Genomic DNA, 56,776 nt, shown 5'->3' on the forward strand with positions numbered 1-56,776 from the left:
GTGAACAGCGCCTTCCCGGCGGAGACGCGCTACACCGGCGCCGCGATCGTCGCCAATTCGGCGTGGTTGCTCGGCGCCGGCTTCGCGCCGCTCGTCGCACTGTTCGTCGCCAGCCGCTTCGGCCTGTGGTCGGTCGGCGTCTATCTGCTGTCGGGCGCGGTGTGCACGCTGGGCGCTTTGGCGATCAACAAGGAATGGGCGCGCAAGGCGGCGTAGCGGCCGCGCTCACCCATCCTGCGTCTCGGTGTCACGCGGCTCGACTACCTGCCGCTCGCCGACGTGGCGCTGCCCGCGTGCCTCGGCGAGGCGCACCTGGCGATGCCGCTCGGCGTAGCCCTGCCGCTGCGTTTGATCGCGCGCATCGTGGCAGCGTGGGCAGCTGATCCCCTCCTCGAACAGTGGCGAGGCGCGATCCGCAGGGCTGACCGGCATGCGGCAGGCGCGGCACAGCGTGTGTGTGCCGGGCGCCAAATCGTGCCCGACCGCCACGCGCTCGTCGAAGACGAAGCATTCGCCCTCCCAGCGGCTTTCGGCGGCCGGCACCGTCTCCAAGTAGTTGAGAATGCCGCCTTCGAGGTGGAAGACGTCGTCGACCCCCTCGCGCTTGAGGAAGGCGGTGGACTTCTCGCAGCGGATGCCGCCGGTGCAGAACATCGCCACCTTGGTAACGCCGTCCGCCAGCAGCGCGTCGCGATTGGCGCGGAACCAGGCCGGAAAGTCGCGAAAGCTGCGCGTGCCGGGATCGACCGCGCCGGGAAAGGTACCGATCGCCACCTCGTAATTGTTGCGCGTGTCGATCACGATTGTGTCCGGCCGCGCGATCAGCGCGTTCCACTCAGCCGGCGGAACATAGGTGCCGGCGTGTCGCGCGGGATCGATGTCGGGTTCGCCCATCGACACGATCTCCTGCTTCAGCCGCACCTTGAGGCGATGGAACGGCATCGCATCGATAAAGGCGTCCTTCACCGGCATGTCGGCGCAGCCCGGCAAGGCGCGCAGCTGCGCCAATACCGCATCGATCCCCGCCGGCGGCCCCGCGATCGTCCCGTTCACCCCCTCGCGCGCGAGCAGCAGCGTGCCCCGGACACCCGCCGCGCGACAGGTCTGCTCCAACGGCGCGCGGAAAGCGGCAGGATCGTCGAAGGTGGCGAACTGGTACAAAGCGGTGACTCGGATCGGGCCAGATACGGGCGGTGCGGGCATCGCACCGATTTAGCGATTGCCCGCCGGGCGGCCAAGGCCGGTACGCGAGGCGCGGGAACCAAGACCGGGGGGAGGGCGGTTGACCGGCGACGATAGCAAGGATGACTAACCATGGCAGAAGCGGTGTGGGGCGAGGCGAACGTTCCCTCGATCGACTGGAAGATGAGCGCATCGCTCGAGGACGTGACGCGCGGCGGCGAGCACGTGCCCGAGGTGACGAACCTCGAGGCAGCGGTGCGAGCGTGGCAGCAGCTCGATGCGACGATGAAGCACGACGCGGTGCTCGCGCTCGAACGCCCCGTTGCGCTGAACGGCGAGATCGCGCTCGACCGCTTCGTGGGTGAGGCGATCGGCGATCTCGCGGCGCGCCTTCCGGATTGAAAGGCGCGCGATCGCCGGATCGTGGGAACCGCAGCGTGTCGTGCGGCTTCTAGCGGCGACAAACGAACGAAAGGAACGCTTCGCATGGCTGCCAGCCAGATCGAGATCGACGACAACACCATCCTCGACAATATCGATGCCGAGCAGGTCGAGTTTACCGCCGACGTCGACGGCGACGACTATGATTTCGTCGTGCAGTACGATCTGCTGGAGGCATTGAGCGGCGATCGCCCCGACGGCGACGCGGTCGATATGTTCAACCGCTTCATCGACGCAGTGTCCGAAGCCGCGCTGTCCGCGCTGTCGCGCAACTCGGACGCGAACCCGATCATCGTCAGTGAGAATGATCTGGAGTAATCACTTGCGACGGACCGCTGCCGCGGGCGAGGTTGCAACCGACGCACGCGCAGCATAGATCGCCCTCGACCAATTGACGCAAACTAGGATCATTCGTGGCTGCATTCAAAAACCCGACCTTTCAAGACCGTGCTGACGCTGCTGCGAATGCCAGGCAAAAGGCCCTGGAGAAGCTGAAGACGAAGCCGCCGGTCGACGAGGCGGTGCTGGAGCAGCGGCGACTGAAGCAGGAAGCGCGCGAGAAGGCCGAGGCCGAGCAGCGTGCCGCGCGCGCGGAGGCGATCGCGGGGCAGAAGGCCGAGCGTGCCGAGAAGGCGGCTGCCAAGGCGGCAGCAAAGGCCGAGGCCGAAGCGGCAGCGGCGCTCAAGGCGAAGCGGCTGAAGCCATCGACGCCCGAGGAAATGAAGGCGGCGCGCGATGCGCGCTACGCGGCGCGCAAGGCGCGCAAGTAGCCGCTATGCCCGGCGCGCCTGCAGTGGCTGGTGCGGGCGATCACCGAGAGTGACATTCTTCGGCGGGAGCCTTGGCCCCTGCCGATTACCAGACGCGTCGCCCCCCTCAGCCGTAGCGTCGGCGCAGCAGCCCCCAGGCGGCGCGAAGACCGAGCGCCTCGCCGCCCTTCGGCCGGCCGGGCTTGGCGGCCGGGCGCCACGCGAACGTGTCGACGTGTGCCCAGGCGATATGCTTTGGCACAAAGCGGCGCAAGAACAGCGCCGCTGTCACCGCGCCCGCGAAGCCGCCGTCGGGGGCGTTGACCATGTCGGCGATGTCCGATTTCAGCATGTCGTCGTATCCGTCCCACAGCGGCAGACGCCATAGCGGATCGTGCGCCTCAAGCCCGGCGGCGAGAAAGTCCGCGGCGAGCGCATCGTCGTTCGCGAACAGTGGCGGCAGATCGGGGCCGAGCGCGACACGTGCCGCCCCCGTCAGCGTCGCGAAATCGACGATCAGTTCGGGCTTTCCTTCCGCCGCCTTGGTCAGCGCGTCACCAAGAATCAGCCGACCTTCCGCGTCGGTGTTGGTATTCTCCACCGTCAGCCCGGCGCGCGTGTTCAGCACGTCGCCGGGGCGGAAGGCGTTGCCGGCGATCGCATTCTCGACCGCGGGGATCAGCAGGTGGAGCCGCAGCTTGAGCCCCGCCGCCATCACCAGCCCGGCGAGGGCGATCATGTGCGCCGCGCCGCCCATGTCCTTTTTCATCAGCCGCATCCCCGCCGACGGCTTGATGTCGAGCCCGCCCGAATCGAAGCATACGCCCTTGCCAACCAACGCCACGCGTGGATGCGCCGGATCGCCCCATTCGAGTTCGATCAGCCGCGGCGCGCGATCCTTCGCCGCCGCTTGGCCGACTGCGTAGATCATCGGATAGCCTTCGGCGAGCGCGTCGCCGCGCGTCACGGTAACGCGCGCGTCGTGCGTTTTGCCCAGCGCCTCGACGATCGCCTCAAGCTCGGCCGGCCCCAGGTCCGACGCGCCGGTATCGACGAGGTCGCGCACCTGCGCGGTCGCGTTCGCGAGCCGGACGGTCTCGTCGATCCGCGCCGGCTCGCCCGTCAGCAGCACGCGCGGCCCCTGCGGCTCGCCCTTGCGGTAGCGCGTGAAGCGGTGTTGCGCGAGGCACCAGCCGAGCATCGCCGCGCCCGGCTCGCCATCCGCCAGCCGGTACGTGCCCGCCGGCAGCCCGTCGCCGAGCGACGCGATCCGCCACGGCGACGACGCATCCTCGTTGCAGACGAGCAGCATCGCCCAGTCGTCCGCCGCGTCGCCCGGCAGGATCGCGCGATTGCCCGGCTTGCCGACGACCTTGTTCGCCGCAACGGCGGTGCGCGTGCGTTCGGGTTGGCGCGCGAGCCAGTCCGCGAAACGATCGGGATGGACGACGTGGATCGTGCGGGCGGGCTGGCCGCGATCGGCGGCGAGCAGGCTGGAAAAGTCCGTCATCGCGCCAGCAAAGCAGGACTTGGCCGCCCGCGCAACGCACGGTTCCCTTGTTCAACCGCGCATCCTACATCGCAGCCCATGACGACACATTCGACTCGCATGCTGATCCTCGGCTCCGGCCCCGCCGGGCTTTCCGCCGCCATCTACGGTGCGCGCGCGGGGATGAAGCCGATCCTCGTTCAGGGCATTCAGCCCGGCGGTCAGCTGATGACCACCACCGACGTCGAGAACTACCCCGGCTTCGCCGACGTCATCCAGGGCCCGTGGCTGATGGAGCAGATGCAGAAGCAGGCCGAGCACGTCGGGACGACGATGATGTGGGACACCGTCGTCGACGTCGACCTGACGCGCCGTCCGTTCCGCCTGACCGGCGACAGCGGCGACGTGTACGAGGGCGAGGTGCTGGTGATCGCGACGGGCGCACAGGCCAAGTGGCTCGGGCTCGCCAGCGAGGAGGCGATGAAGGGCAAGGGCGTTTCCGCCTGCGCGACGTGCGACGGCTTCTTCTATCGCGGCAAGAAGGTGGCGGTGATCGGCGGCGGCAACACCGCGGTCGAGGAAGCGCTGTATCTCACCAACCATTCGGACGATGTGACGCTGATCCACCGCCGCGATAGGCTGCGTGCCGAGCGCATCCTGCAGGAACGGCTGTTCGCGCACCCCAACATCACCGTGCTGTGGAACAAGGAGGTGCGCGAGTTCGTCGACGGCGGCGGCAACGCCGGGCTCGTCGCGCTCGATCTGGAGGATACGCGGACCGGCGAGCACAGCCGGCTCGACGTCGACGGCGGGTTCGTCGCGATCGGTCATCACCCGGCAACCGAGCTGTTCCGTGGGCACCTCGCGCTCGACGAGGATCATTACATCGCGGTCGAGACCGGCTCGACGCGTACCAGCATCCCCGGGGTGTTCGCGTGTGGCGACGTGATGGACAAGACCTATCGCCAGGCGGTGACCGCGGCGGGAACCGGATGCATGGCGGCGCTCGATGCCGAGCGCTTCCTTGCCGAGGCGGACTTCGAGCGGCTCGCCGAAGCGGCGGAATGAGCGTCTTTCCGTCGCGGCGGGGTTGACCGCGCGCCGCGCTTTTCCTCTTGAGATATCAGAACGAAGCGGCGCGACGGAGCAGAGCCGACGCGCCGATCAGGGAGAGTGTGTTCGATGAAGTTGCGTATCGCGCTGGCGCTTGGCGCCGCGTTGCTGGCGATGCCGATCGCGGCACAGGAGAGGCCCGACGGTAGGGTGGAGGGCAAGGCTGCCGTGAGGGCCGACGACGCCGCGATCCCGCCGCCGACCGTTTCGGTGACCCGGCATAGCGGCACCTTCGGCGGCACGCGGATCAACTATCGCGCGATCGCCGGCGACACGTATCTGAAGGACAAGGACGGCAAGCCGCTCGCGTCGATTACGTCGTACAGCTACATCAAGGAAGGACCGGTCGATCCCAAGCGACCGGTGACCTTCCTGTGGAACGGCGGGCCGGGCTCGGGCTCGCTGTGGCTGCACATGGGCGCGTTCGGTCCGCGGCGGGTGGTCATCCCGTCGGACGCACGCGATGATGGCGCGCCGCCCTATCCGATCGTCGACAATCCCGATTCGCTGCTCGACGTCACCGACATCGTATTCATCGATCCCGTCGGCACCGGCTTCAGCCGCGCGTTGGGGACGAAGGACCCGAAGGATTACTGGGGCGTCACCAAAGACGCCAAATCGATGGCCGAGTTCATCCGGCTGTGGCTCAACGCCAACGGGCGATGGAACGCGCCCAAGTTCATCGGCGGTGAGAGCTACGGCACCACGCGCTCGGCGGCGGTGATCAACGAGCTCGAAGGCGCGGGCTTCACCGACGTGTCGATCAACGGCATCCTGCTGATCTCGTCGATCCTCGATTTCAGCGCCGCAGCCGACTCACCAGGCAACGAACTCGGCTACGTCACCAACCTGCCGTCGATGGCGGCGACTGCCTGGTACCACAACAAGGTGGCGAACCGCCCCGCGACCGTCGAGGAATTCGTCGCGGAGGCGAAGGCGTTCGCGATCGGGCCCTATGCCATCGCGCTGCTCAAGGGCAATGCGCTGACCGCGGCTGAGCGCCAGCAGGTTCTGCCGCAGCTGTCACGCTTCACCGGCGTATCGCAGGAGTATCTCGCGCGCGCCGATCTGCGCCTGTCGCCCGGCCGTTTTTACAAGGAACTGCTGCGCGACCGGGGGCAGACGATCGGGCGGCTGGATACGCGCTATCTCGGCAAGGACTACGACGATGCCGGCGAGGAGCCCGACAACGATCCCAGCTTCTACGCGATCGACGGCGCGTATACCGCGGCGATGAACCAGCATTCGCGCGAGTTCCTCAACTATTCGCCGGACCTCACCTACTCCTCGATCGGCGGCGTGCGCGACTGGGACTGGAAGATCGGCGGGCCGCGCGGCGGCGAGGGCTATCTCAACGTTGCGCCCTATATCGGCCGCGCGCTGCGCGAGAACAGCGGGCTGCGCGTGTTCGTCGGCCAGGGATATTATGATTTCGCGACGCCGTTCTTCGGCGCGGAATATTCGCTGAACCGTACGGGCATTCCGAACGACGGGCGGATCAGCTGGCATTGGTACCACGCCGGGCACATGATGTACGTGCGCGACGAGGACCTGCGCAAATTGTCGAGCGATATCCGCGGCTTCATCCGCGCGCGCTGAGCCTCGCGCTAGATAGCGGCCCGGATCGCTGCTTCGAGCGCCGCCGCGTCGCTGGCGCGCGCGAAGCTGTGCGATCCGGTGTCGATCGTCACCGTCCGCGGTGCGACGCCGGCGCGGCGCGCGGCATCGGCGTAGGCAATCGCGGTGGCATCGTGCCGCGCGAGGACGATCGTCGCATCGGCGCCCCAGCCGGCGATCGCCGCCAGTGTGCGATCGGCGATTGTCGGCGTTCGCTTTGGCACGGCGAGCCGGGCGAGCCCGCGGGCCAGCTTACTTAGCGAGACGCCGCGGCGCGCGATGCGCCACCAGGCCGCCGGATCGCGCAGCCGCGCGGCATAATGCGCGCGGATCGCGGCGGTGGGGGGCAGATCGTCGGCGGGCGGCACGGTGAACGGATTGGCGAGCACGACTGCCGCGAACCCGGCGTCGCGACCCCACCAGGCGAGCGTCGTCGCTGCGTCACAATTGCCGAAGCCGACGATGCGCGTCACCGTCGGCTGCGCGCGGCGGAACGCCGCGACTGCGGCAAGGAGATCGTCGCGGCCTACGGTGTAGCCGGCGTTGACCCCGCCCGAATCCCCAATGCCGCGGCGATCGTAGCGGAACACCGACAGGCCATCCGCCGACAGCCGCGCCGCAAGCTGCGCCATGCCGCGATGCGCGCCGGCACGAATCTCGTTGCCGCCTGATACGATCAGCAACCCGGTCGCCGCGTCGCCCGCGTCGAGCGAGCCGATGAGCGTGTCTCCTTCGCAGTCGAAGGCGATGATCCGCCGCGCCGTCACGCGCCGATCCACGTCGCAACGTCGTCGGCGATCGCGGCCTGCAGCCCCGCATCGCCGCCCGGCTCGCTCGCGCGCCACAGCGGCGGGCCGGCGAGCTTGCGGTCCGCGGCGCGCGGGTCGCTGTCGAGCCGAACGACGCGGAGGCGGCCGGTGATCGACGGTTCCTGCCCGGCGAGCCCGTCGAGCAGCGCCGCCGACAGGTGATTGCCGCCGAAGTCCTCCCCGCCGCCCGTCTGACGCAGGCGCAACAGCTCACGCCGTACGGCATCGCCCGACTGCGGCGCGAGATACCAGCGGCCCGCCGCATCGGCGTCCGCGTCGACCAACGCGCCGCCACGACACGCGACGACATACACGTCGCCCGCTACCTGCGCGCAGGCGGCGGCGAAAGCGGTCCGCCACGCCGCCAGCGTCGCGGCGGCCGTTGGAAGCTCGCTCTCGCCGGTACCGGGCAGATCGGGCAGCGCGGCGGCAATCCCGCGCGCGGCCAGTCGGCGCGCGACGTCGACGAACGCCGCCCGTGTGCGGTTGGCTTCCTCGAACAGCGGCAGCGCGATGACGACGGTTCTGTCTGCGTCGTCGCCGAAGCGCAGCATCGCCTCGCTGCCGCCCGCCCATTCGTACCGCGTAATCCGTAACCGGTCCGCGGCACGCGTCATCGGCTTACAGCAGCGCCTTGGTCGCAGCGAAAGTGGTGAGCGCGCCGAACGTCTCGAGCATCTCGCCGTCGACCTCGTCGTCGTCGATCACGATGCCGAGGCGATCCTCGATCTCGGTCAGCACGCCGGCCACGGCCATCGAATCGAGTTCGGGCAGCGCGCCGAACAGCGGCGTGGTATCGTCGAAGGCGGCGACCTGCGCGTCCGACAGCGCCAGAACGTCCTTGAGCACGGCGCGAACCGTTGCGTCGACTTCGGTCTTGCTATCCGGAATCATTGGCGGCCCCCGCGAATTTTGTTGCGGCGCGATAGGCCGGGGGGATGAATTCCGCAACGCCCCGGCGCTATGGAGCGACCGATGGTCCCGCTCGATCCAATTCCCCGGCCGATCGATCACGTGCTGGCCGGCCGCCCGGATGCGCCGGCACTGCGCGATCGCGCGGGCACGATGACCTTCGCCGAGGTGGAGGCGGAGGTCGCACGGCTCGCGGGCTGGCTGGCGGGGCAGGGGTTTGCCGCAGGCGACCGCATCGCGACCTGGCTCCCCAAGACGCGCGAGGCGTGTCTGATGCCGCTCGCCGCGCCGCGCGCGGGCCTCGTTCACGTGCCGATCAATCCGCTGCTCAAGCGCGCGCAGGTCGGGCATATCCTGGCCGACAGTGGCGCGCGCCTGCTGCTGACCCAAGAGGCGCGCGCGGCGACTCTCGAGGCGAGTGACCGCGGCGATGCGGCGATCGTCACCGCGACCGGGGAGGGGGACGCGCTGCCGCCCTCATCCGACGATCCGCAGGCGCTGGCGGCGATCCTCTACACGTCGGGATCGACCGGCCGGCCGAAGGGCGTGATGCTGAGCCACGCGAACCTGTGGCTCGGCGCGAACAGCGTCGCGCATTACTTAGCGCTCGAGCCGCACGACATCGTCCTTGGCGTCCTGCCGCTGAGCTTCGATTACGGGCAGAACCAGCTGTTCTCGACATGGGCGGCGGGCGCGTGCGTCGCGCCGCTCGATTATCTCACCGCGCGCGACGTCATCAAGGCGGTCGAGCGCACCGACGCGACGACGCTCGCCGGCGTGCCGCCCTTGTGGGTCCAGCTGCTCGAGACGGAGTGGCCCGAGGCGGCGCGGCACGCGCTGCGGCGGCTGACCAATTCGGGCGGCGCGCTGACGGTGCGGATAGTGCACGCGCTGCGCGAACGCTTCCCGGCGGCGGACCTCTACCCGATGTACGGCCTGACCGAGGCGTTCCGGTCGACCTATCTGCCGCCCGCGCTCGTCGACGCGCATCCCGAATCGATCGGCCGCGCGATCCCGCACGCGGAGATCATGCTCGTGCGGCCCGATGGAACGCCCGCCGGCGCCGGTGAGCCGGGCGAACTGGTCCATGCCGGGCCGCTCGTCGCGCAGGGCTATTGGCGCGATCCGGCGCGCACGGCGGCACGGTTTCGCCCGGCACCTGCCTTCTCTCGCTTCGGCGGCACCGCCGTATGGTCGGGCGACACGGCGGTCGCCGACGAAGCCGGGCTGCTGCGCTTCGTCGGACGCGACGATGAGATGATCAAATCCGCCGGCAACCGCATCAGCCCGGGCGAGATCGAAGAGGCGGTGGTCGCCGGTGGTGAGGCACACGAGGCGGTAGCGGTCGGCGTGCCCGACGCGCGGCTCGGGCAGGCGATCGTCGTCGTCGCGCGCGGCGACGCGGCTGCCGAGCCAGCACTGCGCGACCGGCTGAAGCGCGATCTGCCCAATTTCATGCAGCCGGCGCGGATAGCGTGGCGCGACGATCTGCCGCGCAATGCGAACGGCAAGCTCGACCGCGCGGCGATCGCCGCATCGGTCCGCGTGGAGGAGACGTCATGAGCAAGCCGTTCGGGCCGGTGCCACCGCCGTTCGCGGCGCAGACGGGCATGTTGACGATCGGCGGGCGCTCCGCGGACGCGTGGGTCGCGGCGCACGGATCGCCGCTGTTCGTCTACGATCCCACGATCGTCGCGCAGAAGATCGCCGCGTTCCGCGCGGCTTTCCCCGGCATCGATCTGCACTATGCGATCAAGGCCAATCCCTTCGCGCCGCTGCTCGCCGCGATCGCGCCGCTCGTCGATGGGCTCGACGTGGCGTCCGCCGGCGAGCTCGCGAAGGCGCAGGCGGTGAAGCCCGCGGCGACGATCAGCTTCGCCGGGCCGGGCAAGCGCGACGTCGAGCTGGAAGCGGCGATCATCGCCGGCGCGACGCTCAACGTCGAATCGGAGGGGGAGGCGCGCCGCGCGCTCGCGATCGGAACGCGTGTAGGGCGGACGCCGCAGCTCGCGATTCGCGTCAATCCCGACATCGAGCTGAAGGGTTCGGGGATGAAGATGGGCGGTCGCCCGTCGCCCTTCGGCGTCGACTCGGAACGCGCGGCGGCGCTGGTCCGCGCGATCGTCGGGGCGGGCGCCGAGTGGCGCGGCTTCCACATCTTCGCCGGCAGCCAGGCGCTCGACACCGATGCGCTGATCGAGACGCAGGCCGCGACGCTCGCGCTCGCCGAGCGGCTGTCCGACGAAGCCGGGCACGTGCCGCCGCTCGTCAATCTCGGCGGCGGATTCGGCATTCCTTATTTTCCCGGTGACGTGCCGGTCGCGATCGATCGGATTGGCGCCGCGCTGGCGGAACGGCTGGCGACATCGCCGCTGACGGCGGCCGGCACGCGCTACGCGATCGAGCTCGGCCGCTGGCTGGTCGGCGAGTGCGGCGTGTATCTGACGCGGATCGTCGACCGTAAGGAGAGCCGCGGGGAGACGTTCCTCGTCGTCGACGGCGGCATGCATCATCAGCTCGCCGCCAGCGGCAATTTCGGCACGGTGGTGCGGCGCAACTATCCGGTCGCGATCGCGCGCCGGCTGGGCGAGCCGGCGAGCGATGCCGTCTCGGTGGTTGGCTGCCTGTGCACCCCGCTCGACCGGCTAGCCGACCGGGTGGCGCTGCCGCCGGCGGATGTCGGCGACGTCGTCGCGATCTTCCTCGCCGGCGCCTATGGCGCGACCGCCAGCCCGGCGGCGTTCCTCGGCCATCCCGCGCCGGCCGAGGTCCTCGCCGAGGCGTCCTAAACGCTATCTTCACCTCTTCCCCGCATAGCCGATCCTAAGCGCAACCGGTTTCGGGGCAGTTCACCCCGACGCCGGCCCCCAACGCGCCGACGGAGGTTTTTTGCGATGCGTTTCCCGCGTGGTTCGAAGGCTTTGCTGGCAGCAACGCTGGCGTCGACCGCCCTTTCCGGCTGCATGAATGGCCGCAGCGCCGGCGCCGAGCTGCCGCCCGCGGCATTCGTCGCGAGCAAGGAGCAGCCCGGCGAAGAATATGTCATCGGCCCGCTCGATTCGCTGCAGATCTTCGTCTGGCGCAATCCCGAACTGTCGTCGAAGGTGCAGGTGCGCCCCGACGGCCGCATCACCACGCCGCTGGTCAACGACATGCCGGCGGTTGGCAAGACCCCGGCGATGCTGGCCGACGACATGAAGCTGGCGCTGCGCGAGTATATCAAGGACCCGATCGTCAGCGTCATCGTCGACAGCTTCTCGGGCACGTACAGCCAGCAGGTGCGCATCGTCGGCGCGACCGAGAAGCCCGCGTCGCTGCCGTACCGCGCCAACATGACGCTGCTCGACGCGATGATCGCGGTCGGCGGGCTCAACGAATATGCCGCCGGCAACCGCGCGCGGCTCGTCCGCTACGATCGCGCGACGGGCAAGCAGAAGGAATACAATCTCAGCATCAACCGCCTGCTCAAGAACGGTGATTCGAGCGCGAACGTCCGGCTGGAGCCGGGCGACGTGATCATTATCCCCGAGAGCATGTTCTGAGGCCGCCGGCGTGAACGGGCTCTTCGGAGAAATCAGGCTCGCGGTGCACGCGATCTGGACGAGGCGGTGGCTGGCACTGGCCGTCGCCTGGGCGATCTGCGTGCTCGGCTGGCTGGTCGTCAGCCAGCTGCCGAGCAAGTACGAGAGCCGTGCGCGCGTGTTCGTGCAGATGCGCTCGATCCTGCCGCCGGGCACCGACGGCAGCCAGATCGGCGAGCAGCAGCGCGACGTCGATACCGTGCGCCAGACGCTGACGTCGGCGGTGAACCTGGAAAAGGTGGTGCGCGGCACCGACCTCGCGAAATCGGTATCGACCGATCGCGACGTCGCCGATCGCGTCGCGGGCCTGCAGAATGCGATCAAGATCACCGCGCAGCAGGACAATCTTTTCGAGATCGTCACCACTGCGGCGACGCCCAAGCTCGCCACCAGCATCACGCAGAAGCTGATCGACATCTTTGTCGAGACCAACCTCTCCGACGATCGCACGCAGAGCACGCAGACGCTGCAATTCCTCGACGGGCAGTTGAAGGAGCTCGGCGGGAAGCTGCAGGACGCCGAAGCGAAGCGCGCCGATTTCCAGAACCGCTACCTCGGCTCGCTGCCGGGCACCGGATCGGTCAGCGACCGCATCGGCGCCGCCCGCGCGCAGATGAGCCAGGTCGACGGCGATCTCGCCGCGGCGAGCTCGAGTCTCGCGGCGCTCCAGGGGCAGCTTGCCGGCACGCCGCAGACGATCGCCGGGGCGGGGATCGCCCCCGGTGTCGGTCCGGCGCGCGCGCGCGTCGCAGCGATCCAGGGCCAGCTCGCCGATGCGCGTGGCCGCGGGTACACCGAGAACCATCCCGACGTCGTGGCGCTGAAGGTACAGCTTGCCCAGGCGCAGGGCGCTGCGCGCGGCGAGCCGGTCGGCGCGGGCGGCGGCGGCACGCCGAATCCGGCGTATCTCTCGCTCCAGTCGATGCTCGCCGATCGGCAGGCGGCAGTCGCCGCGCTGCGCATGCGCAAGCAGCAGCTGCAGGGCGATTTCGATACGCTCAATGCCAAGCTGACCGAGGATCCCGAGGTCGCCGCGCAGCAGGGCGAGATCGAACGCAACTTCACCGTGCTGAAGGATCAGTACGATCGCCTGCTCGCACAGCGTGAACAGACGAGCCTGCGTAGCCAGGCGCAGACGCAGACCGATGCGGTGCGTTTCAGCGTGATCGATCCGCCGACGCAGCCGCGCACCCCGACGGCGCCGAACCGTCCGCTGCTACTCACCGGCGTGCTGATCGCCGGGCTGCTCGGCGGACTCGGCGCGGCGTTCGCGATGGGGCAGCTTCAGGCGACCTTCCCGACCGCGCAGCGGCTGGAAAAGGCGTCGGGCATGCCAGTGATCGGCTCGATTGGCGAAATGCTGACGCGCCATCAGGCCGAACAGCGCCGCAAGCGGCTGACGTGGTTCGCCGGCGGTCTGGGCGCGCTCGGCGTCGGTTACGTGGCGCTGCTCGGCGTCGAAATGCTCCAGCGGGGTCTAGCGGCATGACGCACGCCACCAAGCGCCACGACGAATCGCTCATCGAGCGCGCCGCCAAGGTCTACGATTTCGGTGCGCACCTGCGCCGCCGCGACGTGGCGCCTGCGTCGGCGGACACGCCCGACATGCCGTGGCAGGATCATGACGCCGTAACGCCGGCCGAGCAGACTGCTGCCCTGCCCGTCGCGCGAGGCAACGAGTCGGATGCAGAGGCGTCGGTGATCGACGCCCCGGCGGACGATCGCGCGCTCGACCTGACGCTCGATCTCATCCACGCCGCGCCGCCGCCGCCGCTGGGCGCAGAGCGGCTCTCGCCCGAGGCGGCCGCGACGCTCGCCGCGATTCCGCCCGAGCTGCGTGCCGGGGCGGAGCCGGAAACCGAGGGCGACATCCTGCCGCCCGGCATCGCGCACATCGATCGCACGATGCTAGCGGAGAAGGGCATGCTCGTCCCCGGCGCGCCGATCGGCGCGCTCGCCGAGGAATTCCGGTTGGTGAAGCGCCAACTGTTGCTCAACGCGCGCACGATCGCCGCCGGGCCGCTGGGCGACCGGGCCCGCACGATCCTGGTCGGGTCGGGCAAGCCGGGCGACGGCAAGACATTCTGCGCGATCAACCTCGCGATCAGCCTCGCGGCGGAGCGCGACGTCGAAGTGGTGCTGGTCGACGGCGATTTCGCCAAGCCCGACGTCATGGCTTCGCTCGGCCTGTCGGATTCGACCGGCTTCCTCGACATCCTCGGCGATCCGACGATCGATCCCGAGGAGTGCATCGTGCGCACCGACGTGCCGCAGCTGTCGCTGCTGCCCGCCGGCAAGCGCACGCATGCCGATACCGAATTGCTCGCCAGCGCGCGTACCAGCGACATCATCGATCGTCTGCTCGCGGCCAATCCCGATCGGTTGATCGTATTCGACACACCGCCTGCGCTCGCCGCGTCGCCGGCCTCGGTGCTGGCGCTGCTCGTCGGGCAAGTGATGCTGGTGGTGCGCGCCGATCGCACGACCGAGGCCGACGTGCGCGAGGCGGTGAACCTGCTCGACGGGTGCGAGCGGATCAGCCTGGTGCTCAATTCTGTGTCCTACGAACCCGGCGGCGGCCGGTTCGGCAGCTATTACGGTCAGGAGAAGTGACGTGGTGAGGCCATGGGCCAATGCGCTCGGCTGCGGCATCGGGCTGGCGATGATCCTCGCCGCCAACGCCGCCGATGCCCGCGACCGGTATGTCGCGCCCTATATCGAACTGACGCAGGTTTTCGACGCCGATCTTACCAACGACGATGTCGTGACCTACTCGCAGATCGCGGTGGGGATCGATGCGGCCGTCACCGGTCGGCGTGCCGAGGCGCAGGTCAGCTACCGCTACGAGCGGCGGATCGACTGGGACGACCGGATCGCCGACAGCGACGTCCACACCGGGCTCGCGCGCGGATCGGTCAGCCTTGCGCCAGGTGTGGCGATCGAGGGCGGGGCGATCGCCACGCGCGCCCGCTCCGACATCCGCGGCGCGGCGCCGGGCAATTTTGTCGGCAACGTCGACAATGTGACGCAGGTCTATTCGGTCTATGCCGGCCCGAGCGTGTCGGGCAGCGCCGGCCCGGTGCAGCTCGCCGCTTCCGCCTTCGGCGGCTACACCAAGGCCGAGGCACCGTTCTCGACCGGAATCGACGCGGGGCAGCGCCGGCTCGATTATTACGACGATTCGACCAATTTCATCGCGCAGGCTTCCGCCGGTGTCGCGGCGGGCACGGTGCTGCCGGTCGGCGTCACGGTCAGCGGCGCGTACGAGCGCGAGGATGCCGGCCAGCTCGATCAGCAGTATGAGGGCTATTACGCGCGTGGCGACGTGACGCTGCCCGTCAGCCGCACCGTCGCGGTGCGTGGCGGCGTCGGCTACGAGAAGATCGAGGCCAGCCAGAAGGACGCGCTGGTCGATGCCAACGGCGATCCGGTGCTCGACGGCAACGGCCGCTTCGTCACCGATCCCGCTTCGCCGCAGCGCATCGCCTATAATACCGACGGGCTGATCTACGACGCCGGTGTCATCTGGCGCCCGTCGCGGCGGCTCGAGCTGACGGCGAACGCCGGTTGGCGCTACGGCGGCGAGACCTATTTCGGCACGCTGAGCTGGGCGATGGACCGTGACACGGGCGTCCAGGTCGCGGTGTACGACGGCATCGAGACGTTCGGACGCCAGCTGCGCGACGGCGTGCGCGATCTGCCTACCTCGTTCCAGGGCAGCGCCAACCCGTTCGGGCAGCAGTTCAACGGCTGCATCTTCGGCGGTCGTCCCGGCGCGAACGGGACGAGCGCGGGCGGGGCGGGTGCCGGCGGCTGCCTCAACGACGTGTTCCAGTCTATCTCGACCGCGAGCTATCGCGCACGCGGCATCGACGGCGTCATCTCCACCACGCGCGGGCGGACGAGCTACGGCGTCGGCGCCGGCTATGCCAACCGTCGCCTCAACGTGCCGCGCCTCGCGCCTGGTACGGTAGCCTATGGCGTCAACGACGAAAGCTATTACGCGCAGCTGTTCTGGTCGCGCGCCTTGAGCCGCGTGTCGCAGGTCGATGCCAATCTCTTCGCCAATTACTACCAGAGCGGGCTCGACGATGCCGACGGCGTCTTCAATCTGGGCGCGACGGGGACGTACAGCCACCAGTTCGGTCGTCTCGGCACCGTCGCCTCGCTCGGCGTCTACACCTTCGATCAGGAACGCTTCGACAGCCAGTGGTCGGCACAGGCGCTGCTCGGCGCGCGGTACACCTTCTAGAGGATAACTCGGCATGTACGAGGAACATTTCGGGCTGACCGATCGGCCCTTCCAGCTGACGCCGGACCCGCGCTACTGGTTCGATTCGGCAACGCACCGCAAGGCGATGGCCTATCTCGGCTATGGCCTCGCGCAGGGGGAGGGGTTCATCGTCATCACCGGCGATATCGGCGCGGGCAAGACGACGCTGGTCGGCCATGTCACGGCGCAGATCGATCCCGCCAACCTGACGGTGATCAACATCGTCTCGACCGCGATTGAGGCGGACGATCTGCTGCGCACCGTCGCGACCGGGCTCAACGTCGATCCCGCCGGCAAGAGCAAGGCCGAGCTGCTGACCGTGATCGAGCGCGGGCTGCACGGCATCGCGCGCACCGGGCGGCGCACGCTGCTGATCGTCGACGAGGCGCAGGCGCTGCCCGTGTCGGCACTCGAAGAGCTGCGCATGCTGTCGAACTTCCAGGCCGGCGGGCGCGCGCTGTTGCAGATCTTCCTGCTCGGTCAGCCCGAGTTCCGCGAGCGGCTCAACGGCTCCGACCGGCTCGAGCAGCTGCGCCAGCGCGTGATCGCGATCCATCATCTCGATCCGATGAACCCCGACGAGATCGCGGAGTATGTCGGTCACCGGCTGCGCATCGCCGGGTGGCAGGGCACGCCCGATTTCGCCGACAACGTCTTTCCGGTGCTCTATCGCGCCAGCGGTGGCGTCCCGCGGCGGCTCAATCAGCTGATGAACCGCGTGATGCTTCACGCCGCGATCACCGATGCGACGCTGATCGATGCCGCGCTCATCAACACGGTTCGCGCCGATGCCGCGCGCGATCTGCCCAACGTGGTACGGCCGGCGCCGGTAATGAAGGCGGTGCCCGATGCCGAGCCGGTCACGCCGGATGGGACGCGTGCGGAATCCGCCGAGCCCGCCCCGCTCGACCCCGTCGTGCTCGATCGCATCGCCTCGCTCGAGAAGCGCATCGAGGAGCAGGACGTCGCGCTGCGCCGCGTGCTGACGCTGCTCGTCGACTGGGTCGAGAGCGAGGCCCCGGCACCGCGCGGCGGGCTGGAAGCGGTGCGCGGCGCCGCGGCGTGACATGAACGCGCCCTTCAAGGTGCCCGAGGTTGACGCTGTGATCGTCAACGGCATGTCGGTCGACGTCGAGGAATGGTTCCAGGTCGGCGCGTTCGAGCGCACGATCGACAAGGCCGACTGGGAACGGCTGGAGAGCCGCGTCGTGGCCAATACCGGCCGCGTGATCGACCTGTTTGCCGAGACGGGGACGCGCGCCACCTTCTTCACGCTCGGCTGGGTGGCGGCGCGTCACCCCGCGCTGATCCGCCGCGTCGTCGAGGCGGGGCACGAGATCGCCAGCCACGGCTGGGATCACCAGCGCGTCTTCACGATGGATGCGGCCACCTTCCGCGCCGATCTCGCGCGCGCGCGCACCGCCCTAGAAGATGCGGGCGGCGTCGCCGTCACCGGCTATCGCGCGCCGAGCTTCTCGATTGATACGCGAACGCCTTGGGCGCACCGAGTCCTCGCCGAGGCGGGGTACGATTACTCCTCCAGCGTCGCGCCGGTCGCGCACGATCATTATGGCTGGCGCGAGAGTCCGCGCTTCGCCTGGCGTCCGCTCGCCGACAGCCACCTGATCGAGCTTCCCGTCTCGACCGCAGCGCTGGCGGGTCGCCGGCTCGCGGTCGGCGGCGGGTTCTTCCGTCTACTGCCTGCCGCGCTGACCGGCCTCGCCGTCCGCCAAGCGAATGCCGCCGGCCATGGCGGGATGTTCTATTTCCACCCGTGGGAAATCGATCCCGACCAACCGCGCGTCGCCGCCGCGCCGATACGCTCGAAGCTGCGCCACTACAGCCGGCTGGGCGCGATGGCGGGCAAGTTGCGCGGCCTCGTCCGCCGCCACGACTGGGGACGCGTTGATGCCGTCGCGGCGCGGGAGCGGCGCTGGTGAACGCGCATAGCCGGATCGCGGCGGACCTCGTCGTGCGCGAGGCGATCGACGAGGACACGGCGGTCGACGCCTTCGTGCGTGCGCAGCCCGATGCGACACCGTTCCACCTCACCGCCTGGACGCGTGCCGTCGAGCACGGCTGCGGCCAGCGTGCGCGCTTCTTCGTGGCGGAGCGTGGAGGGCGGATCGTCGGCTATCTGCCACTCACCGAAATGCGATCCGCGCTGTTCGGCAAAGGGCTGGTATCGTCCGCGTTCGCGGTCGGCGGCGGGATCCTTGGCGACGGCGTCGAGCCGCTCGCCACCGCGGCGCGCGCGCTCGGTTACCCCTCGATCGAGCTGCGCGGCGGGCCCGCCCCGAGCGGCTGGGCGATCGATCGCGACACGAGCCTCGGCTTCGCCCGCCCGCTCGCGCCCAGCGACGAGGCCGAACTGCTCGCCATCCCGCGCAAGCAGCGCGCCGAGGTGCGCAAGGCGCTGGCGAACGATCTCGACGTCGTGATCGGCGGTGCCGAGCTCGCCGCCGAGCATTTCCGTATTTACGCCGAATCGACGCGCAACCTGGGCTCGCCGGTGTTTCCGCCCAAGCTGCTGGCCGGCGCGCTCGACACGATGGACGCCGACATCCTCACTGTGCGGCATCGCGGCCGTGCCGTGGCGAGCGTGCTCAGCCTCTATCTCAACGGCACCGTCTATCCCTATTGGGGCGGGGGGACTGAGGCGGCGCGCGGTCTGCGTGCGAACGACCGGATGTATTTCGCGCTGATGGCGCACGCCCGTGTGCGCGGCTGCACGCGGTTCGATTTCGGCCGCTCGAAGGTCGGCAGCGGGCCGGCGGCGTTCAAGAAGAACTGGGGGTTCGAAGGCGTCCCGCTCGCCTACGCCAAATGGTCGAGCGGTCCGATGCGCGAAGTCGACCCGCGCAACCCGAAATACGCACTGATGGTGCGCGCGTGGAAGAAGTTGCCGCTGCCGATCGCGATGCGTGCGGGGCCGTGGATCAGCCGCGGGCTCGGCTGAGGCAGGCATGGCCACGATGGAGATCCTGTTCATCGCGCACCGCGCGCCGTTTCCGCCCGACCGCGGCGATCGGATCCGCAGCTACAACGTGCTGCGCTATCTCGCGGCGCGCGCGCGTGTCCATCTCGTCGCCTTTACCGACGATGCCGCAGAGATGACGGCGGCCGATCGCGCGCTGGTCGACGAATGCGTTTTGGTCCCACGCACCAAGTCGCGTCCGCGTGCCGCGATCGAGGCGTTGGCGCACGGGCAGCCCCTGTCGATCGCGGCGTTCGCCGATCCGCGTGTCGCGGCGGCCGTCGCCGATATCGTGGCACGCCGACCGATCGCGGCGATCTACGTCTTCTCGGGGCAGATGGCGCAATATCTACCCGCTGAGCGTCCGCGCACGGCGATGGACTTCGTCGATCTCGATTCGGCGAAGTTCGCGGCCTATGCCGATTCTTCGCGCGGGGCCATGCGCTGGCTGATGCGGCGCGAGGCACGGCTGCTCGGCGACTATGAGCGCGCGGTGGCGTCGATTGTCGATGCGAGCCTTTTTGTCAGCGCCCCCGAAGCCGCGCTGCTGCCCGGCAGCGGGGTCCTCGAGAGCGGCATCGACACGAACTTCTACGATCCTGCGATCCTGCCCATGTCCTCGCCGCATCCGCTGATCGTTTTCACCGGCCAGATGGATTACCGGCCGAACGTCGACGCAGTGACGTGGTTCGCGCACGACGTGCTGCCGCGCATCCCGTGTGCACTTTTCGCGATCGTCGGCCGTGCGCCGACTGCGGCGGTGCGCGCGCTCGCCGGTGAGCGCGTGACGGTAACGGGCGAGGTGGCGGACGTGCGCGGCTGGCTCGCCGCTGCCGACGTCGTCGTCGCGCCGCTCAAGCTGGCGCGCGGTATCCAGAACAAGGTGCTTGAGGCGATGGCGATGGCACGGCCCGTCGTAGCCAGCCCGGCGGCGGGGGAGGGGATCGACCATGCCGGCACGATCCGCATCGCGAACGGCGCGGGCGATTACGCCGCGGCGATCGCCGCGCTGCTGGCCGATCCGGCAGGTGCCGCGGCGCTCGGCCGCGCAGCCCGCGTGCAGGTGACGAAACGATACGGCTGGGATGCGCGGCTCGCCCCGCTCGACGCGATCCTCGGGCTACCGACGACGGCGCGCGCCGCGGCATGACGATCGCGCTGCCCGTCCCCACCATGGCCGTTCCTGCAGCATGGCGCGCACACCTCTCCGCGCTCGCCGCCGTCGCCGCGGCGATCCTGCTGCTATTCCGCCGCGATGTTGCCGAGCTGGTCGATATCTGGTGGACCAGCACGACCTACGGCCACTGCCTATTCATTGCGCCCGTCGTTGCCTGGCTCGTTTGGACGCGGCGCGGCGAATTGGCGCAGCTGTGTCCGATGGCGTGGTGGCCCGGGCTCGCGCTGGTCGCGGCGGGCGGCGCTGGCTGGCTGCTCGGCGAGGCGGCGGGCGCGGCCTTCGCGCGTCAGCTCGGACTGGTAATGATGCTGCAGGGCGCGGTCGTCACGTTGCTCGGCCCGCACGTCGCACGCGGCATCGCTTTTCCACTCGGCTACGCGCTGTTCATGGTGCCGTTCGGCGAGTGGCTCGAGCCGCCGCTCCAGGCGATCACCGTCGCGATGGTCATGCCGCTGCTGCACCTTGTCGGCGTGCCGGCGGCGGTGGACGGCGTGCTTATCCACGCCGGGCGCTATTATTTCGAGGTGGCCGAAGCCTGTTCGGGATCGAAGTTCGTGCTGTCGATGGCGGCCTACGGGGTGCTTGTCGCCAATGTCTGCTTCCGCTCGGCGCGGCGGCGCGCGATCTTTCTCGTCGTCGCTTTGATCATTCCTGTGCTCGCCAACGGCGTGCGCGCGTTCGCGACGATCTGGGCGGCGGAACTCACCAGCCTGGAGGCGGCGACGGGCTTCGACCACATCGTCTACGGCTGGATCTTCTTCGCCTTCGTCATGATTGCAGTGATGGCGGTCGGCTGGCGCTGGTTCGATCGCGCGCCCGACGATGCGGCGTTCGATCCCGCGACGCTGCCGCCGCCGCGCCGCCACCGCGTCGCGCTGCTCCCGGCGGCGATCGGGGCGGTCCTGCTCGCGGCGCTGTTCCCTGCTTGGTCCGCGGCGATCGCCGGCCGTTCGCAGCCGTTGCCCGCAGCGCTCGCCGCCCCCGTCGTGCCGGGCTGGACGCGCATCGACCCGCGCACGTCGGCGCCGTGGCGGCCGAGCTATCCGGCCGCCGACCGCCAGCTGTTCGCACGCTACGTCGATTCCCGGGGGAATGCGGTCGACCTTGCGCTCGCCTTGTTCGCCGCGCAGCATGAGGGGAAGGAAGTCGTCGCCTACGGCACCGGCGTGCTGCGCGCGGGCGACCGGTGGCTGCGCGTCGCAGATCTGCCCGCGATTGACGGCGGCGCGGTGATGCGGATTACCGCCGTCGGCGCCGCCGGAACCCCGGTGGAGCGCGTCGTCGCGACGTGGTACCGCGTCGGTGGAATCGTGACGGACAGCCCGACCATCGTGAAACTCGCAACGCTGAAGGCGCGGCTGATCGGCGGCGAGCCGGGCGCGGTGGCGCTGCATCTGTCGGCCGAACGGCTTGCGGGGCGTGACCCTGCTGCGGCGATCGCACGTTTCCGCGCTGCGCTCGGCCCGATCGATCAGGCGACCGCCAGGGCGCTGCGCTGATGTGCGGCCTCGCCGGCCTGTTCCATCCCGAAACGCCTAAGCCGGTCGATCCGGCACGTATCCGCGCGATGACCGATGCGATGGCGGTGCGCGGCCCCGATGGCGAGGGGGTGTGGACCGCGCCCGGCGTCGGGCTTGGCCATCGCCGGCTGTCGATCATCGACGTTGCGGGATCGCCGCAGCCGATGCACGATGCTGGCAGCGCGCTGTCGGTGCTCTTCAACGGCTGCATCTATAATTATCAGGAGCTCCGCGCGGAGCTCGGCGCCAAAGGCTGGGCGTTCCGCACCGCGGGGGATACCGAGGTGCTGCTCGCCGCCTGGGCCGCGTGGGGCCCGGCGATGCTCGCGCGGCTCAATGGCATGTTTGCCTTCGCAATCCACGATGCGCGCACGCAGCAGCTGTTCCTGGCGCGCGACCGGCTCGGCGTGAAGCCGCTCCACTATACGCGGCTCGCCGACGGCGCGCTCGCCTTTGCGTCCGAGCTGAAGGGGTTGCTCGCGCATCCGCTGCTGCGCCGTGTGCCCGACGTGCGTGCGGTCGAGGACTTCCTTGCCTTCGGCTACGTTCCCGACGACGCCTGCATCGTCGCCGGGGTCAGCAAGCTGCCCGCAGGCCATTATCTCCTCGTCGAGCGCGGCAAGCCGGTGCCCGCACCGGTGCAATGGTGGGACGTGTCGTTCGCCGATCGCGCCCGGGGGTCGGCGCGCGCGCTGGAGGAGGAACTGGTCGAACATATGCGCGCGGCGGTCCGCTCGCGCCTGGTGTCGGACGTGCCGCTCGGTGCGTTCCTGTCCGGCGGGGTCGACAGTTCGGCGGTCGTCGCGCTGATGGCGGAGGCGACGCCGCACGCGATCCGAACCTGCACGATCGGCTTCGACGAGGCGGGGCACGACGAGCGCGGCTATGCCGCCGCGGTCGCCGATCGCTTCCGCACCGATCATCGCTCGCGCGTCGTCCGGTCGGACGATTTTGCGCTGCTCGACCGCCTGGTCGCGGCGTTCGACGAGCCGTTCGCAGATGCCTCCGCGCTCGCCACCTATCAGGTGTGCGCACTGGCGCGCGAAAAGGTGACCGTCGCGCTATCGGGCGATGGCGCGGACGAGATCTTCGCCGGCTACCGCCGCTACCGCTTCCAGGCGGCGGAGGAGCGCGTGCGCGGGCTGGTGCCCGACGGACTGCGCAGCCGCGTGTTCGGCGGGCTGGGCGCTATCTATCCCAAGGCCGATTGGGCGCCGCGCCCGCTGCGCGCCAAGACGACGCTGCTAGCGCTCGCCGACGACGGGGCGGAAGCCTATGCGCGCTCGGTCGGCGTCACTGCGCCGGCGATCCGTGCGCGGCTGTTCAACGACGCCGGCCGCCGCGCGCTCGCCGGCCACCGCGCCGAGGATCGCTACGTCGCGGCGATGCGCGATGCGCCGGCGCGTGATGCGATCGACCGCGCGCAATATGCCGACATCAAGATCTGGTTGCCGGGCGATATCCTCGCCAAGACCGATCGGACGAGCATGGCAGTGAGCCTAGAGGCGCGCGAGCCGCTGCTCGATCATCGCCTGGTCTCCTTCGCCGGGACACTGCCCGCCAGCCTCCGGCTACGCCGGGGGGAGGGCAAGTGGCTGATGAAGAAGGCGATGGAACGCTATCTGCCCAAGGACGTGCTCTATCGCCCCAAGATGGGCTTTGTCACGCCCGTCAGCGCGTGGTTCCGGTCGGCGCTGGCGAGCGAGGCGGCGGCGCTGTCGCGATCGCGCACGCTCGCCGATACCGGCTGGTTCGATCTCGACGCGCTCGGCGCGCTCGCCGAGGCGCATCGTGCCGGCCGCGCGGATCACGGCCGCACGCTGTGGCAGTTCGTGATGCTCGATCGCAGCCTCCGACGGCTGTTCGGCTGATCGCGTGTCCGGCGCGCCGCCCCAACGCGGCGATTGATGGATGCGAACGCGCCACCATATAGTAAGCGTTCGCCGCCTGTCCGAAGCGGCGCCGGAGTGTTCATGACCCAGACCTTCCCCGTACTTCCCCTGCGCGATATCGTCGTCTTCCCGCACATGATCGTCCCGCTGTTCGTCGGCCGCGACAAGTCGGTCGCCGCGCTCGAAGCCGCGATGGCGGCGGACAAGGAAATTTTCCTCGTCGCGCAGCTCGATCCGGCCGAGGACGATCCCAAGGCCGACGATCTCTACGACATTGGCGTTACCGCGACGGTGCTCCAGCTGCTCAAGCTGCCCGACGGCACGGTACGCGTCCTGGTCGAGGGTAAGCAGCGCGGCCGGCTCGGCACGCTGCTCGATGCAGGCAACTACGTAACGACCGATGTGACCCCGATCGAGGAGATCGAGGCAGAGGGCACCGAAGTCTCCGCGCTGATGCGTTCGGTGGTCGACCAGTTCGAGAATTACGCCAAGCTCAACCGCAAGCTGCCGGCCGAGACCGCCTCGCAGCTCGGCGAGATCGACGATGCCTCGCGGCTCGCCGATGCCGTCGCGGGCAACATCTCGATCAAGGTCGCCGACAAGCAGGCGCTACTGGTCGAGGGCGATCCGTCGCGCCGGCTGGAGATGGTGTTCGCCTTCATGGAGGGCGAGCTCGGCGTCCTGCAGGTCGAAAAGAAGATCAAGAGCCGCGTCAAGCGCCAGATGGAGAAGACGCAGCGCGAATATTATCTCAACGAGCAGTTGAAGGCGATCCAGCGCGAACTCGGTAACGAGGGTGAGGACGGCGACCAGGACGAGGTCGCCGAGCTGACGCAGAAGATCGCGACGCTCAAGCTTTCTAAGGAAGCGCGCACCAAGGCGACCGCCGAGCTAAAGAAGCTCAAGACGATGGCGCCGATGAGCGCCGAGGCAACCGTCGTGCGCAACTATCTCGACGTGCTGCTCGGCCTGCCGTGGGGCAAGAAGTCGAAGCTGAAGAAGGACATTGCCGCGGCGCAGGCAATCCTCGACGAGGATCATTACGCGCTCGAGAAGGTGAAGGACCGGATCGTCGAATATCTCGCGGTCCAGGCGCGCACCAACAAGCTGAAGGGGCCGATCCTGTGCCTCGTCGGCCCGCCGGGCGTCGGCAAGACCTCGCTCGGCAAGTCGATCGCCAAGGCGACCGGGCGCGAGTTCATCCGCCAGTCGCTGGGCGGCGTGCGCGACGAGGCCGAGATTCGCGGTCACCGCCGCACCTATATCGGTTCGCTGCCGGGCAAGATCGTGACCAACCTCAAGAAGGCCGGCGCTGCGAACCCGCTGTTCCTGCTCGACGAGATCGACAAGCTCGGCCAGGATTTCCGCGGCGATCCGGCTAGCGCGCTGCTCGAGGTTCTCGATCCGGAGCAGAACAGCAAGTTCAACGACCATTACCTCGAGATCGACGTCGATCTTTCGGACGTGATGTTCGTGTGCACCGCGAACACGCTGAATCTGCCGCAGCCGCTGCTCGACCGCATGGAGATCATCCGGCTCGAGGGTTACACCGAGGACGAGAAGGTCGAGATCGCCGAACGGCACCTGATCGCCAAGCAAATCGAGGCGCACGGGCTGAAGGACGGCGAGTTCACGCTGACGCCGGAAGGCCTGCGCGCGCTGATCCAACGCTATACCCGCGAGGCCGGGGTCCGTACGCTCGAGCGCGAGATCGCCAAGCTCGCGCGCAAGGCGCTGCGCCAGATCCTCGAGGGCAAGGTGACCAGCGTCACGATCACGCCGGACAACCTCCACGAGTTCGCCGGCGTGCAGAAGTTCCGCCACGGCCTGTCCGAGGAGGAGAATCAGATCGGCGCCGTCACCGGCCTTGCCTGGACTGAGGTGGGCGGCGAGCTGCTGACGATCGAGAGCGTGACGGTGCCCGGCAAGGGTGCGATCAAGCTCACCGGCAAGCTGGGCGACGTGATGAAGGAATCGGCGGAGACGGCGATGAGCTTCATCAAGGCGCGCGCGCCGTCCTACGGGATCAAGCCAAGCCTGTTCCATCGCAAGGACGTGCACGTCCACTTGCCCGAGGGCGCGGTGCCCAAGGACGGCCCGTCGGCGGGCATCGGCCTCGTCACCTGCATCGTCTCGACGCTGACCGGCGTGCCGGTGCGCCGCGAGATCGCGATGACGGGCGAAGTAACGCTGCGCGGCCGCGTGCTGCCGATCGGCGGGCTGAAGGAGAAGCTGCTCGCCGCGCTTCGCGGCGGCATCACCACCGTGCTGATCCCGCAGGAGAACGAGAAGGACCTCGCCGACATCCCGCAGAACATCAAGGATGGCCTGAAGATCATCCCCGTGACGCACGTCGACGAGGTGCTGCGGCTCGCGCTTACCGATCCGCTCGAGGCGATCGACTGGACCGACGCGGACGAGCTCGCGGCGCTGCCGCCGGCGCCGATCACGCCTGCGGGGGGCGAGCTCCACCACTGAGCATTGCGTCCCAATTCGTAGTAAAATCGTAACCACGGCGGTTCATCGCAACCGCCGTGGTTTCGTTTGACAGCGCCGAAACCACGCGCCTTACTGGTTCGATCGGCCCTGCGCGGCCGAATCCATATCTACATGATTTCGCACATCAGACGGGGGTCCGTGCATGAACAAGCAGGAGTTGATTGCTGCGGTCGCGACCGTGTCCGGACTTGCCAAGGGCGACGCCAGCCGCGCCGTCGAGGCGGTGTTCGATACGATCGGCGCGCAGCTCAAGAAGGGCGAGGAGGTGCGCCTGGTGGGTTTTGGCACCTTCGCGGTTTCCAAGCGCAAGGCGTCGACCGGGCGCAACCCGCGCACCGGCGAGCCGATGAGCATCAAGGCGTCGAGCCAGCCCAAGTTCAAGGCCGGCAAGGTTCTCAAGGATTCGCTGAACTGATCAGGGTTTCGCGGGCTGGACAGGCCGGCCGACGCCGCCTAAAGGCCCGCTTCCGGTTTCGATCCCTGGTGATCGCCGGGCGCGTAGCTCAGCGGTAGAGCACACCCTTCACACGGGTGGGGTCACAGGTTCAATCCCTGTCGCGCCCACCATTTTGAGCCCCGTCGGTCCCGCGGACCGGCGGGGCTTTTTGGTTTTGTCGCCGATGCGCCGGTTTCGTCTAACGGCAGGGCATTGTCACGGCTCCGCAACATATCCGTCACCGCCATGACGCCGAACTTCCACGCAGATGTCACGCGCGCGCCCTAGCGGCGCTGTCGAAGGGCGAACGGGCAGACGGCTCGACTCGCTCGCGGCCCGGGGGACGGGCCACGTGACAACCGGGAGTGAGACATGCTGAGCATCAGCCGCCGCAATCAGTTTCTTGCGGGCACCGCCTGCCTTCTGCTCGCCGCCTGCGGCGGGGCCGACGGCGTTGCATCGCCCGGCGCCGGCAACATCGACGTGATCGTCACGCCGCCCGCGCCGACGCCGACGCCCACCGGCACGCCCACGCCATCGCCGCTCACTGCCGCGCAGTTCGCGCTGCCGACCACTCAGTCAAACGTCACCGTCACGTCGGACGAGCAGCTCGCAATCGTCAACGCGGGCAGCAACAACAACGTCAACGGCGCAGGCGGCCTCAACGGCGTCTATCCGACGAGCACCACCCCGCTTGCGACTCCCGGCAATCCTGCGACGCTCGGCAGCTTCTTCACCTCGACCGGCTTCGTCGGCGCGCTGAGCGGCCCGAACGACACGTCGTTCCAGGATTGGACCTGCAATTCCTCGTCTGCGAACTTCGGCGGAACGACGGCGGCCTGCACCGCGGTGCCCAACGTCGGCACGCTCGCGGCGGGCACCGCCTGCCCGGCGGGGACGATCGACGACAGCGTGACCGTCGGTGGGTTCAAGGCCTGCCGCCTGCCGACCACGATCACGTCGAGCCTGACGCTGCCCAAGATCCCCGGCGTCTTCTATCGCTTCCGCGGGCAGACCGAAGTCGGCACCGACGTCGGCACGCAGGGCGCCGATTCGGGCGTCGTGCTGACGATCGCGGCGGGTGTGGTGCTCGCGGCGGATTCGAGCGAGGCGTCGAACGACCTCATCCTGGTCAACCGCGGCAGCCGCATCAACGCGGTTGGCACTGCCGCCGCGCCGATCATCTTCACCTCGCAGCAGAACCTTGCCAGCAACGGCGTCTCGGATTCGACGCAGGGCCAGTGGGGCGGGCTCGTGATCCTCGGCCAGGCGCCGACGGCGGTCTGCGCGGCGGGCACCGGTCCGAACAATGCGGCGGGGTCGAGCACGTCGTGCCAGGCGCCGATCGAGGGCATCACCGGCCGCTTCTACGGCGGGCCGAACGCGGCGAGCAACTCGGGCACGCTGCAGTACGTCCAGATCCGCTACACCGGCATCGCGATCAGCGAGGGTAACGAGCTGCAGGGCCTGACGCTCGGCGGCACGGGCAGCGGCACGACGATCGATCACGTCCAGAGCCACAATTCGGCTGACGACGGCATCGAGATCTTCGGCGGCGCGACCAACCTCAAGTATTTCGCGGTCACGGGCGCCGACGACGACGGGTTCGACGTCGACAACGGCTGGCGCGGGTTCATGCAGTTCATCATCGCCGCGCAGAAGGCGGGCGGTGCGACCGCCGACTCGTTCGCGACCGAGATCGATTCGAACGGCGCCGAGGACCTGCTGCCGCGCACCTACGGCCGCTACGCCAACTTCACCTTCGTCCAGACGGCGCCGTCGGCCCCGGCGGCGATCCGCCTGCGCGGCGGCGCGGACTTTGCCTTCGTCAACGGCGTGGTGAAGACTGCCACCGGCCAGACCTGCATCAACATCGTCGCGGGCTCGAGCACGGGCACCGATCGCTCGACGATCCGTCCGGCGAATGCCGATCTGCAGGACGTCGGCCCGCCGACCTTCAACTCGGTCTACTTCCAGTGCAACGGCCGCTGAGCCGCTGCTGATCTGACGATCGCGGGCTCCGCTGGCGCTTCATGCCGCCGCGGGGCCCGCTCTCTACTATCGACCGAAAAGGCCCGATCATGCGCCAGCGCTCCGCCTACGCAGCCCTTCTCCTCGTGACCACTGGCATGGTCGCGCCCGCCGCGCTGGCGCAGGTCGCGCCCTCGACCGGCGCGCCGTCCTCCAGCGCGCCCGCCGGTCCGCCGTCGACCAGCACGATGGCGACCGGCGTCGACCCGTCGAACCCGCAAGCCACCCCCGCGGCGGACGGCCAGGCGGCTGGCGAGCAGCAGGCGGCGGAGGTCTCCGCGCCCGGCGTCGACACCGGATCGGGCGACGACATCGTCGTCGTCGGTCGCAACATCCCCAACACCGTGCGCTCGACCGCGCAGGTCATCAACGTCCTCTCCGCGGCGGATATCGCGCGTACCGGCGAGGGCGACATCGCGGGCGCGCTGACCCGAGTCACCGGCCTGTCGGTGGTCGGCAACGGCTATGTCTTCGTGCGCGGGCTCGGCGATCGCTACTCGTCGGCGCTGCTCAACGGTTCGCCGCTGCCGAGCCCCGAGCCGCTGCGCCGCACCGTGCCGCTCGACATCTTCCCGACGTCGATCGTCGGCTCGGCGCTGGTGCAGAAGACCTATTCGGTGAACTACCCCGGTGAGTTCGGCGGCGGCGTCATCAACCTCACTACCAAGGCGCTGCCGGACGAAAATTTCGTCACGATCGGTGCGTCGGGCGCGCTTGATACGCAGACGACGGCGAAGCTCGGCTACACCTATTACGGATCGAAGACCGACTGGCTCGGCTATGATTCGGGCGAGCGCGACGTGCCCGATTTTATCCGCGCGGCGCCCAACGGCACCGGCGTGATCCCGGCGGCGCAGGTTGCGCAGCTCTCCAACGCGCGCACCACCTTGCTTCAGCGCAACACCGATATCCCCGCCAACTGGTCGGGCGACATTAACATCGGCCTCGTCGGCGAGCTCGGCGCCGGCCGGATCGGCATGATCGCGACGGGCAGCGTCGCCAACACGTGGCGCACGCGCGCAACGACGCAGCAGGATACCGTCAGCGCCGACGGATCGCTGCGCAATGATTTCTCGACCGTCATCACCGACAATCGCGCGGTGGTGAACGGCCTGCTCGGCTTCGGCTACGAATTCGACGAGAACCGCATCCGCTGGACCAACGTCTACATCCACGACACGCTGAAGCAGGGCCGCGCCTCGGCCGCCACGGTGTACAACAATTCGTCGGGCAACCCGATCTTCCAGCAGAACACCAACTGGTTCGAACGCCAGCTGATCGAGAGCCAGCTGGTCGGCGAGTTCAAGCCGATCGACGACCTGTCGATCGACGTGCGCGGCGCCTATGCCAATTCGAAGCGCAATTCGCCGTACGAGCGGCAGTTCATCTACACCTGCAACACCAATCTCAACGTCCGCGTCAACGATCCGGTGGCGGGCGAGGGCGTCGCATGCCCCGGCGTGTGGCAGGCGACCAACGCCTTCGATCGCTTCGCGACGGTGGTGTTCAGCGAACTGAAGGAGGACCTTTACTCGGGCCAGGCCGACGTCACCTACAAATTGTCGACCGAACGGCCGTTCACGCTGTCGGGCGGCTATTACTATTCGCAGAACGAGCGTAGCTCGATCCGCCTGCCGTTCACCTTCCAGACCGCGACGGGCGGGGCGATCCCCTTCCCGTGCAACCTGTTCCGCCCCGATTACCTGCTCTCGCCCGACGTACTCAGCGGCTGCCCGGTCGCGACCACCGGCACGCCGGCGGACAATGCGGTGCAGCTGCGCTTCGACTCCGGCCTTAACGGCTCGTTCGCTTATGACGCGAGCCTCAAGATCCACGCCGGCTACGTCCAGGCGGAAGCCGAAGCGATCGACGGGATCCGCGCGATCTTCGGCGTCCGCTACGAGACCGCGAAACAGTCGGTGACGCCGATCGGTGCGTTGTCGACGCGGCTCAACAACGACTATTGGCTACCGGCGGCAACGCTGACGTGGAACTTCGCGCCCGACATGCAGCTGCGCCTTGCCGCCGCCAAGACGATCGCACGCCCGCAATTCCGCGAGCTCGCGCCACAGGCGTTCCGCGATTTCGAATCGGATCGCCTGTTCTTCGGCAACCCCAATTTGCGCGATTCGGAGCTCTACAATCTTGAGGCGCGCTACGAGTGGTTCTTCGACCGTGACCAACGGCTTACCGCGGCGGGCTTCTACAAGCGGATCGATCGCCCGATCGAGCAGGTCGGCTTCTACCCGACGCCCGACGCGCGGCTGCAGACGGGCTTCACGTATCTGCCCAAGGCGACGCTGTACGGCGGCGAGATCGAGGTGCAGAAATACCTGCCGCTCGACTTCATCTCCGACGAGATGGCCGGCAAGCGCCTCGTCTTCGTCGGCAACTATACCTACACCCAGTCGCAGATCACCGCGAATGCGAGCTGCGTGCCGAGCGTTCTCGGCGTGACGCTCGGCGGCTGCCCCGCGGGCTTTGCCCCCGCCAACCTCCAGTTCCGCGACGGCGCGCCGCTCACTGGCCAGTCGGATCACCTCGTCAACGTCCAGCTCGGCTACGAGGACAAGGAAAATGCGACGCAGGCGACGCTGCTGTTCAACTACGCCAGCGAGCGCGTGACGAACCGCGGCCCGTCGCTGCTCACCGGCGTCGGCTTCCAGCCCGACATCATCGAGAAGCCCGGCATCCGCGTCGACTTCGTCGCGCGCCAGACGGTCGACTTCCTCGGCACGCGCGTCGAGCTGAAGGGCGAGGCGCGCAACCTCACCGGCACCAAATATCAGGAGCGCCAGACGTTCGACGATGGGCGGCAGGTGTTCATCAACCGCTTCGAACAGGGGCGGCTCTACACGCTCGGCGCCAGCATCACCTTCTGATCGGAGCCGGCTGACAGTGAAGGGGCCGCGGGCGCATCGGACGCCCGTGGCCCCTTCGCGCGTAGTGTCACCCCCCGCGGGCGCTCGCGAAACCATTTGGTGATGACGTATTTGGTCCCGGCGCGCACTTTCATGCCGTGGTGTATCGTCGCGGGGTTGAGCGAGCGGTCGGGGCGCCGGTTGTTCCATGCGACGAGCTTGCCCGTCTCCGGCTGGATCGTCTTGTCGACCGCCTTGAACCGCGTCGCGCCGCCGGCGTCGGGTTCGTTGAGGTAGATCATTACCGTCCAGGTGCGGTTGCCCGCGACGTCGCAGTAACGATGATAGTCGATGCCGTTGGGCTCGAAATAGTCGGTATGCGCCTTGAACTCCTGCCCCACGGCGTAGCGCTGCCCCTGCAGCGGCTCGCCGTAGGTCGGCGCGATCCCGGTCGCCGCGCCGATCGCCGCCTCGACGCGCTGTACGAGAGGTTCGGCCTCGTCGAGATCGCACGTCTCGCTCGTCCGGAACGCCGCGTCGCCGTTCGCGTCGGAGATCGTCGAGGGGCGGCGGTTGGCGTCGATCAGCGCGATCAGCCCGGCGCACGTCGCCCCGTCGAGGAAGCCACGCTTCAGGAACAGCGTCAGCTTGGCGCTAGGCACGCGCTGCACGCCGGGCAGCCGCGCCAGCCGTGCCGCAGTGGCAGCGCCGTCCAGGCCCGATGCGGCGGCGGCCAGGTCGTCATGATCCATGACAGTCATTTAGCCAATTGCGGCGCTGGCCCGCCAGCCCGCGAAATATTACACAGCGCTGCAATGCGGCTGTAACATCGCGGCCATAGCCGCAGCGGCGGGGTTTGGGCAGGCTGATGCGTTTGAGTTTCGACGCCCGTGCGCGGGCGATCCTGCGGCGGGTCCCCGTCGTCAACGTTTACTCGCTCGCGGAGTTGGCGCTGCTCGGCGTCCTCGCGGTGCAGACCGCACGGCTGGTGTGGACGGTGGTGACGCCGGTGTCGCCGCTCGGCGAGTGGCGCCCGGCCGGCCTTACCGTGCCGGCGGCGCCCGGCGACGTGCTGCGCGGCTTCGACCCCTTTTATCGCATCGGCGGCGTCCAGGCGGGCCCCGCCGTCGTAACGTCGTTGCAGCTCAAGCTGTTCGGCACGCGGATCGACGAGGCGATGGGGCGCGGCTCGGCGATCCTCGCCGGGCCCGACGGGGTGCAGAAAAGCGTGGCGATTGGAGAAGAGATCATTCCTGGCGTGGTGCTGAGGGCGGTGGCGTTCGACCACGTCACGATCGAGCGCGGCGGCGCACGCGAGGATCTGTTCCTCGACCAGTCGGGCGGCAATGCCGCGATCGGCGCTCCCGCAAGCGGGGACGCGACGTTGGCGGCGACGCCGGCGGCACCTGGCGGCGGGATAACCGTCGATCAGTTCCAGAGCGACGTCGGCTTCGTGCCACGAATCGAGGGCGGGCGGATCAGCGGGCTCGTCGTCCGGTCGCAGGGCAGCGGCGCCGCGTTTCGCGCCGCGGGCCTGCGCGACGGCGATGTCGTGACGCAGCTCGCCGGTCGTCCGGTGTCTGGGGCGGGGGATATCGATCGCATCGCCGCGCAATTCGCCGGCGGCGGCAGCCTCGCGCTGACGGTCGACCGCGGCGGCCAGCCGGTGTCGCTCAGCGTTCAGGTCGCCGGTCGATGAAGCGCTGGCTGCTCGCGCCGGCTCTGGCGGCGGCGCTGATCACGCAGGCAGGGGCGCAGACGACGCTCAACGTGCGCGACGCCGATATCCGCGCCTTCATCGCCGATGCCGCCAAGGTGACGGGGCGCACCTTCATCATCGACGGGCGCGTGCAGGGCAAGGTGACGGTCGTCACCGATCGCCCGCTCAGCCGCTCCGAATATTTCGAGGTCTTCCTCTCCACGCTGCGCGCCAACGGGCTCGTCACCGTGCCGACCGCCAACGGCGCGCTGCGCGTCCAACCGATCGAGAACGCCGCCGCGCAGCCCGGCCGCGTCGGCGCCGCGGGCGCTGCGCGCAATCAATTCGTGACCGAGATCATCCGCCTGCGCGCGATCGACGCACAATCGGCGGTCGATACCGTGCGGCCGCTCGTCTCGGCGCAGGGGTCGGTCAGCGCCAACCGTGCGGGCAGCTCGATCGTCATCGCCGATTTTGCCGACAACGTGCGCCGCGTGCGCGAGGTGCTGCGCCGGATTGACACCGACAATGCATCGACCCGCGTCGTCGCGCTGCGCAACGCCGGCGCGCGCGACATCGCCACCGCGCTGCAGGGCCTCGTCGGCACACCCGCGCAGGGGCAGGGGCAGGCGACAAGCGTCGTCGCGGTCGAGGGCGCCAATTCGGTCGCGCTGCGCGGCGATCCGTCGACCGTCGCACGGCTCGCGCAGGTCGCGCTCGATCTTGATCAGAAGGCCAAGAGCGGCACCGAGATCCGCGTCGTCTTCCTCGAACATGCCGATGCGGCTCAGCTGCTTCCCGTGCTCCAGCAGCTCGTCGGCCAGACGCCCGATTCGATTCCGCAGAACCAGCTCAGCCAGTCGAACTTCGGCGCCAGCAGCAACGGCACCGGTGGCGGGCAGCCGACGGTCAACACCGCCGGACAGGCGCAGAGCCAGAGCGCGCCCGGCGGCGGCGCGAGCGGGCAGGCGGCGGTGCAGGCGCAGGGCGGCCGCGCGCCGGCGGTCGTCACGCGTTTCGTCGGCGCCAATGCGATCGTCATCGCCGCGCCCGCCGATATCCAGCGCCAGCTATCCGAAGTGGTGCGCCAGCTCGATACGCGGCGCGAGCAGGTGCTGGTCGAGGCGATCGTCGCCGAAGTTTCGGATCAGACGGCGAGCCGGCTCGGCTTCCAGTTCCTGCTCGGCAGCCTGTCAGGCGGGGCGTTCGGCGCGACGAGCTTCTCGAACTCGGCGCCTAACCTGCTGACGATCGCCGGCGCGATCGGCGCGCGAGAGATCGGCGGCACGACGACGACGGTGGTCGCTGCGGACGGCACGCGCACGACCACCAATACCGGTAACACCGCCAGCGACGCGCTCGCGCAACAGGCGATCAATTCGATCCTGGGCGCGAGCGGCGGTTTCGGCGGCTTCGGCGGGACGATCGGCGACACGATTTTTGGCACAATCATCAACGCGGTGAAGAGCGACACGACGTCGAACCTGCTCCAGGCGCCGAGCCTAATCACGCTCGACAATCAGGAAGCGCGCATTCTCGTCGGCCAGGAGATCCCGATCACCACCGGCCAGGCGCTCAGCCAGAATTTTGACAACGCCTTTCGCACGGTCCAGCGCGAGAATGTCGGCATCCAGCTAGAGGTGCGTCCGCAGGTGAATTCGTCCGGCTCGATCAAGCTCTTCCTGCATCAGCAGGTCAGTTCGATTGCAGGCCCGGTATCGAACGACAATTCCGACCTCATCCTCAACAAGCGCGAGGTCGAGACGACGCTGACCGTCGATGATGGTCAGATCGCGATCATCGGCGGCCTTCTCTCGGACGACGAACGCCGCACGCTCGAAAAGCTGCCGCTGCTCGGCGACATTCCGGTGATCGGCAATCTCTTCCGTTCGAAGGCGCGGCAACGCACCAAGACCAACCTCATGGTCTTCATCCGCCCGACGATCCTGCGTTCCGCCGAGGACAACCGACGCGTCACCGAACAGCGCTACGGTTATCTGCGCCTTCAGCAGGGCCAACAGGAACCGACCCGCGAGCCGTCGATCGACGAACTGGTGCGTGATTACATGGGTGCCGCCGCCCCGATTCCGTCGGCGCCGATCCCCGGCAATATCGAGGACCCCCGCGTCAACGTGCCCGTCCAGCGCAACTCTACCGTCACCATCAAGCGCCGCGACAAATGATCAAGACCGGGCGCGACCTCGACGATCCGCAGCCCGATCTGCTCGGCGCACGCGACGAGCATGAGCGCGTCGAAATCGCCGCGGTCGACGCGCGTGCCGAGCCCGTTGGGCCGGCACTCCTGCTGGCGACCGAGGCGGCGCCGATCGTCGCTTTGCCCTACGCCTTCGCGCGCAAGTTCGGCGTGACGCTCAATGGCGAGGCGGTGGCGCTGCGCGAGGGTGCCGATCCGCGCGCGCTGATCGAGGTGCGCCGTGTGCTCGGTCGCCCGTTCGACATCACCGTGCTCGAACCGGCAGCGTTCGATCGGCTGCTCGGCGACAATTACGCGATGGACGGGCAGGCGACCGCGCTCGCTGCCGTGGGCATGGGCGACGAGCTCGACTTGCTCGCGGACGGCATCCCGACGGCCGAGGACCTGCTCGATACCGCCGACGATGCGCCAGCGATCCGGCTCATCAACGGCGTCATCGCCGATGCCGCGCGCAACGGCGTTTCCGACATCCATATAGAGCCTTACGAGACGGGGCTCGTCGTGCGTATGAGGATCGACGGCGTGCTGCGGGAGACGCTGCGCATGCCGCCGCACGTGGCGCCCGTTGTGGTCAGCCGCATCAAGGTGATGGCGCGGCTCGACATCGCCGAGCGGCGCGTGCCCCAGGACGGACGCATGGGGCTGACGCTGGGCGGCAAGCTGCTCGACGTGCGCGTCTCGACGCTGCCGAGCCGCGCGGGCGAGCGCGTCGTGCTCCGCATCCTCGACAAGGAGAATGCGGGGATCGATCTGTACGCGCTGGGCATGTCGCCGCCGATGTACGCGATGCTCGAAGGCGCGGTGAACGAGCCCAACGGCATCGTTCTCGTCACCGGCCCGACCGGCAGCGGCAAGACGACGACGCTCTATGCCGCGCTTCGCCTGCTCAACGACGGCAGCCGCAACATCCTGACGGTCGAGGATCCGGTCGAATATGCCGTCGAAGGCGTCGGCCAGACGCAGGTCAACGCCAAGGTCGGATTGACCTTCGCCGCTGGCCTGCGCGCGATCCTGCGGCAGGATCCGGATGTGGTGATGGTCGGCGAGATCCGTGACCGCGAGACGGCGGAGATCGCCGTGCAAGCGTCGCTGACCGGCCACCTCGTCCTATCCACCGTCCACACCAACGATGCGGTCGGCGCGATCACGCGCATGCGCGACATGAAGGTCGAGCCGTTCCTGCTCGCCTCGACGCTGCGTGCGGTGATCGCGCAGCGCCTCGTGCGCCGGCTGTGCCCAGCCTGTCGCCGCGCGGTGCCGGCGGGCGAGACCGCCGCGCCGCTGCTCGGCATCGCCCGCGACGCGATTGTGTACGAGCCGGGCGCATGCGCCGAGTGCAACCAGACGGGGTTCAAGGGCCGCGTCGGCTTGTTCGAGGCGGTGCGCATCGACGAGACCGTCCGGCGGCTGATCAGCGACGGCGCCGATGAGACCGCGATTGCCGCGCACGCCTTCGCACGAGGCGACACGCTCGCGCTCGCCGCGCGGCGGATGGTCGAGGACGGCGCGACGACGGCGGGCGAGGCGGTGCGCGTCTCGCGCCGCGATGCCGATGCGGAACCGGTTGGTGGCTGACTTCGACTATCTCGCGATCGATACGCGCGGGCAGGAGGCGCGCGGCCATGTTGCCGCGAGCGATATGGCCGCGGCGCGGGCGCTGCTCGACCGCCGCCGGCTGTACGTCGTCCGCATCGAGCCCGGCAGCGCGCCCGCGGCGCGCGGGCGGCCGCTGTTCGGGCTGCAGCTAGGCCGTGCGCGCATTTCCGCGAAACAGCTGACCCTGTTCACCCGCCAACTCGCGACGTTGTCGCGCGTGTCGCCGCTCGAGGAATCGCTGCGCACGATCACGCGCCAGACCGAGCAGGAGAAGGTGCGCGCCGTCGTCCAGACCGTTCACGCCGGGGTGGTAGAGGGGCGACGTCTGGCGGACGCGATGGCGCGCGAGCCAAAGAGCTTCCCGCCGCTGTTTCGCGCGATGGTTGCCGCAGGCGAGAGCTCGGGCACGCTGCCTGCGATCCTCGAACGACTCTCGATGCTGCTCGAACGGCAGGCAGAAATCCGTGGCAAGCTGTTGACGGCGCTCGCCTATCCAACGATCCTCGCTGTCGTCGCGCTGGGCGTCGTTGCGGCGCTGATGATCTTCGTCGTACCGCAGGTGGTCGAGCAGTTCGATACCGTCGGCCAAGCCCTGCCGCTGCTGACGCGCATCGTCATCGGCGTTTCCGACATCCTCGTCGGCTGGTGGTGGCTGATGCTGCTCGTGCTCGGTGCAGCGATCGCCTGCTTCGTCGTCGCACTGCGCCAACCGCCGATCCGCCTGGCCTTCGACAGTTGGCTGCTGCGCGTGCCGCTGCTCGGGCGACTGCTGCGCGATCTCCACGCCGCGCGCATGGCGCGCACGCTCGCGACGATGGTGGCGAGCCGTCTGCCGCTGCTGGAAGGCTTGTCGCTGACCGCGGGAACGATCCACAACCGCCGCCTAAAGCTCGCCTCCGACGAGATTACCACCGCGATCCGCGGTGGCGGCAGCCTGTCGGCGGCGATGCGCCGCACCGGCGTCTTCCCCCCGCTGCTCACTTACCTCGCTGCGTCGGGCGAGGCGGCGGGGCGGCTCGACGAGATGCTCGAGCGCGCGGCGGATTATCTTGAGCGCGAGTTCGATCGCTTCACCGCTACCGCCATGTCGCTGCTAGAGCCGGCGATCATCGTGCTGATGGGCGGGATCGTCGCGACGATCGTCCTGTCGATCCTCCTTCCCATCCTGCAGCTCAACACGCTTGCCGGGCAATGAGAGACATCATGCGTAACCAATTGAAGAACAAGCGACGCAGGAACGGCTTCACCCTCGTTGAGCTGATGGTTGTGATCGTGATCATCGGGCTGCTGGCGACGATCGTCGCGCTCAACGTGCTGCCCTCGGGCGATACCGCGCGCGTCCAGAAGGCGAAGGCGGATATCGCCACGATTGAGCAAGCGCTGGAAATGTACCGGCTGCAGCAGAACAATTACCCGACCACGGCGCAGGGCCTCGCGGCACTGACGACGCCGCCCGCCGGCCTGCCCAACCCAGCGTCGTACCAAGCCGGCGGCTATATCAAGCGCCTGCCTGAAGATCCGTGGGGCAATGCCTATCTCTACACTTCGCCCGGCAAGCACGGCGCGGCCGACATCTGGACCAACGGCGCCGACGGCAAGGAAGGCGGCGAGGGCATCGACGCCGATATCGGCTCCTGGCAGTAAGCCACGATGGGGTGCTTGCCTCCCCGATGGATGCAGCGCGCTACGTGCGGGCACGATCGTGCCGGCAGGCATGACAACGCCGCCTCCGCGCGCCGGCGGCAGGCGGGTTTCACGCTCGTCGAACTGATGGTGGTTATCACGGTGATCGGGCTTGCATCCGCCGCGGCGGTGCTGGCGATGCCCGGTCCGCGCGGCCGCCTCGTCGATGAAGGCGCACGCTTCGCCACTCGCGTTCGCGCCGCGCGCGACGCAGCGATCGTCGGCGGACGCCCGGTCAGCGTGTGGGTGACGCCGGGCGGCTATGGCTTCGACGAGCGGCGCGGCGGACAGTGGGTTGCGCTACCCGACAAGCCATTCCGCGTCGCGCAATGGGGCGAGGGGACGCAGGCGCTGCTCCCCGAGCGCGTGCGCATCACCTTTGATACCACCGGCATGGCGGATCGCCCGATCGTCGTGCCGCTGCGCCGCGACCGAACGCGCGTGGCGGTAACGATCGCGGCGGACGGGGATGCGCGCGTCGATGGCTGACCGGCACGCCGCTGGCACCCGCGGTTTCACCCTCGTCGAGATCATGGTCGCGCTCGCTGTGTTCAGCCTCGCGGCGCTCGCGCTGCTGCGGCTTGAGGGTGCGACGATCCGCTCGACCGCGCTGCTCGGCGATACGATCGCCGCGCAGATGGTGGCGCGTAACGTTGCGATCGATGCGGTGACGGCGCCGCGCCCACCCGCGCTCGGCCGCGCCGGCGGCGTCGAGCAGAACGGCGGGCGGGCGTGGCGGTGGACGCGGCTCGTCGCGCCGACGGGCGATCAACGCATCCTGCGCATCGACGTGGCGGTGAGCGACGCGGGCGGCCGCGCTCTTGGGCGGTTGACGATGATCCGACCGCCACAGCCCGAGGTGATCGTCTCGTGAGCGCGCCGCACACCGAACGCGGCTTCACGCTCGTCGAGGTGATGGTCGCACTGATGATCTTCGGCCTGATCGCATCTGCCGGCGTCGCGCTGCTCGCGTTCAGCGTGCGCGCGCAGGGCGTGACGACGTCGCGGCTCGACGATGTCGGCGCGCTCGCCCGGCAATCCTCGTTGCTCGCCGCCGACCTCGCGCAGGCGATCGATCGCCCTGCACGCGACGAGCGCGGCACGCTGCTGCCCGCCTTCGTCGGCGACGGCACGAACGTGACGTTCGTCCGCGGCGGCTGGAGCAACCTCGATGCGCTGCCGCGCTCGACGCTGCAAAAGGTTAGTTACCGCCTTGCCGAAGGCGCGCTCGAGCGGATCGCCTGGCCGATGATCGACGGCGCCGCCGCGCTGCCGCCCTCGGTCGCGCTGGACCGCGTTCGCGGTTTGCGGCTGCGCTATCGCATCAGCGGGGCGTGGAGCGACCGGTGGGACGGCTCGGGAGGCGCCGCGCTGCCGCAGGCGCTTGAGATGTCGCTGACGCGCGACGACGGCGTCACCTTCCGTCAGCTGTTTCTTGTTGGAAGTGGTGGCCCGCCGCGTCCGCCCGCCCCATCGGGCGCGCAAGCCGCCGACGGTGCGCAACCCCCGTCGGTGTCCGCCAATGCGCGATAGGCCCGCTGGCGAGCGCGGCGCCGCGCTCCTCACCGTGATGCTGCTCGTCGCGATCGTCGCGGTGCTCGCGGCGACCGCGCTCGAGCGGTTGCGCCTGTCGACGCGGCTCGCCGCGAACGCCGTCGGGCTCGACCAGGCGCGCGGTCTCGCCTTCGCCGCGGAGGCGCTCGCGACCGGGCGGATCACCGATGTCCTCCGCCGCAACACGGAGCGCGTCACGCTCGACGGCGGATGGAGCAATCGCCCGTACACCATCCCGACGCCCGGCGGCGTCGCGACCGCGCGCATCGTCGACGGGGGGAACTGCTTCAACGTTAACAGTTTGGTGACCGATCTTGATGGGCGATATGTAGCCGATCCGACAACGATCGCGCAGTTCGCCCGGCTCGCCCGGCTGCTCGCCGTGCCGGGCGGCGACGCGATCGCAGCGGCGGCGGCGGACTGGATCGACAGCGACGATCAGCCGCTCGCTGCGGGCGCGGAGGACAGCGCCTATGCCGCGCTCGCGACGCCGTACCGCACCGCCGGCACGCTGATGGCCGATCCAAGCGAGTTGCGCGCGGTCGCCGGCGTCTCGCCTGCGGCCTATGCGCGGCTCCGACCATTCATCTGCGCACTGCCGCGTGCCGCACGCACGCCGATCAACGTCAACACCCTGACGCCCGAGCAGGCACCGCTGATCGCGATGCTCGCGCCCGATACGCTCGGCATCCAGGCCGCCGCGGGTGCGCTGCTGCGCCGGCCGCCGGGCGGCTACGGCGACGTGCAGGATTTCTGGAAGGTGTTCGCGGCATCGGGGATCACCGTCGATCCCGCGGCGACGCAGCAGACCGGCGTCACGACAAAGTGGTTCGCGCTGCGCGTCGACGTGACGGCGGGCGCCAGCGAGCTGCAGGAACAGGCGCTGATCGACGCGACTACGCTTCCCGCGCGGCTCGTCTCGCGGCAATGGGGCGAGCCAACATGACCGCCACCTTGCTCTTCATTCCGCCAGGCGCGGACGATCCGTGGCGCTGGGTGCGAGTCGCCGACGGCGCAGTCGCTGATCGCGGTGAGGGGCTGCCGGTCGAGCCGACAACGGCGATCGTTGCGGTGACGCCGGCGGACGCGGTGACGTTGCACTGGGCAAGCCTGCCGGCGCGATCGATAGCGCAAGCGAGCGCAGCGGCGCGGATCGTCGTATCGGACGCGAGCGCCGGACCGATCGACGCGCTGCACGTCGCGGTCGGCGAGGAGGCGAGCGGGGAGGGGGGCGACGAGCGGCCGATCGGTGTCGTCGCCAACGATGCGATGCAGCGCTGGCTCGCGATGCTCGCCGCGCTCGGCATCGACGCTGACGTGATGATCCCTGCGCCGCTGCTGCTGCCGCGCCCGCAGGCAAGGTTCGTCCGCGCCGACGTGGGTGGCCAATCGGTAGTGCGCGGCACAACCAGCGGCTTCGCCGACGAGGCGCGGCTGACCGAGCTGATCACCGGCGCGAATCAGCCGGAGACGCTTGGTCGCGACGCCGTCGACGCCGCGATCGCCACTGCGCTCGACCGCCCGGTGCTCAACCTGCGCCAGGGGCCGTTCGCGCGACGGCGGCGGCGCGCGATCGATTGGGCGCTCGTCCGGCGCCTCGTCGTGCTCGGCGCGCTGGCGCTGCTCGCGACACTCGCGATCGATCTCGTGCGGATCGCCAAATACGCGATCGCGGCCGACAGCGCCGAAATGCGCGCCGATGCGCTCGCTCGCGAGGGCCTGCCGCGCGGCACGCAGGCGGGCGATGCCGATCGCTTGCTCGCCGAGCGCCTGTCGCGGCTGCGCGGCCCGGGCCTCGGCTTCAGCGCCACCGCCGCAGCGATCGCGACCGCGGTGCGCGACACTGCTGGGACGGAGATCGTCGCGCTGGCGTTCAAGCCCAACGGCGACCTGCGCGCCACGATCGCGGCAGAGGGCGAGGCGCAGGCGAACCAGCTCGTCGCGCAGCTGCGCGGCAGCGGCTTTGCGGTGACCGCCAGCCCCTTCGAATCGAACGGCCAGCGGCTGCGCGGCGATCTGACGGTGACGGTGCCATGACCGATCTACGCGTTTGGTATGCCGGCCGGTCGTTGCGCGAGAAGCGGCTGATCCTCGTCATGCTCGTCCTGCTCGCGGTGACGATCGTCTGGGCCGGCATCGTCCGGCCCGTACGCGACGGGCTCGACGCGGCGCGTGACCGTCACGCCCGCGCCGTCGTCCGGCTGGGCGAGGTGCAGCGGCAGGTGGCAATGGTGAAGGCGATCCAGCGCGGCCGGCCCCGGACGCCGGAGGGCGCGATCGCCGACGCGGTCCGCGCCCGTGCCGACGAGGCGGGGTTCGCGCTGTCGAGCCTCGAACCCGACGGCGACCGCGTCCGCATCGCGATCGCGACCGCCAAGCCCGGCGCGCTGCTCGGCTGGATCGCCGCGCTCGAGGCGGACGGTCTGCTCGTCGATGCCTCGTCGATCACCGGCAACGGCGACGGCACGGTCGCGGCGACACTGACGCTTAAGGGGCGCGAGGCATGAGGCGGCTGCGCCTGCGGACCGGGCCGCGCGCGCTGTTCGCGGCAATGCTGGCCATCGCGCTCCTCGCGCTGCTGCCCATGCGCCTCGCCCTCGGTTGGTTCGGGCTCGGTGAACAGGGACTGACCGCGCGCGCAGTGAGCGGCAGCATCTGGTCCGGAACGCTGCGCGAGGCGCGCTTCGGCGACATCGCACTCGGCGATCTCTCGGCCGGCGTCTCGCCCCTGCGCCTGCTTCTCGGCGAGGCGCGGATCGCGCTCGAAGGTACGGCGTCCACGCCGGCGCCGCGCCTGTCGGGGGCGATCATCGTCTCGCGCTCGAGCTTCGGGCTCGATCACGTCACCGCTTCGCTGCCGGTCGGCATGGCGTTCCGGCCGCTGCCCGTGACGACGCTCGATCTCGACGACGTCGTGGCGCGCTTCCGCGGCGACACGTGTGAGGAAGCGTCGGGCCGGATCCGCGCGACGATGGCGGGCGATCTCGGCGGCACGGCGGTGCCGTCGGCACTCGCGGGGTCGGCGCGCTGCGATGCCGGCGCGCTTTTGCTGCCGCTCGCCAGCGCGGCGGGCAACGAGGGCAGCACGATCCGCTTGTGGCCTGATGGCCGCTACACCGCGGATCTCACGCTGCAGCCCGGCGATCCCGCCGCCGTCGTGCGTTTGCAGGCGGCAGGCTTCGTCCAGACGCAGGCTGGCATGCGGCTGACGATCGAGGGACGCTTCTGATCCGCTGACCTGTGGCAAGGCGTGCGGCGAAAGCGATGCTGTGGCCTTGACGCTCGCCGCCCCGTTCCGTAGGGGCGCCCACTCTTGTGGCGACCGTAGCTCAGTTGGTTAGAGCATCGGTTTGTGGTACCGAGGGTCGCGGGTTCAAGTCCCGTCGGTCGCCCCATCCTAACCCCCGGAAATATAGCATGACGGCGTGGGGCTTCCCCGATTTCGACGACCATGAGGGCGTCCATCTCTTCACCGATCCGGCGTCCGGCCTGCAGGCGGTCATCGCGGTCCACTCGACCGCGCTCGGCCCCGCGGCGGGCGGCGTGCGCTTCTGGAACTATGCCGATCACACCAGCGCGTTGACCGACGCGCTGCGCCTGTCGCGCGGCATGAGCTTCAAGAACGCGATGGCGGGGCTCGCGCTCGGCGGCGGCAAGGGTGTCGTGCTCGCCGACCGGCCCGGCGCGACGATCAGCGAGGATCAACTGCGCGCGTTCGGCCGCGTCGTCGAATCGCTCGGCGGCCGCTACGTTACCGCCGAGGACGTCGGCATGTCCGAGGCGCGGATGAAGGTGATCGCGCAGGAGACGCGTTACGTCTCCGGCCTGCCCGTCGCGAGTGGCGCGGCGGGTGGCGACCCCGGTCCCTATACCGCGCTCGGCGTCTATCTCGGCGTCAAGGCGGCCGCAGCGCGCGGGCTGGGTGCGAGCGACATGAAGGGCGTGCGCGTCGCGATCCAGGGCGTCGGCTCGGTCGGCGGTGGCCTCGCCCGTTTGCTCGCCGCCGACGGCGCAACGCTGACGCTCGCCGATGTCGATACCGCGCGTGCCGAGAAGCTCGCCGGCGAGCTCGGCGCCACCACCGTCTCGACGGGCGAGATCCTTGCCGCGAACGTCGATCTGGTCAGCCCCAACGCGCTCGGCGCGGTGCTGACCGAGGCATCGATCGCCGCGCTGAAGGCGAAGGTCGTCGCGGGCGGCGCGAACAATCAGCTCGCGACGCAGGGCGACGGGCGCCGCGTGCACGAGCGTGGCATCCTCTACGCCCCCGATTACGTGATCAACGCCGGCGGCATCATCAACGTCGGGCTCGAATATCTCGGTCAGGGCGACGAGGCCGAAGTGAAGGCACGCATCGCGCGCATCCCCGATCGTCTGGTTGAGGTGTGGGACGAGAGCGATGCCAGCGGCGATCCCGCGTCGGACGTGGCGGATCGCATCGCCCGCCGCCTGATCGGCCGCGGCTGAACACGGCCGGCGATCGCGCTGTTCCGTCGACCGGACGCATGCGCCGGCCGTCTGTCCAACCGGATGACGGCCGGCGTTTTTCGCTCTAGGGAGCCATCGTGCCCGCGCTCCACGCCCTCGCCAATCCTGCGCGCTTCCTTAAGATCGCCCGCCCGCTGACGGCGTGGCTGACCGGGATCGGCGTCGCGCTGATCGCGGTGGGATCCTGGGCAGGCCTCGTGATGACGCCGCCGGACTATCTTCAGGGCGAGTCGGTCCGCATCATGTACGTCCACGTCCCCGCCGCGTGGCTGGGCATGGGCGGGTGGAGCGGGATTGCGGTGGCGAGTATCGCCTATCTCGTCTGGCGTCATCCGCTGGCGGAGGTGGGCGCGCGCGCGATTGCGGTCCCCGGCGCCGCCTTTGCTGCGATCTGCCTGTTTACCGGCGCGATCTGGGGCCGGCCCACCTGGGGCACCTATTGGCAGTGGGACGGGCGGCTCACCTCGATGTTGCTGCTGTTCTTCGTCTACCTTGCCTATATTGCGCTGGCGCGTGCGGATCGCGAGCGCGGCGGCGACGGGCGTATCGCGGCGCTGTTCGGCATCGCCGGCACGGTGCTGCTCCCGATCATCCGCTACTCCGTGATCTGGTGGAACACGCTTCACCAGGGGCCGAGCATCGGGCTGACGCGATCGAGCATCGACGCGTCGATCCTGTGGCCGCTGCCGATCATGCTCGCCGGCTTCTCCTGCCTGTTCGGCGGGATCGTGCTGATGCGGATGCGCACGCTGCTTGCGGTCGCCAAGGCCGAGGCGCGGTTGCGCCGGCGGGCGACCGCATGAACCCCTGGCCGTTCATCACCGCCGCCTACGCGATCGCGCTCGGCGGCACCGCGGCGATCGCGTGGCTCAGTTGGCGCGCCATGCGTGCGGCCGAGAAGGGGCCGCAATGAAGGCCAAGCATCAGCGGCTGTGGCTTGCACTTGCCGCGGTGGCCGCGATCGCCGTCGCCGCGCTGCTGGCTTTGTCGGGGCTGCGCGATCAGGCGGCCTTCTTCTACGCGCCGTCGGACGTCACGCCCGACGTGCTCGCCTCGAATCGCGCGGTACGATTGGGCGGGATGGTTGCCGCCGGCTCGGTGGCGCGCGCCGCGGACGGCGTCACCGTCGCGTTCCGCGTCACCGACGGCAAGGCGACGACGCCGGTCACCTTTGCCGGAATCGTCCCCGATCTGTTTCGTGAGCGGTCGGGCGTCGTCGCGGAGGGCAGCTTCCGGCGCGACGGCAGCTTCGTCGCGACCAACCTGCTGGCCAAGCACGACGAAAAATACATGCCGCCCGAACTGGCCGGCAAGATGCATGAAACCAAGAGCCTGGAGCCGTGAGCGGCTTCGTCGCGCTGACGCTTGTCGGCGGATTAGCATTCGGCGCGCTGGTGCTGCTGCGTCTGCCGCGCATCCTGTGGTCGTTCGCCGGCGCTGCGCTGTTCCTAGGTGCAGCGGGCTATGCGTGGCAGGGAAGGCCGGGTGCACCGGCATCCCCGGCACGCCCAGCGCGCGACGGGATTGCGGTCGATCCCGCCGCAATCGCGCTGCGCGACCGGCTGGTCGGGCGTTTCACCGCCGATGCGAGCTACCTCGTGGCGTCCGATGCCATGCTGCGCACCGGCAACAAGCGCGCGGCAGTTCAGGTGGTGCTCGGCGGCCTGCGCCGTATCCCGAACAGCTTCATCCTGTGGACGCAACTCGGCACCAATCTCGCAATCCACGACGGTGACAAGGTGTCCCCGGCCGCCAAATTGGCGTTCGAGCGGGCGATGCGGCTTGCGCCCAAGCATCCGGCGCCACCCTATTATGCCGGCATGGCCTATGTGCGCGCGGGCGAGCTAGCGATGGCGCAGCGTCTATGGCGCCGCGCCGTCGCGCTCTCCGCCCCGGATACCGATTATCGGCGCCAGATCGCCGGTCAGCTCGATCTGCTCGATCGGTTCATCGCCGCGACGCGGCCGCCGGCGCGCTGATCCGCCGCCGGCGGGTTGCCGGCCTTACTTGCCACGCCCGGTCTTCTCCTGCAGCGCATCGATCCGCTTCGATGCGTCGGCCTTGGTAAGGCCGTCATCGAATTCCTCGCCGGCTTCTTCGCTCAGTGTCTTGAGGTAGCTCGCCTGCGCCCCGGTCATCGGCTCTTCGCCGGTGGTCCAATCATCCGGATCCTTTTCGGCGTTCGAGAAGGGTTCGCTCTTCGGGTTCGCGTCGGTCATGGCGGTGTTCCTTTCGCGCATCCAAACTCCCCTGTTCCCGCAACGTTCCATTTGCGGCGGCATCGGCGCGGTGCTAGGCGCGCTTGGTTTTCGACAGGACAACGGCGGTTCTTCTACTCGTGGCTCCTTTTCGGACGGTCGGTCGGTGAGCACCGCCGCACCCGTCGGCGTGCCCGGCACGCACCATCATCACAATGAAGGGCTGACGAAGCTAGCACTCGGCGCCGTCGGCGTCGTCTACGGCGATATCGGCACCAGCCCGCTGTACGCGATGAAGGAGGTGTTCGTCGGGCACCATCCGCTCGCCGTCGATCAGTTGCACATCTTCGGCGTCGTCAGCCTCGTCTTCTGGTCGCTGGTGCTGATCGTGACGTTTAAATACGTCATGGTCATCCTGCGCGCCGACAATGAGGGCGAGGGGGGCAGCCTCGCGCTGCTCGCGCTGATCCAGCGGCGCAGTGGCGCCGGCAAACGCTGGGGGCCGAGCCTGGTGCTGCTCGGCGTCCTCGCAACGGCGCTGTTCTTCGGCGACTGCATGATCACCCCCGCGATCTCGGTGCTGTCCGCGGTCGAGGGGCTCGCCACGGTCGAGGCGCGCTTCAACAGCTTCGTTATCCCCATCTCGGTCGCGATCCTGATCGGCCTCTTCTACCTCCAGTCGGTCGGCACCGCGCGCGTCGGCAAGCTGTTCGGGCCGATCATGGCGGTCTATTTCGTGACGCTGTCTGTGCTCGGGCTGATCCACGTCATCGCCCAGCCGCAGATCCTGCTCGCGCTCGATCCGCGTTGGGCAGTGCGCTTCGCCGCCACTGACGGTACGCTCGCGTTTCTCGCGCTCGGCTCGGTCGTGCTCGCGGTGACGGGAGCGGAGGCGCTCTACGCCGATATGGGGCATTTCGGGCGCAAGCCGATCGCCTACGCCTGGCTGTGGTTCGTCTTCCCCGCGCTGATGCTCAACTATCTGGGGCAGGGGGCGCTGCTGCTCACCAACCCGGCGGCGGCGGAAAACCCCTTCTTTCTGATGGCGAGCGAGGCGTGGCGCCTGCCGCTCGTCATCCTTGCGACACTCGCGACGGTCATTGCCAGCCAGGCGGTCATCACGGGCGCCTATTCGGTGGTGCAGCAGGGCATCCAGCTCGGCCTGATGCCGCGGCTTCGCATTTCGCACACCAGCGCCTCGGCGGCGGGACAGATCTACATCTCGTCGGTCAACTGGGCGCTGCTCGCGATGGTGCTGCTGCTGATCCTCGGCTTCCGCGAATCGTCGAACCTCGCGGCCGCCTATGGCATCGCGGTGACCGGCACGATGTTCATCTCGACGTGCATGGTCGCGGTGCTGATACGGCGCGTATGGCACTGGCCGCTCTACGCGGTGATCCCGTTCGTCGCGCTGTTCCTGTTCATCGACGGCATGTATTTTTCGTCAAACCTCACCAAGGTGCCCGACGGCGGCTGGTTCCCACTGCTCGTCGCGATCATCGTGTTCGTGCTGCTCACTACCTGGGCGTCGGGCCGCAAGCTGATGCTCGAGCGGCTGCGCGAAGGCGCGATGCCGATCAAGGTGTTCATCGGCTCGGCGGCGGGCAGCGCGACCCGCGTCGGCGGCACCGCGGTCTTCATGACTTCGACGCCGGAGGGGGTGCCGCACGCGCTGCTGCATAATCTGAAGCACAATCGAGTGCTCCACGATCGCGTGATCCTGTTGACGGTGAAGGTCACCGACATGCCCTATTACCCGGACGAGAACCGCTTCGTGCACGAGGATCTTGGCGAGGGTTTCCACCGCGTCGTGCTGCGCTACGGCTTCATGGAATCGCCCGATATCCCCGCCGCGCTCAAATCATTCCACGAGTGCGACGGCGAGTTCCGCATGATGGAGACCAGCTTCTTCCTGTCGCGGCAGACGCTGCTCGCCTCGGCGCGCCCCGGCATGGCAATCTGGCGCGAGAAGCTGTTCGCCTGGATGCTGCGCAACGCGGAAAGCGCGATGGAATTCTTCCGCCTGCCCACAAATCGCGTGGTCGAGCTCGGCAGCCAGATCGAGATCTGAGACGATGACGGAGACGTCCGGCTCGGTTCCAGCCCCGATCATCGTCACCGCACTCCTCGGCGACGCAGATCACCGCTGGTTCGACGACCTGCGCCGCGCGCACTTCCCGCCCGAGCGCAACCAGCTCGCCGCGCATCTCACCATGTTCCACCATCTGCCGCCCAGCGCGGCGGCGGAGGTGAAGCGCCGGCTGGCGGAGGAGACGCGCGGCGTGCGCCGGCCCGAGGCGCGCCTCGCCGCGCCGTTCTCGCTCGGTCGCGGCGTTGCCTATCGCATCGACAGCCTCGCGCTCGCCGCGATCCGCGCGCGGCTGGCAGAGGGGTTCCAGGGGCTGCTGACGCCGCAGGACCAAGCCGGCTGGCGCGCGCACGTCACGGTGCAGAACAAGGTCGAGCCCGCGACTGCCAAAGCGCTGCTGGCGGCACTATCGGCCGACTATCGCCCGCGTCCGCTCGCGATCGTCGGGCTGGCATCATGGTGGTATCGCGGCGGGCCGTGGGAGCCTTTGTCGCGACACGTGTTCGCGGGTTGACGCCCTCTCAACCCCTGCTATAGCCCGCGCCTCGCGAGCGGTACTTGCCCCTTCACGAAGGCGCGGCGGAGTAGCTCAGCTGGTTAGAGCACGGGAATCATAATCCTGGGGTCGGGGGTTCAAGTCCCTCCTCCGCTACCACTCGCGAGCGCTTCAGGAGCCGCAATACTGACCGCGCACTGTCCGCAGTTGCCCGGCCGTGCGCGAGGGATCACCCCGCGAGCGGCACACCGAACAGATCATGCTCGTCGGCGTCCTCGATCGCCACGCGAACGATATCACCCTCGGCGAGATGAGCCGCGTCGCGCAGATGCACCTCGCCGTCGATCTCGGGCGCATCGGCGTAGGAGCGCCCGGTCGCCCCTTCGTCACCCACCGCATCGATGATGACGTCGAGCGTGCGGCCGACCTTCGCCTGCAGCTTCGCCGCGCTGATCGCGGCGGTCTTCGCCATGATCCGCGCGTAGCGTTCCTCCTTCACCTCTTCGGGCACCGGATCGGGCAGCAGGTTCGCACTCGCGCCCTCTACCGGCTCGAAGCGGAACGCCCCGACACGGTCGAGCTGCGCCTCGTCCAGCCATTCAAGGAGATACTCGAAGTCCGCCTCGGTCTCACCCGGAAAGCCGACCACGAAGGTCGAGCGGATCGCGATGTCCGGGCAGATCTCGCGCCAGCCGCGGATGCGGCTCAGCACCTTGGCGTCGTTCGCGGGCCGCTTCATCGCGCGCAGCACGTTGGGGGCGGCGTGCTGGAACGGGATGTCGAGATACGGCAGCACCAGCCCTTCCGCCATTAGCGGGATCACCTGATCGACGTGGGGGTAGGGATAGACATAGTGCAGCCGCACCCATGGCGCGATCCGACCCAGCTCGCGCGCCAGATCGGTCATGTGCGCGCGAACCTCGCCACCACCCTTCAGCGGATAGGAGGCGTGGCGCAGGTCGACGCCATAGGCCGAAGTGTCCTGGCTGATCACCAGCAGCTCGCGCGTTCCCGCCGCGACCAGCTTCTCCGCCTCGCGCAGGATCGCATCCGGGCGGCGGCTGACGAGATCGCCCCGCAGCGAGGGGATGATGCAGAAGGTGCAACGATGGTTGCAACCCTCGGAAATCTTGAGATAGCTATAGTGGCGCGGCGTGAGCTTCAGCCCCGCGTCGGGAATGAGGTCGATGTACGGCGACAGATTCGCCGGCGCCGCCTCGTGCACCGCCTCCACCACCTGTTCGTATTCGTGCGCGCCGGTGATCGCGAGGACCTGCGGGAAGCGCGCGCGGATCGCTTCGGCTTCCTTCCCCATACACCCCGTCACGATGACGCGGCCGTTCTCCGCGATCGCCTCGCCGATCGCCTCCAGACTCTCCTCCTTGGCGGAATCGAGGAAGCCGCAGGTATTGACGAGCACCACGTCCGCCCCGGCATAATCGGGGGACATGTGATAGCCGTCGGCGCGCAGCTGGGTCAGGATCCGCTCGCTGTCGACGAGGTTCTTCGGACAGCCGAGCGACACCATGCCCACGCGGGGCGGTGAGGGAAGACGCGTTGCCATGAGGTGCGCGCACATAGGGCTGATCGGCGCAATTTGCCATATCCCGGCCGATATGCTGGGGCACGGCGCGCCGTTGGGTTCGGGAAAAAAGCCGGCTGGCGTCGTGAAAGAGCGTTTTAGGGGAATGTTCCATGCTGGCAATCGGGCTGATGTCGGGCACGTCCCTCGACGGGGTCGACGCAGCGTTAATCGACACCGATGGCGAGCGCGGGGTGCGCGCCATCGCCTTTCGCGGCGAGAGCTACTCCGATGCCGCGCGCGCACAGCTGGCCGAAGCGACCACGCGCGCGCTCAGCTTCGATCGGCCGCGTGCGAACCCGGAGGTGATGGCCGCGGCCGATCTGATCACGCGCACCCACGTCCTGGCGGTGCAGAAGCTGATACGCGACGCGGGCGTCGTCGCGGCGGACGTCGGCGTGGTCGGCTTCCACGGTCAGACGGTGGCGCATCGCCCCGATCGCGGCTGGACATGGCAGATCGGCGACGGGCAGGCGCTCGCCGACGCGACCGGGATCACCACCGTCGCCGATTTCCGCAGCGCCGATGTGGCGGCGGGTGGGCAGGGGGCGCCGCTGCTGCCAATCTATCACGCCGCGCTCACTGCGGCGCTGGACCGCCCGCTCGCTGTGCTCAACCTCGGCGGCGTGGCGAATATCACCGCGATCGCGCGCGACGGCACGCTCGTCGCGTTCGATACCGGACCCGCCAACGGCCTGATCGACAGCTGGGTGGAGGCGGAGAGCGGTGCGCGCTACGATGCCGGCGGCGCACTCGCCGCCAGCGGCCACGTCGACGAGGCGGTGCTGACGGCGATGCTCGACCACCCTTTCTTCGCGCTGCCGGCGCCCAAGTCGCTCGACCGCAACGATTTCACCATCCAGCCGGCGCGTGGGCTGAGCGCGGCGGACGGCGCCGCGACGCTGACGGCGTTCACCGCCGCGACGGTCGCCGAGGCGTTGACGCTGCTCCCCGAGCGCCCAACGCGGCTGTTCGTCGCAGGTGGCGGGCGGCACAATCCCACGCTGCTCGCGATGATCACTGACCGCTGCGGCCTCACCCCCGAGCCGGTCGACGCATTCGGCTGGAACGGCGATGCGATCGAGGCGGAAGGCTTCGCCTATATGGCCGCACGCACGCTTGCCGGATTGCCGATTTCGTTTCCCGGCACCACCGGCGTCGACCGGCCGATGCCGGGTGGCACGGTCTACACACCACGCGCGGCAGGCGCCTAGCGGTTGATCGTCATCGTCGCCGGATGGTTGCGATCGAGGTGGCGTTTGATCGTGCGCAGGTTGCGGCTGTTGGAGCGATAGAAGAAGTCCGCCGCGTCGCCGACGAAGGGCACCAGGCCAAGCATCGTGTCGAACCCGACACGCGCGCCCATCCGCGTCAATTGCCACTTAGTCATGCCAAGGTTGCGCGCTTCCCACACGATCCACGCCCCGATCGCGCCGGCGACGACATCGCCGACCACCGGGATCAGCCCGATCAGCACATCCAGGCCGACCCGGCGGTTGGTCCCCGGCACTTCGAACGCGCCCTCCATCAGGCGCTCGACCGCTTCGATTCGGCGGCGGATCGAGACCGGATCGCGCCCCAGCGGCAGCGCGGAGAGGATCGCGGCGGCATCGGGCGAGGGGATGTTCTGCGTCATCCCGATCAGTTGGGATCGCGGCGCAGGGCGTTCAACGGGTGCCACGCGCGATCGTTGGGCTGCCACGCGCGCAGCCGCAGCGCGACCAGCGACCATCGGAACGGACGGGCGAGCGGCACGAAGGCGACGTCGCGCGCCAGCGCCGCGTCGGCGGCAGCGAGTGCCAGCGCGCGCTCGCCCAGCGTCGGCGCGATCCGCGCGGCCTCGATCGCGGCGCGCGCTTCCTCGCTGCACGTCACGCAGGCGGTCGACAGATACCAGCGTGCGCTGTCGTATGGCGCCACCGCGTCAATCAGCCGCAGCTCGGCCTCGGCATCGATCGGCACCCGCTGCGGCACGATGCCGACGGCGTAGAGGTCCGCCGCGAACCGCGCCCATAGCAAGGTCCCGCCGGGGCCGGGGGGCAGCGCCAGACGAAGGCTTGGCGCGCTGCCGTTCCCTTGGCGCCACCGCGCGACCTGCGCGCGCGCCGCGGCGAGACGATCGGCAGCGGCGATGTCCATCCACGGCGCACGCGCCGGCGGCGCGGCCGAATCGAGCAGCGTGGGGAGCAGCGTCTCACTCGCCGCCCAGTCCGCCGAGAACGCCTCCACCAATTGCCGGCGATCGATCGCCAGCGCGACCGCCGCGCGGTTCTCCGGTGTCGCCAGAAACCCCACGCGACTGACGATGGCCAGCCCGAATAGCCCGGCCGCCGGATCGATGCGGATCGACCGCGGCGTGACACCGGCGGCGCTGACCAGCGGCCAGTCGCCGATCCGCCCGCCCGTCACGAGGTCGGACTTTCGTGCGGCGAACCGCGCCACACCGCTCGCGGCGCGCTCTGCAATCAGCACCACGTCGTCCTCGGGCGCCGGCTGCGAGCGTTCGTCCGTGGCGCGGTTGGGATCGGGGATCGGGGTCAGTCGCGTCACGCGTCCGGCCCTCCCGATCGGTCGCATCGGGCCGCTACCCAGGCGGGGGCCGGATCGCACGATCGCAAGCTCTGGCTGCCCGAAAAGTTTGAGCAGATCGGGGCGCGGCCGCGACAGTTCGATCTGAATGACGTTGGGCGTCATCTCGACGATCGAATCGATCGCGGTCAGATAGGGCGTCAGCGGGTTGCCGCTGCCGGCGCGCAACTGGCGGCGCAGATTAGCCACCACCTCGGCCGCGCGCAGCGGGCGACCGTCGGACCAGCGCATATCGCGCAGCCGGAAGATGTACGTCATGCCCTCATCGGTGACGATCCAGCGCTCGGCGATGCCCGGAACGACCTGACCGGCGGCGTTGAAGCGCACCAGCCCCTGCGCCACCGCATCCGCATAAAGGCGCGCGGCAGGCTGCGCGGTCGGTTTGGGCGCAGTGCGCAGATCGGGCGCGTCGCCGACGGCGCTGACGACCACCGCGCCGACGTCGGCACGGCGCTCGCATCCCGCAGCGGCTAGCGCCAGCGCGAGCGTGATGGTGCGGACGGCGGGACTCGAACCCGCACGCCCATACGGGCAGAAGATTTTAAGTCGGTTCGGAAAAGTTGCCCGGAAAGTCACTATGATGCTCTTTTTGGACCGGAAATCCGGCTAGAAGCGAGCGGGGGTGTGCCCGATCATGCCCCCGATTTACCCCAATTTCCCGGCATGATTACACAGGAATTGCACCGAGAAGCTGGCATTGTGAAACGCAGGGCGGCGGCGACGTACGAAGAACCGTTGCCGCCTTGCGCGGGAATCAAAATCAACGCTAATCGAAGCGGCTGAGAGGTCTAGGGGCTATCTTAGCGTTTTATAGGTGACGACCCGATGTTTGAAGAGCGGAAAACGCCAGAGCGTAGATCCCTGTCTTTGAGCCTGTTTACAGGCTTACCGTGGACCGTCCGGGCTTTTTTAGTTTTGTTCAACACAATCCTGCTCGCGTTGCTCATCTTCGGTATGCTTAGTTATTGGACCCAAGGAAAGGTCTTCGATAATGTAACGAATGCCCTCACGGAACTCCTGAAACTTGTCGGGGGTGGGGTCATCGGGTCGCTCGCTGCCGAGGGCAAGAAAAGCTTTGGCGGGAAGCAACCCGATGGGTCTGAACGCGACTAAAGTTCCGATCTTTGATATTATAGCGCCCCCAATTCGGAAGAAGCTATAATATCCAATATCCGGGTGGCTCAATAACTCATACTCTCTGTTCCGCAACAATCTTGCTTTGTGAAAACAAAAGTTTGCAATCATGCATATCACGCTAAGTGATAGAGTCGGTATTGCTACAGGCAACTTGAGATAAGTCAGGAGTAGTGCGTCGAGAACTAGCGCCAAAAGGATTGTGTCAGCTGCGAATTTCCAACGGAAACGCTCCGGGTGGAAGCCGTGCCATATCCTCACTGCAACCCACGCTAGTTGCAAACGCGGGGGGAGTACATGCGAGGGTCTATGTCGTCGGACAATTACCCCTAAACCCTTCGGCGGATCAAATGGTGTCTCTTCCGATCCTCGTAAGAAGCGAACGGGAAGGACCCTCGCTCCTTTAGTGACCGACCGTAGGGAGTGTTCCTTGAAGCCGTCGAGAGTCATATGTACAATTCGGCCGTCTCCCTTGTAGATTGCAGCATGATCGATCGGCGATGTTGTCATATACATCATTGCCCACGATTTGAATGAATCGAGCCGTTGCGTGAATATCGCGTCGCCAGCCCTCATTTGGGCAACGGCTTCATCGGAAATTTTGTCCACATAAGCCATCGCCATGCCGCCATCGCGCTGGTTCGGCCCGTATCGCCCGCGTTTGAAGGCATATTGAAGATAATCGAAAATGGTAAAAAGCATCTGCTTCATTTGCCGCGCCAGACGACACGCGCGCAAGCGTTCAAGCGCCATGTCGCTGACGAGTGTAGCCAAGACGGTCGAATCCGATACATGATCGGCACGTATATCGAATATTAGACTCGACACGGATTCGATACAGACGCATTATCGATGCACAGAATCGATACAGGAAAACCCTGATGAGTCGCACCTTTGCCTACTGCCGCGTCAGCACGCTCGATCAAACGACCGACAATCAGGTTCGGGAAATCGAAGGTGCGGGATTCGCCGTTGATTCTAAGCGCATCGTTACTGAAACTGTGTCGGGTTCGGTAGCTTCTATGGAGCGTAAGGGCTTCGCAAAGCTCATGGACCGCATGGAAGCGTCAGACGTGTTGATCGTGACGAAGCTAGACCGTTTGGGCAGAAATGCGATGGACGTTCGCAGTACGGTAGATCGGCTGGCCGCAGAAGGCATCCGCGTTCATTGCCTTGCCCTTGGTGGCGTCGATCTGACTTCCCCTGCCGGCAAGATGACGATGGGCGTTATCGCTGCCGTTGCTGAATTTGAACGCGACCTTCTTATCGAGCGGACGCAAGCGGGTCTGTCGCGAGCGAAGGCATCGGGGAAGGTGTTGGGGCGACCGCAAAGCCTGTCGAGCGATCAGCAACGGGATATCAGGACGGCTAGGGCTTCCGGTGTCTCGCTAGGTGAACTGGCGAAGCGGTACAGTGTATCGCGTGCGGCTATTCAGCGGGTGGAAAAGCGTGCAGCCTGATTTTGCCCCTACAAAGCCCGTACGGCGCATCTAAGCCGTTTTGGCACCCGAAGTACCCTATCGCCCCTATCGTCGTCGGCTGGCCACCGGCTGCCCCCTCAAATCGAACGATAGGGCGCTAGGGGCTGTAATCTCTTTATTGCGGATCGGTCCCGCATATTAATTAGCTTTTTAGTACGAGACAGACGCTTTAGGTGGCCAAATGTGTAATTATCTTCTCCATCGATTAATCGATAGAACAGTCAGCACGCAGCATACGAGAAAATAGATAATTACTACTGTTATGCCTCGAAAATAGCTGTCTAATAAGCTCGTAATAACTAAGACAGGTCCGCTATAAATAGTCGCTATCCACCACTCAGCGTTGTAATTATTGTAAGAACTATAAGTAGTCCTTGCAAATATCATCAAGGGAGCAGTCAGAAAGTAAAACG

General features: G+C 68.3%; 53 protein-coding genes and 3 tRNA genes (1 of these 56 cut by a window edge). 45 read left to right on the forward strand and 11 right to left on the reverse strand.

Annotated elements, in window-relative coordinates:
- Positions 1-216, forward strand: partial view of an MFS transporter gene (locus tag F1C10_RS01080; protein WP_185208048.1) — the end only. Its footprint begins 1,116 nt before the window's first position; only the last 216 of its 1,332 coding nucleotides appear in the window; its start codon lies beyond the left edge, outside the window; it ends in the stop codon at positions 214-216.
- A 9-nt stretch (positions 217-225) separates the two neighbouring features.
- On the opposite strand, the gene F1C10_RS01085 is transcribed toward F1C10_RS01080, so the two are convergent.
- Positions 226-1,203 (reverse strand): rhodanese-related sulfurtransferase, encoded by a 978-nt coding sequence (locus F1C10_RS01085; protein ID WP_185208049.1) that lies wholly within the window; start codon positions 1,201-1,203, stop codon positions 226-228.
- Between the two features lie 111 nt (positions 1,204-1,314).
- Here F1C10_RS01085 and F1C10_RS01090 point away from each other — a divergent pair, with 111 nt between their 5' ends.
- From F1C10_RS01090 to F1C10_RS01100, 3 genes are all read left to right on the forward strand, one after another.
- On the forward strand, positions 1,315-1,584 hold the full coding sequence (locus F1C10_RS01090; protein ID WP_185208051.1) for a hypothetical protein: 270 nt from the start codon (positions 1,315-1,317) through the stop codon (positions 1,582-1,584).
- An 84-nt stretch (positions 1,585-1,668) separates the two neighbouring features.
- Positions 1,669-1,941: a DUF1488 family protein gene (locus F1C10_RS01095; protein WP_185208053.1), complete on the forward strand. Its 273-nt coding sequence runs from the start codon at positions 1,669-1,671 to the stop codon at positions 1,939-1,941.
- A 95-nt stretch (positions 1,942-2,036) separates the two neighbouring features.
- Positions 2,037-2,393: a DUF6481 family protein gene (locus F1C10_RS01100; RefSeq protein WP_185208055.1), complete on the forward strand. Its 357-nt coding sequence runs from the start codon at positions 2,037-2,039 to the stop codon at positions 2,391-2,393.
- A 106-nt stretch (positions 2,394-2,499) separates the two neighbouring features.
- On the opposite strand, the gene F1C10_RS01105 is transcribed toward F1C10_RS01100, so the two are convergent.
- Positions 2,500-3,882 (reverse strand): M17 family metallopeptidase, encoded by a 1,383-nt coding sequence (locus F1C10_RS01105; RefSeq protein WP_185208057.1) that lies wholly within the window; start codon positions 3,880-3,882, stop codon positions 2,500-2,502.
- Positions 3,883-3,960: 78 nt separating this feature from the next.
- On the opposite strand from F1C10_RS01105, the gene trxB reads away from it, so the two are divergent.
- Both trxB and F1C10_RS01115 read left to right on the forward strand, forming a co-directional pair.
- Entirely contained in the window at positions 3,961-4,929 is a 969-nt protein-coding gene (trxB, locus tag F1C10_RS01110) for a thioredoxin-disulfide reductase (protein WP_185208059.1), read from the forward strand.
- A 114-nt stretch (positions 4,930-5,043) separates the two neighbouring features.
- A complete protein-coding gene (locus tag F1C10_RS01115; RefSeq protein ID WP_185208061.1) occupies positions 5,044-6,573 on the forward strand; it encodes a S10 family peptidase in 1,530 nt (509 codons plus the stop codon).
- Positions 6,574-6,581: 8 nt separating this feature from the next.
- Here the strand turns inward: F1C10_RS01115 and F1C10_RS01120 are convergent, their stop codons facing one another.
- Genes F1C10_RS01120 through F1C10_RS01130 form a run of 3 tightly spaced genes read right to left on the reverse strand, consistent with a single transcriptional unit; the run spans position 6,582 to position 8,294 of the window.
- Positions 6,582-7,358: a hydrolase 1, exosortase A system-associated gene (locus F1C10_RS01120; RefSeq protein ID WP_185208063.1), complete on the reverse strand. Its 777-nt coding sequence runs from the start codon at positions 7,356-7,358 to the stop codon at positions 6,582-6,584.
- Positions 7,355-8,017 carry a hypothetical protein gene (locus F1C10_RS01125; RefSeq protein ID WP_185208065.1) on the reverse strand — a complete coding sequence of 221 codons (663 nt, stop codon included), beginning with the start codon at positions 8,015-8,017 and terminating at the stop codon, positions 7,355-7,357. Before F1C10_RS01125 ends, F1C10_RS01120 begins: the two co-directional genes overlap by 4 nt.
- Positions 8,018-8,021: 4 nt before the next feature.
- The gene (locus tag F1C10_RS01130; RefSeq protein ID WP_185208067.1) at positions 8,022-8,294 is read right to left on the reverse strand and encodes an acyl carrier protein; all 273 of its coding nucleotides are present in this window, start codon (positions 8,292-8,294) and stop codon (positions 8,022-8,024) included.
- A gap of 81 nt (positions 8,295-8,375) precedes the next feature.
- Between F1C10_RS01130 and F1C10_RS01135 the strand changes: the two genes are divergently transcribed.
- The 17 genes from F1C10_RS01135 to F1C10_RS01215 all read left to right on the forward strand — a co-directional run bounded on the left by F1C10_RS01135 (position 8,376) and on the right by F1C10_RS01215 (position 31,580).
- On the forward strand, positions 8,376-9,875 hold the full coding sequence (locus F1C10_RS01135; protein ID WP_185208069.1) for an acyl-CoA ligase (AMP-forming), exosortase A system-associated: 1,500 nt from the start codon (positions 8,376-8,378) through the stop codon (positions 9,873-9,875).
- Positions 9,872-11,101 (forward strand): pyridoxal-dependent decarboxylase, exosortase A system-associated, encoded by a 1,230-nt coding sequence (locus F1C10_RS01140; protein ID WP_185208071.1) that lies wholly within the window; start codon positions 9,872-9,874, stop codon positions 11,099-11,101. Before F1C10_RS01135 ends, F1C10_RS01140 begins: the two co-directional genes overlap by 4 nt.
- Positions 11,102-11,206: 105 nt before the next feature.
- The gene (locus F1C10_RS01145; RefSeq protein WP_185208073.1) at positions 11,207-11,854 is read left to right on the forward strand and encodes an XrtA/PEP-CTERM system exopolysaccharide export protein; all 648 of its coding nucleotides are present in this window, start codon (positions 11,207-11,209) and stop codon (positions 11,852-11,854) included.
- Positions 11,855-11,864: 10 nt separating this feature from the next.
- On the forward strand, positions 11,865-13,382 hold the full coding sequence (locus F1C10_RS01150) for an XrtA system polysaccharide chain length determinant (protein WP_185208075.1): 1,518 nt from the start codon (positions 11,865-11,867) through the stop codon (positions 13,380-13,382).
- Positions 13,379-14,506 carry an AAA family ATPase gene (locus F1C10_RS01155; RefSeq protein WP_258043004.1) on the forward strand — a complete coding sequence of 376 codons (1,128 nt, stop codon included), beginning with the start codon at positions 13,379-13,381 and terminating at the stop codon, positions 14,504-14,506. Before F1C10_RS01150 ends, F1C10_RS01155 begins: the two co-directional genes overlap by 4 nt.
- A 1-nt stretch (position 14,507) precedes the next feature.
- Positions 14,508-16,145 carry a hypothetical protein gene (locus F1C10_RS01160; protein ID WP_258043005.1) on the forward strand — a complete coding sequence of 546 codons (1,638 nt, stop codon included), beginning with the start codon at positions 14,508-14,510 and terminating at the stop codon, positions 16,143-16,145.
- Between the two features lie 13 nt (positions 16,146-16,158).
- Positions 16,159-17,232, forward strand: coding sequence for an ExeA family protein (locus F1C10_RS01165; protein WP_185208077.1), 1,074 nt, complete (start codon positions 16,159-16,161; stop codon positions 17,230-17,232).
- A gap of 1 nt (position 17,233) precedes the next feature.
- Complete coding sequence (locus F1C10_RS01170; RefSeq protein WP_258043006.1) at positions 17,234-18,106, forward strand: XrtA system polysaccharide deacetylase; 873 nt, start codon at positions 17,234-17,236, stop codon at positions 18,104-18,106.
- The gene (locus F1C10_RS01175) at positions 18,103-19,125 is read left to right on the forward strand and encodes a FemAB family XrtA/PEP-CTERM system-associated protein (protein WP_374939358.1); all 1,023 of its coding nucleotides are present in this window, start codon (positions 18,103-18,105) and stop codon (positions 19,123-19,125) included. The genes F1C10_RS01170 and F1C10_RS01175 overlap by 4 nt, the downstream gene beginning before the upstream one ends.
- Before the next feature lie 16 nt (positions 19,126-19,141).
- On the forward strand, positions 19,142-20,293 hold the full coding sequence (locus tag F1C10_RS01180) for a TIGR03087 family PEP-CTERM/XrtA system glycosyltransferase (RefSeq protein WP_185210000.1): 1,152 nt from the start codon (positions 19,142-19,144) through the stop codon (positions 20,291-20,293).
- Positions 20,290-21,819, forward strand: a complete 1,530-nt coding sequence (xrtA, locus tag F1C10_RS01185; protein ID WP_185208078.1) for an exosortase A — start codon at positions 20,290-20,292, stop codon at positions 21,817-21,819. Before F1C10_RS01180 ends, xrtA begins: the two co-directional genes overlap by 4 nt.
- Positions 21,819-23,711 (forward strand): XrtA/PEP-CTERM system amidotransferase, encoded by a 1,893-nt coding sequence (locus F1C10_RS01190; RefSeq protein WP_185208080.1) that lies wholly within the window; start codon positions 21,819-21,821, stop codon positions 23,709-23,711. The genes xrtA and F1C10_RS01190 overlap by 1 nt, the downstream gene beginning before the upstream one ends.
- A gap of 102 nt (positions 23,712-23,813) precedes the next feature.
- Positions 23,814-26,210 carry an endopeptidase La gene (gene lon, locus F1C10_RS01195; RefSeq protein ID WP_185208082.1) on the forward strand — a complete coding sequence of 799 codons (2,397 nt, stop codon included), beginning with the start codon at positions 23,814-23,816 and terminating at the stop codon, positions 26,208-26,210.
- A gap of 163 nt (positions 26,211-26,373) precedes the next feature.
- The gene (locus tag F1C10_RS01200) at positions 26,374-26,646 is read left to right on the forward strand and encodes an HU family DNA-binding protein (RefSeq protein WP_085808457.1); all 273 of its coding nucleotides are present in this window, start codon (positions 26,374-26,376) and stop codon (positions 26,644-26,646) included.
- 77 nt (positions 26,647-26,723) lie between these two features.
- Positions 26,724-26,798, forward strand: a tRNA-Val gene (locus F1C10_RS01205).
- Positions 26,799-27,039: 241 nt separating this feature from the next.
- Entirely contained in the window at positions 27,040-28,659 is a 1,620-nt protein-coding gene (locus F1C10_RS01210; protein WP_185208084.1) for a hypothetical protein, read from the forward strand.
- A gap of 89 nt (positions 28,660-28,748) precedes the next feature.
- The gene (locus F1C10_RS01215; RefSeq protein ID WP_185208086.1) at positions 28,749-31,580 is read left to right on the forward strand and encodes a TonB-dependent receptor domain-containing protein; all 2,832 of its coding nucleotides are present in this window, start codon (positions 28,749-28,751) and stop codon (positions 31,578-31,580) included.
- Here the strand turns inward: F1C10_RS01215 and F1C10_RS01220 are convergent.
- Positions 31,550-32,311, reverse strand: coding sequence for a 2OG-Fe(II) oxygenase (locus F1C10_RS01220; protein WP_258043007.1), 762 nt, complete (start codon positions 32,309-32,311; stop codon positions 31,550-31,552). The two genes, F1C10_RS01215 and F1C10_RS01220, sit on opposite strands and share 31 nt — an antisense overlap.
- Before the next feature lie 116 nt (positions 32,312-32,427).
- Here F1C10_RS01220 and F1C10_RS01225 point away from each other — a divergent pair, with 116 nt between their 5' ends.
- The 17 genes from F1C10_RS01225 to F1C10_RS01305 all read left to right on the forward strand — a co-directional run bounded on the left by F1C10_RS01225 (position 32,428) and on the right by F1C10_RS01305 (position 46,773).
- The gene (locus F1C10_RS01225) at positions 32,428-33,258 is read left to right on the forward strand and encodes a type II secretion system protein N (protein WP_185208090.1); all 831 of its coding nucleotides are present in this window, start codon (positions 32,428-32,430) and stop codon (positions 33,256-33,258) included.
- Complete coding sequence (gene gspD / locus F1C10_RS01230) at positions 33,255-35,441, forward strand: type II secretion system secretin GspD (RefSeq protein WP_185208091.1); 2,187 nt, start codon at positions 33,255-33,257, stop codon at positions 35,439-35,441. Before F1C10_RS01225 ends, gspD begins: the two co-directional genes overlap by 4 nt.
- Positions 35,438-37,048, forward strand: coding sequence for a GspE/PulE family protein (locus F1C10_RS01235; protein ID WP_185208099.1), 1,611 nt, complete (start codon positions 35,438-35,440; stop codon positions 37,046-37,048). The genes gspD and F1C10_RS01235 overlap by 4 nt, the downstream gene beginning before the upstream one ends.
- The gene (gspF, locus tag F1C10_RS01240; RefSeq protein WP_185208101.1) at positions 37,041-38,264 is read left to right on the forward strand and encodes a type II secretion system inner membrane protein GspF; all 1,224 of its coding nucleotides are present in this window, start codon (positions 37,041-37,043) and stop codon (positions 38,262-38,264) included. The genes F1C10_RS01235 and gspF overlap by 8 nt, the downstream gene beginning before the upstream one ends.
- A gap of 8 nt (positions 38,265-38,272) precedes the next feature.
- Complete coding sequence (gene gspG, locus F1C10_RS01245; protein WP_185208103.1) at positions 38,273-38,713, forward strand: type II secretion system major pseudopilin GspG; 441 nt, start codon at positions 38,273-38,275, stop codon at positions 38,711-38,713.
- Positions 38,714-38,743: 30 nt separating this feature from the next.
- Positions 38,744-39,241 (forward strand): GspH/FimT family pseudopilin, encoded by a 498-nt coding sequence (locus F1C10_RS01250; RefSeq protein ID WP_185208105.1) that lies wholly within the window; start codon positions 38,744-38,746, stop codon positions 39,239-39,241.
- Positions 39,234-39,626, forward strand: a complete 393-nt coding sequence (gene gspI / locus F1C10_RS01255) for a type II secretion system minor pseudopilin GspI (protein ID WP_185208107.1) — start codon at positions 39,234-39,236, stop codon at positions 39,624-39,626. The genes F1C10_RS01250 and gspI overlap by 8 nt, the downstream gene beginning before the upstream one ends.
- Entirely contained in the window at positions 39,623-40,285 is a 663-nt protein-coding gene (gspJ, locus tag F1C10_RS01260; protein WP_258043008.1) for a type II secretion system minor pseudopilin GspJ, read from the forward strand. Before gspI ends, gspJ begins: the two co-directional genes overlap by 4 nt.
- Complete coding sequence (gene gspK, locus F1C10_RS01265; RefSeq protein WP_185208109.1) at positions 40,275-41,252, forward strand: type II secretion system minor pseudopilin GspK; 978 nt, start codon at positions 40,275-40,277, stop codon at positions 41,250-41,252. Before gspJ ends, gspK begins: the two co-directional genes overlap by 11 nt.
- Positions 41,249-42,343 (forward strand): type II secretion system protein GspL, encoded by a 1,095-nt coding sequence (gspL, locus tag F1C10_RS01270; RefSeq protein WP_185208111.1) that lies wholly within the window; start codon positions 41,249-41,251, stop codon positions 42,341-42,343. Before gspK ends, gspL begins: the two co-directional genes overlap by 4 nt.
- Positions 42,340-42,813 (forward strand): type II secretion system protein GspM, encoded by a 474-nt coding sequence (gene gspM, locus F1C10_RS01275; protein ID WP_185208112.1) that lies wholly within the window; start codon positions 42,340-42,342, stop codon positions 42,811-42,813. The genes gspL and gspM overlap by 4 nt, the downstream gene beginning before the upstream one ends.
- Entirely contained in the window at positions 42,810-43,535 is a 726-nt protein-coding gene (gene gspN / locus F1C10_RS01280; RefSeq protein ID WP_185208120.1) for a type II secretion system protein N, read from the forward strand. The genes gspM and gspN overlap by 4 nt, the downstream gene beginning before the upstream one ends.
- An 89-nt stretch (positions 43,536-43,624) precedes the next feature.
- A tRNA-His gene (locus F1C10_RS01285) sits at positions 43,625-43,701 on the forward strand.
- A 22-nt stretch (positions 43,702-43,723) separates the two neighbouring features.
- On the forward strand, positions 43,724-44,773 hold the full coding sequence (locus tag F1C10_RS01290; RefSeq protein ID WP_185208122.1) for a Glu/Leu/Phe/Val dehydrogenase: 1,050 nt from the start codon (positions 43,724-43,726) through the stop codon (positions 44,771-44,773).
- Between the two features lie 98 nt (positions 44,774-44,871).
- Entirely contained in the window at positions 44,872-45,597 is a 726-nt protein-coding gene (gene ccmC, locus F1C10_RS01295) for a heme ABC transporter permease CcmC (RefSeq protein ID WP_185208131.1), read from the forward strand.
- Between the two features lie 106 nt (positions 45,598-45,703).
- Entirely contained in the window at positions 45,704-46,138 is a 435-nt protein-coding gene (ccmE, locus tag F1C10_RS01300) for a cytochrome c maturation protein CcmE (protein WP_185208133.1), read from the forward strand.
- Positions 46,135-46,773, forward strand: a complete 639-nt coding sequence (locus F1C10_RS01305) for a hypothetical protein (RefSeq protein WP_185208135.1) — start codon at positions 46,135-46,137, stop codon at positions 46,771-46,773. Before ccmE ends, F1C10_RS01305 begins: the two co-directional genes overlap by 4 nt.
- 24 nt (positions 46,774-46,797) lie before the next feature.
- On the opposite strand, the gene F1C10_RS01310 is transcribed toward F1C10_RS01305, so the two are convergent.
- Positions 46,798-47,013: a DUF3072 domain-containing protein gene (locus F1C10_RS01310; protein ID WP_085808443.1), complete on the reverse strand. Its 216-nt coding sequence runs from the start codon at positions 47,011-47,013 to the stop codon at positions 46,798-46,800.
- 145 nt (positions 47,014-47,158) lie between these two features.
- Between F1C10_RS01310 and F1C10_RS01315 the strand changes: the two genes are divergently transcribed.
- The 3 genes from F1C10_RS01315 to F1C10_RS01325 all read left to right on the forward strand — a co-directional run bounded on the left by F1C10_RS01315 (position 47,159) and on the right by F1C10_RS01325 (position 49,736).
- Positions 47,159-49,063, forward strand: a complete 1,905-nt coding sequence (locus tag F1C10_RS01315) for a potassium transporter Kup (protein WP_185208137.1) — start codon at positions 47,159-47,161, stop codon at positions 49,061-49,063.
- Positions 49,064-49,067: 4 nt separating this feature from the next.
- A complete protein-coding gene (locus F1C10_RS01320) occupies positions 49,068-49,595 on the forward strand; it encodes a 2'-5' RNA ligase family protein (protein WP_185208138.1) in 528 nt (175 codons plus the stop codon).
- Positions 49,596-49,659: 64 nt separating this feature from the next.
- Positions 49,660-49,736: transfer RNA gene (locus tag F1C10_RS01325), tRNA-Met, on the forward strand.
- A 70-nt stretch (positions 49,737-49,806) separates the two neighbouring features.
- Here F1C10_RS01325 and rimO read toward each other — a convergent pair.
- Positions 49,807-51,141, reverse strand: coding sequence for a 30S ribosomal protein S12 methylthiotransferase RimO (gene rimO / locus F1C10_RS01330; protein WP_185208140.1), 1,335 nt, complete (start codon positions 51,139-51,141; stop codon positions 49,807-49,809).
- A 131-nt stretch (positions 51,142-51,272) separates the two neighbouring features.
- Here rimO and F1C10_RS01335 point away from each other — a divergent pair, with 131 nt between their 5' ends.
- On the forward strand, positions 51,273-52,373 hold the full coding sequence (locus tag F1C10_RS01335; RefSeq protein ID WP_185208142.1) for an anhydro-N-acetylmuramic acid kinase: 1,101 nt from the start codon (positions 51,273-51,275) through the stop codon (positions 52,371-52,373).
- Here F1C10_RS01335 and F1C10_RS01340 read toward each other — a convergent pair.
- The 3 genes from F1C10_RS01340 to F1C10_RS01350 form a co-directional block, all read right to left on the reverse strand.
- A complete protein-coding gene (locus F1C10_RS01340) occupies positions 52,370-52,795 on the reverse strand; it encodes a DUF4112 domain-containing protein (protein ID WP_185208144.1) in 426 nt (141 codons plus the stop codon). The genes F1C10_RS01335 and F1C10_RS01340 overlap by 4 nt on opposite strands.
- 5 nt (positions 52,796-52,800) lie before the next feature.
- The gene (locus F1C10_RS01345; protein ID WP_258043009.1) at positions 52,801-54,324 is read right to left on the reverse strand and encodes an ABC transporter substrate-binding protein; all 1,524 of its coding nucleotides are present in this window, start codon (positions 54,322-54,324) and stop codon (positions 52,801-52,803) included.
- 333 nt (positions 54,325-54,657) lie between these two features.
- On the reverse strand, positions 54,658-55,656 hold the full coding sequence (locus F1C10_RS01350) for a hypothetical protein (protein ID WP_185208146.1): 999 nt from the start codon (positions 55,654-55,656) through the stop codon (positions 54,658-54,660).
- A 107-nt stretch (positions 55,657-55,763) separates the two neighbouring features.
- On the opposite strand from F1C10_RS01350, the gene F1C10_RS01355 reads away from it, so the two are divergent.
- Positions 55,764-56,342 (forward strand): recombinase family protein, encoded by a 579-nt coding sequence (locus F1C10_RS01355; protein WP_185208148.1) that lies wholly within the window; start codon positions 55,764-55,766, stop codon positions 56,340-56,342.
- Positions 56,343-56,776 lie beyond the last annotated feature (434 nt).

Origin of the sequence: Sphingomonas sp. NBWT7 (assembly GCF_014217605.1) — a bacterium.
Lineage (GTDB): Bacteria > Pseudomonadota > Alphaproteobacteria > Sphingomonadales > Sphingomonadaceae > Sphingomonas.

Excerpts from the sequence above, each read along its gene's own strand:
- gspG (WP_185208103.1), top strand. The coding sequence starts at position 38,273 with ATGCGTAACCAATTGAAGAACAAGCGACGCAGGAACGGCTTCACCCTC.
- gspM (WP_185208112.1), top strand. The coding sequence starts at position 42,340 with ATGACCGATCTACGCGTTTGGTATGCCGGCCGGTCGTTGCGCGAGAAG.
- F1C10_RS01105 (WP_185208057.1), bottom strand. The coding sequence starts at position 3,882 with ATGACGGACTTTTCCAGCCTGCTCGCCGCCGATCGCGGCCAGCCCGCC.
- F1C10_RS01095 (WP_185208053.1), top strand. The coding sequence starts at position 1,669 with ATGGCTGCCAGCCAGATCGAGATCGACGACAACACCATCCTCGACAAT.
- F1C10_RS01340 (WP_185208144.1), bottom strand. The coding sequence starts at position 52,795 with ATGACGCAGAACATCCCCTCGCCCGATGCCGCCGCGATCCTCTCCGCG.
- F1C10_RS01180 (WP_185210000.1), top strand. The coding sequence starts at position 19,142 with ATGGAGATCCTGTTCATCGCGCACCGCGCGCCGTTTCCGCCCGACCGC.
- F1C10_RS01355 (WP_185208148.1), top strand. The coding sequence starts at position 55,764 with ATGAGTCGCACCTTTGCCTACTGCCGCGTCAGCACGCTCGATCAAACG.
- rimO (WP_185208140.1), bottom strand. The coding sequence starts at position 51,141 with ATGGCAACGCGTCTTCCCTCACCGCCCCGCGTGGGCATGGTGTCGCTC.
- xrtA (WP_185208078.1), top strand. The coding sequence starts at position 20,290 with ATGACGATCGCGCTGCCCGTCCCCACCATGGCCGTTCCTGCAGCATGG.
- F1C10_RS01130 (WP_185208067.1), bottom strand. The coding sequence starts at position 8,294 with ATGATTCCGGATAGCAAGACCGAAGTCGACGCAACGGTTCGCGCCGTG.
- gspI (WP_185208107.1), top strand. The coding sequence starts at position 39,234 with ATGGCTGACCGGCACGCCGCTGGCACCCGCGGTTTCACCCTCGTCGAG.
- F1C10_RS01200 (WP_085808457.1), top strand. The coding sequence starts at position 26,374 with ATGAACAAGCAGGAGTTGATTGCTGCGGTCGCGACCGTGTCCGGACTT.
- trxB (WP_185208059.1), top strand. The coding sequence starts at position 3,961 with ATGACGACACATTCGACTCGCATGCTGATCCTCGGCTCCGGCCCCGCC.
- gspN (WP_185208120.1), top strand. The coding sequence starts at position 42,810 with ATGAGGCGGCTGCGCCTGCGGACCGGGCCGCGCGCGCTGTTCGCGGCA.
- F1C10_RS01170 (WP_258043006.1), top strand. The coding sequence starts at position 17,234 with ATGAACGCGCCCTTCAAGGTGCCCGAGGTTGACGCTGTGATCGTCAAC.
- F1C10_RS01220 (WP_258043007.1), bottom strand. The coding sequence starts at position 32,311 with ATGGATCATGACGACCTGGCCGCCGCCGCATCGGGCCTGGACGGCGCT.
- F1C10_RS01190 (WP_185208080.1), top strand. The coding sequence starts at position 21,819 with ATGTGCGGCCTCGCCGGCCTGTTCCATCCCGAAACGCCTAAGCCGGTC.
- F1C10_RS01290 (WP_185208122.1), top strand. The coding sequence starts at position 43,724 with ATGACGGCGTGGGGCTTCCCCGATTTCGACGACCATGAGGGCGTCCAT.
- F1C10_RS01155 (WP_258043004.1), top strand. The coding sequence starts at position 13,379 with ATGACGCACGCCACCAAGCGCCACGACGAATCGCTCATCGAGCGCGCC.
- F1C10_RS01335 (WP_185208142.1), top strand. The coding sequence starts at position 51,273 with ATGCTGGCAATCGGGCTGATGTCGGGCACGTCCCTCGACGGGGTCGAC.
- gspD (WP_185208091.1), top strand. The coding sequence starts at position 33,255 with ATGAAGCGCTGGCTGCTCGCGCCGGCTCTGGCGGCGGCGCTGATCACG.
- F1C10_RS01115 (WP_185208061.1), top strand. The coding sequence starts at position 5,044 with ATGAAGTTGCGTATCGCGCTGGCGCTTGGCGCCGCGTTGCTGGCGATG.
- F1C10_RS01135 (WP_185208069.1), top strand. The coding sequence starts at position 8,376 with ATGGTCCCGCTCGATCCAATTCCCCGGCCGATCGATCACGTGCTGGCC.
- F1C10_RS01235 (WP_185208099.1), top strand. The coding sequence starts at position 35,438 with ATGATCAAGACCGGGCGCGACCTCGACGATCCGCAGCCCGATCTGCTC.
- F1C10_RS01140 (WP_185208071.1), top strand. The coding sequence starts at position 9,872 with ATGAGCAAGCCGTTCGGGCCGGTGCCACCGCCGTTCGCGGCGCAGACG.
- F1C10_RS01085 (WP_185208049.1), bottom strand. The coding sequence starts at position 1,203 with ATGCCCGCACCGCCCGTATCTGGCCCGATCCGAGTCACCGCTTTGTAC.
- F1C10_RS01125 (WP_185208065.1), bottom strand. The coding sequence starts at position 8,017 with ATGACGCGTGCCGCGGACCGGTTACGGATTACGCGGTACGAATGGGCG.
- gspL (WP_185208111.1), top strand. The coding sequence starts at position 41,249 with ATGACCGCCACCTTGCTCTTCATTCCGCCAGGCGCGGACGATCCGTGG.
- ccmE (WP_185208133.1), top strand. The coding sequence starts at position 45,704 with ATGAAGGCCAAGCATCAGCGGCTGTGGCTTGCACTTGCCGCGGTGGCC.
- F1C10_RS01215 (WP_185208086.1), top strand. The coding sequence starts at position 28,749 with ATGCGCCAGCGCTCCGCCTACGCAGCCCTTCTCCTCGTGACCACTGGC.
- F1C10_RS01090 (WP_185208051.1), top strand. The coding sequence starts at position 1,315 with ATGGCAGAAGCGGTGTGGGGCGAGGCGAACGTTCCCTCGATCGACTGG.
- F1C10_RS01225 (WP_185208090.1), top strand. The coding sequence starts at position 32,428 with ATGCGTTTGAGTTTCGACGCCCGTGCGCGGGCGATCCTGCGGCGGGTC.
- gspK (WP_185208109.1), top strand. The coding sequence starts at position 40,275 with ATGCGCGATAGGCCCGCTGGCGAGCGCGGCGCCGCGCTCCTCACCGTG.
- F1C10_RS01145 (WP_185208073.1), top strand. The coding sequence starts at position 11,207 with ATGCGTTTCCCGCGTGGTTCGAAGGCTTTGCTGGCAGCAACGCTGGCG.
- F1C10_RS01165 (WP_185208077.1), top strand. The coding sequence starts at position 16,159 with ATGTACGAGGAACATTTCGGGCTGACCGATCGGCCCTTCCAGCTGACG.
- F1C10_RS01250 (WP_185208105.1), top strand. The coding sequence starts at position 38,744 with ATGCAGCGCGCTACGTGCGGGCACGATCGTGCCGGCAGGCATGACAAC.
- F1C10_RS01320 (WP_185208138.1), top strand. The coding sequence starts at position 49,068 with ATGACGGAGACGTCCGGCTCGGTTCCAGCCCCGATCATCGTCACCGCA.
- F1C10_RS01310 (WP_085808443.1), bottom strand. The coding sequence starts at position 47,013 with ATGACCGACGCGAACCCGAAGAGCGAACCCTTCTCGAACGCCGAAAAG.
- F1C10_RS01210 (WP_185208084.1), top strand. The coding sequence starts at position 27,040 with ATGCTGAGCATCAGCCGCCGCAATCAGTTTCTTGCGGGCACCGCCTGC.
- lon (WP_185208082.1), top strand. The coding sequence starts at position 23,814 with ATGACCCAGACCTTCCCCGTACTTCCCCTGCGCGATATCGTCGTCTTC.